Raw genomic sequence first — 50067 nt, forward strand, 5'->3', positions numbered from 1 at the left:
GGCGGCACCACCTCGACGGCCTGACCGCTCCCGTCGCGGCACACGACGACAGGCACCGCAGCACCACCGTCCGCACCCGCAGACCCGGCCCCGGGCGGCACCACCTCGACGGCCTGACCGCTCCCGTCGCGGCACACGACGACAGGCACCGCAGCACCACCGTCCGCACCCGCAGACCCGGCCCCGGGCACCACCTCTGCGGCCTGACCGCTCCCCTCGGAGGACAGCACCGCAGCACCACCGTCCGCAGACCCCACCGACCCACCCTCCGCACCCGCAGACCCGGCCCCGTGCACCACCTCGACGGCCTGACCGCTCCCCTCGGAGGACAGCACCACAGGCACCGGTCCGGTGGTGTGATGCGTTCCGTCAGGGAACGCGGCGACAGGCTCCGCAGCACCGCCGCCCGCGCCACGCGGCGCACCGCCGCCCGTCACCGCGGGGACGCAGCCGGAGGCAGCGCCGGGCAACGGCGACAACACGGCCGCACCCCGCGCATCAGCGCTGATGCGCGACTCGTCGCCCGTGGCGGCCACCGCGTCCTCGACGGCGCCGGCACGGGCCGCTGCCCCGTCGAGCGGCACGATGCCGGCCGCGCCGATGTGCTGCGCCCGCCGGACGGCGGGAGCGCCGTCCTGCCGGGCCGGGGCGGCAGCTCGGCCCGGCAACCGCCTGCCGCTTGCCGCGGCGTGCCCGTCCCTGACATGTCCGGCCGTCGCTCCCGGCGCTCCGTCGGCATGGCCCGACTGCCGGGGTACCGGGTGAACGGCCTCCTCCGGCGATGCCGCCCCGGTCATCTTCCGGCCTCCGTGGCGTTGGCACCCTCGTGGACAGAGGTCGCGTCGTGGGCCGGGACGGCGTCATGGGCCGTGAGGAAGGCCGCGACCGAACGGTGCCAGTCGAAGAGCTCTGCCCGCGCCCGGGCCGCCTCACGGCGGGAGGCTTCCGGGCGCGCCAGAAGATCCTGGACCGCCGTGGCGAAGTCCTCGCCCGTGTCCGCCGCAGCCGCGCCCGCATCTCCCACGACCTCCGGGAGTGCGGAGGATGCACTCGCGACGACCGGAGTGCCGCAGGCCAGAGCCTCCAGGGCGGACAGGCCAAACGTTTCGGCCGGGCCCGGGGCCAGGCACAGGTCCGCCGCCGCCTGGAGGTCGGCGACCCTCTCGCGGTCCGCGACATGTCCGAGGAACTCGACAGGCAGCTGTTCCGCCTTCGCCCTGCGTATCAACGAGCCCTTCAGGGGCCCGTCACCCGCGACGACCAGCGTCGCCCGCACTCCGCGCTCGCGCAGCGCGGCGAGCGCGTCAAGGGCGGTGCCGGGCCGCTTCTCGACCGACAGCCGGGAGCAGAGCAGCAGGAGCACCTCGGCCCCTGCCGCGTGCCGCGCACGCAGAGCGGTGCTGCGCCGGCCGGGCCGGCAGCGCTCCAGGTCGACCCCGAGCGGCGCCCGCACGACGTTGCGCGCCCCGATCCGTACGAACTCGCGCTCCGCCCATTCCGTTGTGCACACGATGCGCGAATACGCCCATGCGCTGCGCCGGTTGAGCCGGTCCGCGGCCCTCGCCGCGGCCGACTCGGACAGCCCCCAGGTGCGCAGCACGCCGTCGGCGGTCTCGTGCGACACCATGACCGAGGGGATCCGGCGGCGACGCGCCCATTCGCCGGTCCACCGAAGGGTGGTGCGGTCGGAGACCTCGAGCCGGTCGGGGGCGAGCTCCTCCAGCAGGTGACGCAGGCGCCGTCGGCCGGCGAGCACCCGGTAGCCGCCGGTGCCGGGCAGTTCGGGCCCCGGCAGGGTGATGATCCGCCCCTGGAAGGTCGTGCGCTCGCTCTCGGTCTCCCCCGGCACGACGAGCACGGGCTCGTGACCGGCCGCCAGATAGCCGCGGCCGAGCTCGCCGAGCGCGGTGCGCAGCCCGCCGGAGGAAGGGGTGACGAAGTTCGCCAGCCGGACGATACGGAGCCCGTTCCCGCCGCTCATGCCGCCACCGCCGTGCGCGCGCCGAGTACGTCGGCATAGTGGTCGAGCAGCATGTCCCCGACGGCGGCCCAGGTCCGGCCTTCCACGGCAAGGCGCCCGGCCTGTCCGTAGGCCTCCCGCAGCGCCGGGGAGGCCGCGAGGTGGGCGACGGCGGCCGTGACCGAGTCCACGTCGTGCGGCCGCACCAGCAGCCCGGTGCGGCCGTGGTCGACGAGGTCGAGCGGGCCGCCGGCCGCGGGTGCGATCACCGGTACCCCGCTCGCCATGGCCTCCTGGACGGTCTGGCAGAAGGTCTCGTACGGGCCGGTGTGCGCGAACACGTCCAGCGAGGCGAAGATCCGGGCGAGGTCGTCGCCGGTGCGGCGCCCGAGGAAGACCGCGCCGGGCAGGCCGCTGCGCAGGGACGGCTCACTCGGCCCGTCGCCGACGACCACGACCCGTACACCGGGCAGTGAGCACACTCCGGCGAGGTTCTCGACCTGCTTCTCGGGGGCGAGCCGGCCGACGTAGCCGACGATCAGCTCACCGCCCGGCGCGAGTTCGCGGCGCAGCGCCTCGTCGCGCAGCTCGGGCCTGAAACGCGTGGTCTCCACGCCGCGCGGCCACAGCCGGACCCGCTCGACCCGGTGCTCCTCCAGGTCGCGCAGCGCGGCGGAGGAGGGTGCGAGCGTGCGGTCGGCGGCGCCGTGCACGGCGCGGATCCGGCGCCACGCTGCGCCTTCTCCGGCGCCGACGTAGGTGCGGGCGTAGCCGGCCAGATCCGTCTGGTAGACGGCGACGGCCGGCAGGCCGAGCTTGGCGGCGGCGGCCATCCCGCGCACCCCGAGGACGAAGGGGCTGGCGAGGTGGACGATGTCGGCCCGGTGGGCGGTGATCGCCGCGGCCACCCTGCGGCTGGGCAGGGCCACCCGTACTTGGGGATAGCCGGGAAGGGGAAGGGAGGGAATCCGCACCACCGGGCAGGGTGCGCCCGGGTCGGCGGCGTCGGCCCCGGCCGCTGCCGGGGCTATGACGAGCGGTTCATGACCGCGTGCGGCGAGATGCCGTGCGGTCTGCAGGGCGCAGTGCGCCACACCATTGACGTCTGGCGGAAAGGATTCGGTGACGATGACGACACGCATACTCGTGTTGTCCTCGGGCCCGGGGTGGCTGGCCCAACGTGGATCTTTCCGGACGGGGAACGTCCCATGAGCGTTTGTGGGCGGCGGCCTGCCCACGCGTCGGATGATCAGGCCGCCGTCACGCCGTCCGCACGCGGGGATCACATGGCGGTCATGTCCGGGCCGATTCTGCTCCGCACGGCCGTCTGTACCTCGGCCTCTTCGGCGGGGTCCGCGGCCAGTCGCCGCAGTCGCTCGGCCACGCGCACATCACCGGTCTCGGCGTGCAGCGCGGCGACTTCCCTGGTGGTCTCCTCGCAGTCCCACAGGCATTCGACGGCGAAGCCGGTGGCGAAGGAGGCGTCGGTGGCGGCCAGCGCCCGGGCCGCGCGTCCGCGCAGCTGCGAGGAGGCGGTCTCCCGGTACACATGGCGCAGTACTGGGGCGGCGCAGGCGATGCCGAGGCGTCCGGCGCCGTCGACGAGGGAACACAGCAGGGGCGCGTCGGGCCCGTCGGCGCGTACGGTCTCGCGCAGCGCGCCGAGAACGAGCGCCGCGTCACTCGCGCCGCCGCGGCAGGCCAGCACTCCGGCTGCGGACGCTCCGAGGGCGTCCGGGCGGTGCACCCAGCCACGGGCACGGTCGACGGCTTCCTCGCCGCACATCCGCTCGAACGCGGCCACGGCGGCTTCGGCGACGGTACTCGAAGCGGTGCTCGCGGCGGCCTCGATCAGATCCAGGACGACGGGATCGCGTGACTCGGCGAGATAGTGCAGGGCGGCACAGCGAGCGCCCTCCGGGCCGCTGAGGGCGGCTTCGAGGATGGCGGGCCGGTCCTCGGGACCGGCCACGGCCGACAGGCAGCGGGCGGCCGGCACATGGAGCACGCTGCCGCGCTCGAGGCCCTGCTGCGCCCACTCGAAGACGGCCTCGACGCTCCAGCCGGGGCGGGGGCCGGACGGCCGCATCTGCCGCTGCCACCGGTCGAAGGAGCCCGCTTCCCGGGCGGCGCGGATGCGCGCACCGATGGTCTCGCGGGGGTCTTCGGCCCACAGCCGCCACGGCCGGGGCTCGAAGGCGTCCCGTACGGCGGAGGCCAGTTCGGCGTCCCCCTCGGGCGTGGCGGGGAATCTGGCGAGGATCGGGGCGGCGAGCGCGCGCAGGCCTGCGTCGTTGTCGCGCAGTGCGAGCTCGTCGAGTGCCCAGGCCCAGTTGGCGCCGCTCGCGGCGTAGCGCCGCAGCAGGGCCAGCGCGTCACCGCGGCCGTAGGAGGCAAGGTGTCCGAGCACCGCGAGCGCGAGACCGGTCCTGGCCTCGTCGGTATCGAGGTGGTCGTCGATGTCGTTCAGGTGCCGCTCGATCTCCTCGAGGGAGCCGTGGAGGTCGAGGTAGAGGCGCGCGTAGTAGAGGGAGCGGTTCTCGACCTGCCAGTCGTGGCGGGGGTCGTTGAGCACGCAGTGGTTGAGGGCTGCGAGAGCTTCCGCCCGCGGCGCCGCGAGTGCGTGCAGAGTGCCGTCACCGCGGCCCCTCTGCAGCAGGCCGAGCAGGGTGCCGCTCGGCGCTATGACTGGATCGAACATGGAAAGTGCCTCACATCAAGCTGTCGACGCGACCGGGGGATGACATGCCTAGGCCACGCAGCAGCATGTGGGGCCGCCTGTCGTCGTCTGCGTCTTCCGCTTGGTGTGAACCATCTTCCTCTGCCTCTCCTCGGTGGCCCCAGGGGAACTCCCGGCTGACGTCCGGGACAGGGCTCGACGTCATGATGACCCACCCATTTCGCCACCGCGACCACATTTACGACGAGCCATAGGTGGCTGCTCAGCAGCAGGTCACAAGCTGATCAGCACTCGCTGCGCGCGCCGGTGGCGCGCGTTCCGCTTGGACTCAGCGACCGTCGAACAGCTCCAGTAGGTCGGTCTTCCCGAACATCCGCGCGGTATCCGCCGCGGACGGTGTGCCCGCCTGCGGATCGGCACCGCCGTCCAGCAGAGCGCGGATGACGTCTCCCTCCCCCTTGAACACCGCACCGGCCAGCGGGGTCTGGCCGCGATCGTTGGCCCGGTCCGGCTCGGCGCCCCGTGCCAGTAGGGCCTCCACCGCGGCGGCGTGTCCGTGGTAGGCAGCGAGCATGACAAGGGTGTCGCCCCTGTCGTTGGTGAGGTTGGCCGGGACGCCCGCGTCGAGGTACGCGGCGAGTGTCTCGGTCTCCCCCTGCCGCGCGAGGTCGAAGACCTTGGTCGCGAGTTCGATCACTTCGGAGTCCGGGACCTCACTCATCGTTCGGACCGCCTTTCACGACGTTGACCTGGGACGCGCGACAAGGGCAGCCGCACGAGTGAACCGACAGGGTACTGCCGCCCGGCCCGCGTGAGGGGGCCACCGCGACGAAGGGACCACACCGGGGCGGGAGCGCTGCGGGCACTGTGCCGCGCCACTGCACCGCGTGCCCGCCGATCAATGACCGGCCGTCCGCCAGCGCAGTGAAAACTCGGGATTTTCACCCATTTGCAGCTTTTGTCACATAGATACCACCCGTAAGCATGGAAGAACTCATGGTGTCTGTCCCCTCAACCAGGAGAAAGCTCATGATTCTGTCCATGTCAGGCGTCGTACTGCTCGGCATCATCGTCTTCCTCTTCTTCAGGAAGGACGGCCTGAAGGCTTCGCACGCCACCGTCTCCGCGCTCTTCGGCTTCTTCCTCTCGAGCACCGCAATCGCGCCGAGCATCACGGCAGGCACGACGAGCCTCGCCGGACTGCTGGGCGGGATCAAGTTCTGACAGCCCCCGACCCCGTCAGCTCAGCACCTTCAGGAGACAGATGTGGCCCGGCGACCACTCCCCCGCATTCTGAGCAGTGGCAGCGCACAGATCACGCGAAGCCGCGAGATCGCGCGCACGGCCGCCGAAAGCGCCACAGACGTGCTCCACCCGCTGATCACGGTCACCCGTGGTCTGCGGAAACTGGCCGTCCTGGCCCGCCACAAGTGGGCCGGTACCCCCAAGGAACGGCGTGGTCCCGCGCTGTTCGCCGTGGCGGCCGCTGTCCTCGCGGTCGCGCTCATCCCGTACGGGCCGCTGCTGGCCCTGATCACGGTGATGGGCGCGGCCGCCTGGAAGGGACGAGTACGGACTCCGGTCAGAACGGGTCCGGACAAGGCGGAGGCGGGGCGGCTCCAGGCCGTGTACGAGGCCCTGGTGCCGTACTTCTCGGTTCCCGAGGACCCCGCCCCGCTCTACGGCCACGGCGGTGAGTGGACCAATGCCTTCAGCGACTTCGAGTTCGACGGCGACGGGCGGATCAGCAGGCTGCGCGTGAAGTATCCCGCGTACTTCACCGACAGCGAGGCCGCCTCCCGGGCCCGGATCGAGCAGCTGCTGCATGCCAAGTCCGGGCGCGGCCGCGAGTACCGCTTCAGCTGGGACGAGGAAGGCAACCAGCTGCTGATGAGCGTGCTGCCCGCGCTGTCCACCTCCATCGCCGCCCAGCGCTTCGTCACCGTGCCCGGCGAGACCGTGCTGGGGTTCACCGACGCCGACGCGGTGCAGCGCACCGTGCCGGTGACCCGGGGCGAGGAGACGGAGCTCGCGCCGCCGGTCGTCTGGCGCACCGGGCCCCGCTCCACAGAGCCCCATCTGCTGGTGGTCGGCGAGCCCGGCAGCGGTACCACGACACTGCTCCGCTCGATCGCGCTGCAGGCACTCCAGCACGGAGAGGTGCTGATCGTGGAGGGCAGCGGGACAGGCGAATACGCGTGCCTGACCGGCCGCGCGGGCGTCCTCGCCGTCGAGTGCGGTCTCACGGGGGCGCTCACCGGCCTGGAGTGGGCGGCGAACGAGACCGAGCGGCGGCTGATCGCGTCGAACCGCGCGCGCCAGGCCGGGCACCCCGCTCCCGACGACACCAAGCGTCCGTTGTGGATCCTCATGGACCGGCCCAGCGTGTTCGGACACCTGGCCGCGGCCGACGGGCGCACCGACCCCCAGGAACTGCTCCAGGTCCCCCTGCGGCACGGGCGGGCGGCGCAGGTGACGGTGGTGGTGGCGGAGCAGTTCGACAGCATGGACTGCCTGACCGAGACCGTGCGGACCCACACCCGGGCGCGGGTCGTGCTCGGGCCCGCCGACTTCGACCAGGTCGCCGCGGTCCTCGGCGTCCAGCCGCGTACGACGCCGACCGCGGACGTGCCGCCCGGACGCGGGTACGCACGGCTCGGCACCGGCCCGGTCCTGCGGCTCCAGGTCCCGGCGACGCCGGACCCGTTCGACGAGGGCTCGAGCGAGGCGCACCGTCAGGCGGTCCTGGCGTTGCTCCCGGAGCACCCGGAGCTCGAGCTGCCGGAGCACCCGGAGCCGGCCACGGCGCCCCAGGTCGCCGCACCGGTCCCGGCGGAGGGCTGACCCCCCGGTGGGGCCGCCGCCGGCTCCGCCGGGCCTGTTCCGTGCGCATCCCCAGGGGCGACTCGGTCACAGACGAGCGAGGGCGGTCACGCCACGAACGTGCGCGGTGCCTCCGTGCCGGTCGACGCCCCCGTTTCCACCAGCCGTGCCGCGGCGGCCAGGCGGACCGCCGCCTCCTCGGCGACCGGGCCGCCGACCGTGAAGGGCAGCCGCACATAGCCCTCGAACGCGCCGTCGACGCCGAAGCGCGGCCCCGAGGGGACCCGGACGCCCACCCGCTCGCCGACCTCGGCGAGGCGTGAACCGGACAGCCCGCCCGTACGGACCCAGAGGGTCAGACCTCCGTGGGGGACCTCGAACTCCCACCCCGGGAGCTCCCTGTGCAGCGCGCCGACGAGCGCGTCACGGTTCTCACGGGCCTGTTCGCGCCGCAGGGAGACTGCTTCCTCCCAGCCTCCCGTGCTCATCAGCCAGTTGACGGCGAGCTGTTCGAGGACGGGCGTGCCGAGGTCGGCGTAGGCACGCGCCGCGACCAGGGAGCGGATCACGTCGGGGGCCGCACGCACCCAGCCGATGCGCATGCCCGCCCAGAACGCCTTGCTGGCGGAGCCGACGGTGAGGACCGTCGAGCCGGCCGGGTCGAAGGCGCAGACAGGACGGGGCATGTCCACATCGAGGTCGAGACGGAGCTCGGACATCGTCTCGTCGACGACGAGGACGGTTCCGGCCGAGCGGGCCGCGTCGACCAGGGCGCGGCGCTGGTCCTCGTCGGCGAGGGCGCCGGTGGGGTTGTGGAAGTCGGCGACGACATAGGCGAGCCGGGGCGCGGCGTCCCGCAGGACCTGGCGCCAGCGGCTCATGTCCCAGCCGGTCAGCCCCTCGGCCATGGCCACGGGCACCAGGCGCGCACCGGCCTCACGCATCAGCTGAAGGATGTTGGCGTAGGAGGGGGACTCCACCGCGATGCGCTCACCGCGTCCGGCGAACAGATGGCAGATGGCGTCGATCGCGCCCATCGCCCCGGTGGTGACCATGATCTGCTCGGGCATGGTCGGGATGCCGCGCTCGGTGTACCGGTCGGCGAGCATCTGGCGCAGGGCGGGCAGACCGGCCGGGTAGTCACCGTGGGTGTGGGCGTACGGGGGCAGTTCCTCGAGAGCGCCCTGGACGGCCCGGGTCAGCCAGGGCTCGGGCGCGGGCAGCGCGGCACAGCCGAGGTCGATCATGGACCCGAGCGACTCGGGCGGCAGCGGTTCGAGGCCGCGGGCGGGCAGGGGGTTGCCCGCAGGGACGGCGGTCCAGCTGCCCGCCCCTCGGCGGGACTCCAGAAAGCCCTCGGCGCGCAGCGCCTCGTACGCCGCGGCCACGGTCGTACGGCTGACGGACATCGACAGGGCGAGCTCGCGCTCGGCGGGGAGCCGGGCGGCGACCGGCACCCTGCCTTCGAGGACGAGAAGCCGGATGCCGTCGGCGAGCGCCCGGTAGGCGGGCGGCTTGCGGGTGCCGGGTCCGGCGGGGCGCGGCTGCTGCGCGGTGAGCTGCCTGGCGAGCTGGGCTGCGCCCACGGCCGAGGTCCACTGTGACATGAAAGTCAGTCCACCTTCCTCGAATTGGCCATGGTTGACATTCATTCCGTAGCCACAGAGTGTCATGCATCAGTCCACCATCACCACTCAGGGGGCAACATCGTGTCCGCGCACCTCACCCGCCGACTCGTGCAGCTGTACGGAGGCCTCGCGCTGTACGGAGCGAGTTCGGCGCTTCTCGTACGCGGCGGGCTCGGCCTGGAGCCATGGGGCGTGCTGCATCAGGGGCTGGCGGAGCGGACCGGGCTGACGATCGGCACGGTGTCGATCATCGTCGGCGCACTGGTGCTCCTGGCATGGATCCCGATCAGGGAACGGCCGGGTCTCGGCACCATCTCCAATGTGTTCGCGGTCGGCCTGGGGATCGACGCCACCTTGGCGCTGATGCCGGACGTGCACGGGCTCGGGATGCAGATCGCAGTGCTGGCGGCGGGCATCGTGCTGAACGGCGTGGCGACGGGTCTGTACATCTCGGCGCGGTTCGGGGCCGGGCCGCGCGACGGACTGATGACGGGTCTGCACCGGTTCACGGGCCGCTCGATCCGGCTCGTGCGTACCGGCATCGAGGTCGCGGTCGTCGCGGCGGGCTGGGCGCTGGGCGGCACCGTGGGCCTGGGCACGGTGGCATACGCGCTGGCCATCGGGCCGCTCGCGCAGCTGTTCCTGCGGCTTTTCGCCATCCCCGGGATGGACGGCGGCAGCACGGTCGTGGCCGTCGGGTCACCCGAACAGGCGATACTGCGGAAGTGACTCGCGTACGCCACCCCTATCTCGACCATCCGGCCACCCTCGCCTTCGCCCACCGCGGCGGGGCGGCGGACGGCCTGGAGAACACCGCGGCCGCGTTCCGGCGGGCCGCCGATGCCGGTTACCGCTACTTCGAGACCGATGTGCACACCACCTCGGACGGCCGGCTGGTGGCGTTCCACGACGCCACCCTGGACCGGGTCACCGATGCGCGGGGGCACATAGCGGCGCTGCCGTGGAGCGAGGTCCAGCAGGCCAGGGTCGGGGGCACGGAACCGCTGTCGCTGTTCGAGGAACTGCTGGAGGAGTTCCCGAAGGCCCGCTGGAACGTGGACGTCAAGGTCGAGTCCGCGCTGATTCCGCTCGTCGATCTGATACGCCGCACCGACGCCTGGGACCGGGTGTGCGTCGGCTCGTTCTCGGAGAGCCGGGTCACCCGGGCGATGCGGCTCGCGGGCCCGCGGCTGGCCACCTCCTACGGGGTGCGCGGCGTGCTCGCGCTGCGGCTGCGCTCGTACGGGATCCCGGCGGCGCTGCGCAGCGGCGCGGTGTGCGCCCAGGTGCCGGAGACCCAGAGCGGCATCCGCGTGGTGGACCGGCGGTTCGTACGGGCGGCCCACGAAAGGGGCCTCCAGGTCCATGTCTGGACGGTCAACGAAGCCGATCGAATGGCCGCGCTCCTGGACCTTGGCGTCGATGGCATCATGACCGATCATCTGGAGACACTGCGCACGGTACTTTCCGACCGGGGAGTGTGGGTCTGACCCCGAACGCGCCTGCAACGGGGACGAGCGAGGGGGCGCGATGACGGCCGGGACCACGGACCGCACCGACGGGACGGATGAGCGCAGACGCGAGCAACGCGGCTGGTATTTCTACGACTTCGCGTGCTCGGTGTACTCGACGAGCGTCCTGACCGTATTCCTCGGGCCCTATCTGACGGCGGTGGCGAAAGCCGCGGCGGACGCCGACGGGTTCGTGCATCCGCTGGGTGTGCCGGTGCGGGCGGGTTCCCTCTTCGCGTATGCGGTGTCCGCGTCGGTTCTGATCGCGGTGCTGGTGATGCCGCTCGTGGGTGCCGTGGCGGACCGTACGGGCCGCAAGAAGCCGCTGCTGGCCGTCGCGGCGTATCTGGGAGCGACGGCCACGACCGGGATGTTCTTCCTGGACGGCGACCGGTACGTGCTGGGCGCGTTCCTGCTGATCGTCGCCAATGCGTCGCTGTCGGTCTCGATGGTCCTCTACAACGCCTATCTGCCGCAGATCTCCGAACCTGACGAGCGCGACGCGGTGTCGTCGCGAGGCTGGGCCTTCGGCTACACCTCGGGCGCTCTGGTGCTCGTACTGAATCTGATCGTCTACTCGGGCCACGACACCTTCGGGCTCTCCGAGGGCGACGCGGTACGGATCTGTCTCGCCTCCGCCGGCCTGTGGTGGGGCGCCTTCACCCTGGTGCCGCTGCGCCGGCTGCGGGACCGCCACGTCGCGCCGGCCGGCGAGGGCACGGTCGGATCGGGCTGGCGCCAGCTGATGGCGACCCTGCGGGACATGCGCCGCCATCCGCTCACGCTGTCGTTCCTGCTGGCGTATCTCGTCTACAACGACGGGGTGCAGACCGTGATCTCACAGGCCTCGGTCTACGGTTCCGAGGAACTGGGCCTCGACCAGACGACGCTGATCACGGCGGTGCTGCTGGTCCAGGTGCTGGCGGTGGCGGGTGCGCTGGGGATGGGCCGGCTGGCACGGACGTACGGCGCCAAGCGGACGATCCTCGGTTCGCTGGGCGTCTGGACCCTGATCCTGGCCGCCGGCTACTTCCTGCCCGCGCATGCTCCGGTCTGGTTCTACGTACTGGCGGCCGCGATCGGACTGGTACTGGGCGGGAGCCAGGCGCTCTCGCGTTCGCTGTTCTCACATCTGGTGCCGCGTGGCAAGGAGGCGGAGTACTTCTCGGCCTACGAGATGAGCGACCGGGGGCTCAGCTGGCTCGGCCCGCTGGTGTTCGGCCTCGCGTTTCAGATGACGGGCAGCTACCGGGACGCCATCATCTCCTTGGTGATCTTCTTCGCGCTCGGATTCGTGCTGCTCGCGCGGGTTCCGGTGCGCCGCGCGGTGGCTGCCGCGGGCAACCCGGTACCGGAGCGGATTTAGACGTTGAAGTGAAAGGCCGGTAGTGTACGCCTTTGGCCTGCCAGGCGGACCGTTACTGCGTGCGGAAGAAGTGAAATCACTGGGTGACACTTTCTGTCAGATGTGACAAACCGGGCACTGGTGGGTACCCCAAGCAATGGGAAAGCAGCGGCACGACGGGCGACGCATGACCCGGAACGGGAATCTTTACCGCCGACCGGACGTTGACCGGATGACGACGACAGCGACACCTGTCCTGTGGGCGACAAGCCCGGGAGGCACGATTCATGAGTGAGCGAGCTCTCCGCGGCACGCGACTTGTGGTTACCAGCTACGAGACGGACCGCGGCATCGATCTGGCCCCGCGCCAGGCGGTGGAGTACGCATGCCAGAACGGACATCGATTTGAGATGCCGTTCTCGGTCGAGGCGGAGATTCCGCCGGAGTGGGAGTGCAAGGCGTGTGGCGCCCAGGCACTCCTCGTTGACGGGGATGGCCCCGAAGAGAAGAAGGGCAAGCCGGCGCGTACGCACTGGGACATGCTCATGGAGCGGCGTACCCGCGAGGAACTCGAGGAGGTGCTGGCCGAAAGGCTGGCGGTCCTGCGCTCCGGCGCCATGAACATCGCTGTGCACCCGCGTGACAGCAGGAAGTCCGCCTGATCGCACAGCTACAGCTGCAGAGCTGAACACAGAGCCGTGGGCTGCGACACACCGAGTGTGGTCGCAGCCCGCGGCTTTTGTGTGCCCGCGTGGGTGTTCCAGAGGTGAGGTGCCCACCGGCCCGGACGCACCGCCAGGTGCGGTCCGCCGCATGCCGGGCGGGCACCGCGGCAACCGCGCGCGCACCCGGGGCGGGCCCGTAAGCGGTGAGGTCACCCATGGCCGATCGGCCGGACCCGGCACCTGACGGCGCGGCCCCGCCGGTCGGATTCCGCCGCTCGCTCGGCCCCGTACGGGCGGCCGCCGCGGGCGTGGGCGTCCACAGCGCCGACCGGCGCAGCTACCCAGGTGGACCGGCGGCGGATGCCCCCGGCCTGCCGCCCGGGTCGACTGCCGGCGGCGTGCGCGTCCACGGCGCCGACCGGACGCAGCACCTGCCCAGGCGGACCCGGCCTGCTCGCCGCCCGCGGCATGTGTCCACGGCCGGCCGGACACAGCACACCTGCCCGGGCGGACCCGGCCTGCTCGCCGCCCGCGGCATGTGTCCACGGCCGACCGGACGCAGCACCTGCCCGGGCGGACCCGGCCTGCTCGCCGCCCGCGGCATGTGCCAGGGCCGATCGGACGCAGCCCCGCCGACCGATGCCCCGGGCCGCCGCCCGGCGGCCGCCGGCGGCGTGCGCGTCCACAGCGCCGACCGGACGCAGCACACCTGCCCAGGCGGATCGGCGGCGGATGCCGCCGTTCGGTCCCGCGGATGTGCCCTCGCGGTCCGCCGCGCCCGTGCGGTCAGGGCGTCAGCGGCGGCCTCGGGCCCTGCTCCTCGTGGCGGCTCGCGGCCGCTTCCTCGTTCCTGATGACCTCGCCCTGGACGATCTTGCCGTCCGGCCGGTGGATCCTCGCCTGCTGGAAGACATCGCCGAAGCCGCCGGGCGATGCGGCGCTCATCCGGCGGTCCAGCGACTTCTCCGTGTATCGCCCGAGGCGGGCACGGACCGGCTTCAGCAGCAGGAGCAGCCCCACCGCGTCAGAGATCAGGCCGGGCAGCATCAGCAGCAGTCCGCCGAGCATCAGAAAGCCGTTGCCCTCGCTGCGGGCCGGGGTGGCCGACGTGGGCGAGGCCTGGCCGGTCTGCTGCTGGAGTGTCTCGGTGAGGCTGGTGAACGCACGGCGTCCGGCCCCCTTGATCACCACGGCCCCGAGCACTCCGGCGCCGACCAGCAGGGCGAGGACGGTGAGTCCACCGGCCACGTCTGCCACGACGGTCAGCAGCCAGATTTCCAGGACCAGCCAGGCGGCGATGCCGAGCGGCAGGAAGGTGCGGGCGCGAGAGCGCCTGGGGACTGTACGGGGCGGTGTGCCGGTCGTCATGCCCCCAGTGTGCCTGGGCGGCCGGCCGATCGGCGTAAGCGGGTGATCAGGAAGATCGCGGAGAGCGGGAATCCGGTGATCCTGACAGGAATTTGCGGCCCAGCAGCCGGTTCGCCCGATCCCCCACTCCCCACGCGGTGACCCGCCACAGGGCTTCCACAACGATGTCCCGGCTCATCTTGGAGTCGCCGAGTTCGCGTTCGACGAAGGTGATGGGTACCTCGACGACGTGGTAGCCGGCGGCCACCGCGCGGCGGGCCAGGTCGACCTGGAAGCAGTACCCCTGGGAGGCCACCTCCGTGAGGCCGAGCCCCTGGAGGGTCTCGGCGCGGAAGGCCCGGAAGCCTCCGGTGACGTCCCGGATGGGCACACCGAGCAGCAGGCGGGAGTAGGTGCTGCCGCCGCGGGAGAGGAACTCGCGATGCTTGGGCCAGTTGACGACCCGGCCGCCCGGAACCCAGCGGGAGCCGAGGACGAGGTCGGCGCCCTTGAGCGCGGTCAGCAGCCGGGGCAGTTCTTCGGGCTGGTGGGAGCCGTCGGCGTCCATCTCGACCAGAACGCCGTAGCCGCGCTCGATGCCCCAGGCGAAGCCCGCGAGGTAGGCCGCCCCGAGCCCCTCCTTGCCCTTGCGGTGCAGTACGTGCACCTGCTCGTCCTGGACCGCAATCTCGTCGGCGAACTTGCCCGTCCCGTCGGGGCTGTTGTCATCGGCGACGAGCACGTCGGCATCGGGCACAGCGGCGCGCACCCGGGAGACGATCGCCTGGATGTTCTCGGCCTCGTTGTAGGTCGGGATGATCACCAGGGCCTTGCCGAGCGGGCCGTATCGCCGCTCCTGGACTCCGCCACGGGGAACCCCACCACCGTCGTTCACTGCTGCCCCTTCGGTCCGTGCACAGAGCCCCACCATAGCGAGCGTGTCGAGAGCGTCTGCGTCGGCACGGACCGGAGGCGGACTCCCTGGCCGGGCGGCGGAACGCAGAGGACCGACGGCGGCCTTGGGGGCGGTGCGGCAGGGTGCGGCAGCGGATCGGACCCGGCGTCCTTCGGGCCGACCTGGCGCCCGCTGGCTGCGGGTCGACCGAGAGCCGTTGTCTACTGAACGCCGGGCCCTACCCGGGTCACACCTGCCGCACGGCTGAAACCTTCCCTCTGCCCCCGAGGCGCGAGCACTGGACCTGGCTCCCAGTGGTGGTGCGCCGGTGCGGCACACCACCCCATGGCCCAGCGGCGGTCGACGACTGCGTGGAATGTCTGCCGGACGGACGTCCTGTGGTGGACTCGGCCGAACCTACCGGCCGGTGGGCGCTCGCTGTCAACAGTCGCCCGAGCAGCGAGGATTAGTCGAACGACCAGGTCAGCGACGAAGATCCGCAGGTCGCGGCGGAGCTCGGCGCGCACCGGCGCGTGGTGCGGAATGTCCGTACGTCACCCGTTCGGCGTTGCGAAGACGGTGCGCCCGCGGACCACTGTTCGCAGACAGACGGGCAGCTCGGTCCCGGGAGTGAGATCGGGCAGGCCAGGGGTGCCGGAGCGGGGGTCGGTGGACCAGCGTGCGACCCGGTCGTCGGGCGCCTGCACCACCAGTTCGTCGGTGCGCCAGACCGCATAGTCGGCCGGTGCTCCGGGCACGAGCACCCCGGCGTCGTCACGGCCGACGGCGCGCCAGCCGCCCCGGGTGTGGGCGGTGAAAGCGGCCCGCGCCGACACCCGGTGCTCGGGTGTGCGGTGGAACGCGGCCGCACGGACGGTGCCCCACGGGTCGAGCGGAGTCACGGGACTGTCCGAGCCGAAAGCCAGAGGAACGCCGGCCCGCAGAAGCGCCGCGTACGGGTTCAGGGTGCGGGCCCGCGCGGCGCCGAGGCGCTCGGCGTACATGCCCGCCTCCCCGCCCCAGGCGGCGTCGAAGGCGGGTTGCACAGAGGCGGTGAGGCCGAACTCCACGAAGGCGGCGATGGTTTCGGGCGTGAGCATTTCGGCGTGCTCGACCCGGTGTCGGGCAGCGCGGACGCGGGACAGGCCGAGCTTTTCGGCGGCGGCCTTCATCCCCTCGGCCACGGAGGTGACCGCCGCGTCGCCGATCGCATGGAAGCCCGCCTGGAGCCCGGCCTCGGTACAGGCGATGACATGCTCCGCGACGGCCGCCGCGTCGAGACGGGCTGTGCCGTTGTGTGCCGCGTCGGCATACGGCTCGTGGAGGCAGGCCGTGTGCGAGCCGAGTGAACCGTCGACGAAGAGGTCCCCTGCCGCCCCCAGGGCCCCCAGGGCCCGCGCACGCTCGACGTCCAGGTCGGCCCAGTAGCCGACGACCCGCGGACCCGGCTCGTCGGCCGCCAGCCTCAGCAGGCCGGTGAAATCGTCCTCGGAGGAGATGTCGGGCCCGCCGCACTCATGGACGGTTCCGACGCCGAGCGAGGCGGCGTGGCGCAGCGCGGCGCGCTGTGCCTCGGTGCGCTGCAGCGGGGAGAGCCCGCCATAGGCGGCCGCACGCACGGCGTGGTGGGCGTCGCCCGTGAGCGGCTCGCCGTCCCGGAAGCCGGTCATCGACCGGATGCCGGGCACCAGATCCAGCAGGGCCGTGGTGACGACGGCGGAGTGGACGTCGATGCGGGTCAGGTAGAGCGGCCGCCCGCCGGTGGCTTCGTCGAGGTCGGCGCGGCGCGGCGGCTGCCGCTCGGGCCAGCGGGAGGCGTCCCAGCCGTGGCCGATCAGCACCCGGTCACCGGGGCGGGCCGCCGCGTACTCCCGTACGAGAGCGGCCGCCTCGGCGAGCGAGGCGGCGCCGGACAGATCGAGGCCGGTGAGGGCCAGTCCGGTCGCCGTGGTGTGGACATGCGCGTCCGTGAAGGCCGGGGTGACCAGGGCGCCTCCCAGGTCGATCACCTCGTCGACCCCGGCGGCGAAGGCGTCGGCCGCGCCTTCGGATCCCACCCAGGCGACATGTCCCTTCTCGACGACCATCGCGGTGGCGAAAGGGTCGGCGGGGCTGTGGACTTCGCCGCCGCGCAGCAGCACGGTGCGGTGTTCGCTCTGGGGGGCGGTGCTCTCGGTCATGGGACCAGCCTAGATACGCGGCGGACGTGCCTCGTACGGGGTGGACAGCACGACGGTGGTGCGGGTGGACACCCCGGACAGGGAGCGGATGCGGCTCAGCAGTTCCTCCAGCTCGTGCGGGGTGGAAACGCGCACCTTGAGGATGTAGTTCTCGTCGCCGGCCACGCTGTGACAGGCCTCGATCTCGGGGACGCCGGCGAGCCGTTCGGCGATGTCGTCGGGAGCGCTGGGGTCGAAGGGTTTCACCGAGATGAACGCGGTGAGCGGCAGCCCCACCGACTCGGGGTCGACGACGGCGGCATAGCCGCGGATGACGCCCCGCTGCTCCAGGCGGCGGACGCGCTGATGCACCGCCGAGGTGGACAGGCCCGTGGCCTTGCCCAGGTCGGTGTAGCTCATCCGCCCGTCCTTGACGAGCAATTCCACGATCTGACGATCCAGCTCCTCCATGCGGTCAACTTATTGCCCCAGGTCGCTTCCGGCACAGTCTCCGAAAGCCCCGAGAGGGCACCGGCCGGGGCACCTCCCACGGCCGCAGGGCCGCAGGGGGAAGTCATGTGACGAATGCCACAGGGTTGCCGCCGGCTCCGTCGTGACCTCGCGGTTACCCACCCGGCGCGATGGGAAGTGCTTGGTGTGGTCGAGGCCACACGTGTCTGCTCGGCCCATCCGAGGGGGAGATTCTCCATGCAGAGCCTTAAGAACACCGGACGTACTGAACCGGAGCCTGTCGATCTGGCGGAACTGGCCGATATCGACGAGCTGGACGCGTACGACACCTTCGAGATGTTCCGGGTGGTCTGCCCGGACTGTGCACAGCCGATCGCGTTGCTCGCGGACGAGGACGTGCTCCCGGAGCACGCGCTGTGCCCCACGCCGTGGAACCCCTTCGGGCTGACCGTGTGCGCCGGCACCGGCCGGCCGGCCGCCGAGGCCCGGCCCGCCGATGAGTCGCTGGAACTCCAGGAGCAGGACACCGCCCTGCTGTTGACGCTTCCTCAGGGCCTCGACTGGCGGATGCAGCCCTTCTCGCACGTCGGCGGTCCGGGTTCGCGTCCCGTGAAGGTGCCGCGTATGCGGCGCGCTGCCTGATCCCGCAGCACGGTGGCCGGCCGGGGATCCGCCCTCTCCGGCCGTGCCGGGTAGCCCGTGCACTGGCGCGCGATTTCCCGCACCGGTAACCCGGTCCGGGGTGCAGCCGTTGGCCAGTCATGACCCTGGTGTACTCCACGACCGGTCAGCGTCGCCGGCGGCTGGTGATGCCGGCTCCGTCGGCCCCGCCTGCTCCCGGTCCTGCCGCACCGGCTCCGCCGGTTCCCCCACCTGCGCCTTTGCCTACGGCGCGCGCAGAATCGGTTTACCATCCGGCCGATCCGCCCATCTACCGGGAACTGCTCCAGCTCTGGGCCAGCCACGGCAGAACCCTGCCCGGGCGCCGCGACCCCGAGTGGAGCAGGCTCGCGGCGCCTGTGACGTTCACGCCCGTGTTCAGGCGGGCGGATCAGCTACGGACGGATCAGCGCGTTTCGGGCCCCGCGAGGTGACGGGCGATGACCATGCGCTGGATCTGGTTGGTGCCCTCCACGATCTGCAGCACCTTGGCCTCCCGCATATAGCGCTCGGCCGGGAAGTCCTGGGTGTAGCCGTAGCCACCCAGCACCTGGACCGCGTCGGTGGTCACGCTCATCGCCGCGTCCGTGCAGAACAGCTTGGCCATCGCGGCCTGCCGGGAGAACGGCTTGCCCGCGTCCCGCAGCCGCGCCGCGGCGAGATACAGGGCGCGCCCCGCCTCTATCCGGGTGGCCATGTCGGCGAGCATGAAGCGCAGTCCCTGGAAGTCCGCGATGGGACGGCCGAACTGCCGGCGGCCGGTGGCGTAGGCGAGTGCCTCGTCCAGGGCGGCCTGGGCGACACCGATGGCGCAGGCGGCGATCCCGAGACGGCCCGAGTCCAGCGCCGACAGAGCGATCGCGAAGCCCTGGCCCTCCTCGCCGAGGCGGCGGGAGTCGGGGACACGGACACCGTCGAAGTGGAGCTGCGCGGTGGGCGAACCCTTCATGCCCATCTTCTTCTCGGGTACCGCCGCGTTCAGGCCCGGCGCGTCGCCCGGGACCAGGAAGGCGGTGATGCCCTTCGCTCCCTCGCCCCCGGTGCGGGCCATGACCGTGCAGAAGTCGGCCACACCGCCGTGGGTGATCCACGCCTTGGTGCCGGTGATGACCCAGTCGTCGCCGTCACGGACCGCCTTGGTGCGCAGTGACGCCGCATCGGACCCCGAAGCGGGCTCGGACAGGCAGTAGGCGCCGAGCAGGCCCCCGCCGAGCATCGCGGGAAGGTGCTCGGCTTGCTGCTCCTTGGTGCCGTATCCGGCCAGGGCGTGGCAGGAGAGCGAGTGGACGCTGACACCGAGGCCGACGGTGAGCCGCGCCGCGGCGAGCTCTTCGAGCACCTGGAGGTACACCTCGTACGGCTGGTCGCCGCCGCCGTACTCGGAGTCGTACGGCAGACCCAGCAGTCCGGCGGCTGACAGCAGCGAGAAGACCTCGCGCGGAAAGTGCCCGGCGTCCTCCTCCTCGGCCGCGCGGGGGGCGATCTCCCGCTGGACGATGTCGCGGACCAGCGTGATCAGATCCCTGGCCTCCTCGGTGGGCAGTTGACGGTCCACCGGCTGCGGGGCGCGGTCGGGCATTGCGGCGCTCTCCTCCCTGTCGGGCGCTGCGGCAGGCACGCACAGGGTGTGGGCGCGCCGCCGATCTTCTGCCAGGCCGATGCTGCCCTTCCGGATCACGAAAGCGGCTGGTTGGCGGCTGTGGCGCGTTGAGTATGCCCGATCGGCGGGCGTCCGTCACGAGGTGCCCGCAGTCCTGCCGGACGGGGTGGGACTGCCATGGAAACGGAATCGGTGGTTGGTCCGCACCATTGATCGACCGGTCCGGTCCTTCGGTGCCCGCCTTGGATCCGCAAGCCCGAGGGCAACCCTGCGGCGTGGTCCCGGACAGCAGCGGCCCCGTTCGGCGAGCCACCACCCGGTCGCGCCGGCCTAGACCAGGCCGATCTGGGTGACGAGCATGGCGAGAACCATGACGAGGGTCCAGCCGAGGATGTGCTCGAGGACCTTGGGGCCGTCGCCGGGGCCACCGGTACGGGTACGGCTCTCGGCGCGGTCCATGGCGGCTGCTGCTGCGGTCGAAGTCATGGCGGTTCTCGTTCGGTCGTCCGGCTGATGGTCGCCCCCCCGGTGACCGCACCACAGTGCCAGGGATACGGCCCCCGGGCAGTGACCTGCGTCTCTGACCGGGGGCCGGCCCTTGCTCAGCGGATGCCGACGGCGGCCAGCGCCCGGCGCTGGGCGGCGGTCGGCTGGTCGGGCCAGTAGAGATAACAGACGCCACCTGTGCCGGAGACCACCTTGCCGCTCGCGTTGTAGCGCTTGGTGCGCAGCCAGATCGTCTCCCATTCGGCGCGCCGGTAGACGCGTCGCACGGCCGCGTTGCCGGGCGACGCCGGGTCGTTCGCGATCACATCGCCGTCGGCGGTGAAGCCGATCACCGCCATCAGATGCCCGGCGGTTCCGTAGCCCGCGCCCGTCAGCTCCTCCTTGAGGAAGGACTGGGACGTTATGGCCGGGATCCCTGCTCTGACCAGGTTCTCCAGGTCGGTGAGCGACGAGAGCCGGGTGACCACGGCGTTCATGTCCGGGTAGGTGGCGGCGTAGGCGGCGTTGAACGGCCAGTTGCCGCAGCCTTCGTACTGGTGGTCGAAGGTGAACCGGGCCGCGTGGCACACCTGCGGGTCCACGAAGTCCGGGTTCACCCAGGCCAGGTCCGCCGCGGAGGGCCTGCGTCCCCAGTACTCGATGATCATCTGTGAGGAGGTCGGGCTGCACCAGGCCTCGCCGCCGTTGTCGTACTCGGGGTACTGGCCGACATGCGTGTTCTGCGAGTACCGCGGCACGGGCAGTTCACGCGCCGGGCCGGCCGGGACCGATGCGGGCACCGAGAAGCGGTCCGGGACGTCGGATGCCATCGCGCCGAGCCGCCACACGGTCGGCGTGAGCTTGGTCCCGGGTTTGCGGTAGAGGGTGAGCCGCAGCTGGTAGGTCGTCAGTCTCAGCCCGCTCGCAGCGTCGTCGATCGAGAACGTGTCGGTCCAGACGGTCGCCCTGCCGTCGCTCTGGTCGTCGACCGAGGTACGGCGGATGTCCCCGTCGCCCGCGGCCCAGCGGCCCATCACGAACCACGGCGTCCGTGTGCCGTCGGAGTAGGTGCCGCCCAGCTCGACCTGGAGCCAGGTGCCGGCGGGCGTGTGGGCGTTCCAGGAGGCGATGACCTCGGTGGCGGGAACCGGCGAGCGGTGCACCGGCGAGATCCAGGCGGCGTACTCCCAGCTCGCCTTGGTGCCCGTGTGCGGGTCGGTGTATTCGGTGAGGCCTGCCGGGGCGGCGATCACCACACCGGGCCGACGGCCGGCGACGGCCTTCGTCCCGGCCGCACCGCCGGAGCGCCAGTCGGTGTAGGAGGACCAGAAGTGGTTGTCGATCAGCGGTGCGGGCGCCTTCGCCCGGCCCGAGGACGGCGGGGCGGCGGCCGCGCCGCTCAGGGAGGTCAGCGCCCCCGCACTCGCGGCTGCCGCGACGGCGGCGCCCAGGACGGTTCTGCGCGAAGTCGGTCCGGCCATGGAGCCCCCAGTCAGGTGCGCGGCAGTGGGGGCAACTATCCCCGCCCCGCAGGGACTTCTGCCAGCTCTTCCACGCCGCGTCGCGCCACCAATATTGGTCTTGTCCACTGGCGGCCTCACGCAGGGCGCAGGGGAGTGACCTGCGGCAGGACGCGGCACCCTCGTAGGGTGTCGCCATGGACGACCTCGACCGGCAGGCCGCGCGGCTGCGTTCCCTCGCCCCCTCCTGCGGGCCGGTTCGGCTGATCGCGGTGGACGGCCACGCCGGATCGGGCAAGAGCACCTTCGCCACGCGGCTCGCGGCGGCAGTCGGCGGCGGCGAACCGGCGCCGGTGGTGCATCTGGACGATCTGGCCACCCACGAGGAGCTGTTTCAGTGGACCGGCCGGATGCTCGCCGAGGTGATCGCACCGCTGTCAACGGGCCGGGCCGCGCTGTATCGCCCGTACGACTGGAATCTGCGCGCCTTCGGAGCTGCACGGCGTCTCGAGGCCTCACCGGTCGTCCTGGTGGAGGGGGTGGGGGCGGGCCGGCGGGCGCTGCGCCCTCATCTCGCGTGGCTGCTGTGGATGGAACGGGGCGCCGAGGAGTCCTGGGCCCGCGGCAGGGCGCGGGACGGCGCGGCACTGAGCGACTTCTGGGACGAGTGGACAGCGGCGGAGACGCGCCATTTCTCGACGGACCCTTCGCGCCCGTTCGCCGACACGGTGGTGCGTGAGTGCCGAGAGGGGTACGAGTGGCGCCGCGGACCTGCTGGGACTCCGCGATCGAACCGAATCATCACGTAGAGTTATGGGAAATCCCCGGACATACCGAGCAGTCGGAATTCTGGCTCAAGAGTGCCTCAACTCTGCTTGACCGACGGGGCTTACAGGTCTTACGTTCTCAATGTGCGGCTTTCGTAGCCGCCGCAGACGCGAAGCCCCCGGTTGTTCCCCCGTGATCGGGGGCTTCGTTCTGCCCTCCCCCTTCGCCTCGCAGCGCAGCAGACCCCATTCGCTCACCCTGGGTCACCGTTGCCAGGTCCTCGCGACGCCCTTAATCGCCACCCTCTGCGCGGGTACGATGCACCCCGGTGGGTCAATTCCCGTCCACGGCTTGGTGGTTGCCCACCCTGCCGAAGGGCGCCACCAGACGTGACAACACTGGTGCACGGCTTGTGGGGGGAGTGGGGGGGACCCTATGAACGTCGGCACGCAGGGCGTGCAGTCACCGGCCGACATTGCCTGGGTGCGCGGCGTGGACGCCTGCACCATGGGCGCGTACCCGCAGGCCGAGGAGGAATTCCGGACGGCTGTACGACTGGACCCCGGGATGGCCGACGCCTGGCTCGGGCTGCATGCGCTGCGCGTCGACACCACCACCGCGCTGCTGCGCATGTACCGCAACCGGGAACGGTTCGGTGAACAGCGGGCCCGTCACCGCCGCACCCTCAACTCCTGGTACTGGCTGGGCTGGTGGGTCCAGCCGGTGCTGGAGAGCCCGCGCGATCTGCTGCTCGCCCACGCCTCCCACTGGCTCGACGGCCGCCATGTGGCCGAGCTGGACCGTGCGCTGGCCGCCCTGCCCCCGGTCGACACGGACCCCCAGGTGCGTTTTCTGCACGCCTGCCGGGCCTATCTGGTCAAGGACTGGGAGCAGCTGGTGCGCCACACCGAGCCGCTGGTCAACGATCCGCTGCTGGGCGTCGAGGCCGGCCTGTTCGGCGGGATGGCGCGGGTGCGACTGGAGATGTACGGGCAGGCGGAGCCGCTGCTGTCCGCCGCGCTGATGCGCTGCCGCAGCGAACAGCCTCAGCGCAAGGAGCTGCGGTACTGGCTGGCGCGGGCGCACGAGGGCACCGGCCGCAGCGCCGCCGCGCTGCCGCTCTACCGGGCGGTGCACAAGATCGACCCGGCTTTCATGGACACCTCCGCACGGCTTGCGGCGATCGCCGAGTACGACGGGCTCGACGGGTACGACGAGTCGGTGGGCCTGGCCACCGTGACGCTGGCCGGCGTCGGCCAGGATGCCGCGGACGCCCAGGCCGAGAGCGAGGGACCGCTCGCGTCCGAGCCGCGCCTCGGCGGTGATGCGCTCTCCCCGCTGCCCGATGCGGGGCCGCCGCCCCTGCCGCCCGACGCCTTGCGGCACAAGGCGGCCGTTCCCTCCCAGGCCGCTCCCCCGCCGTTCCCGGCCGGCCCCACCGACCCGGTGCTGCTGGCACAGGCGCTGGACGAGCTGGAGCGCATGGTCGGCCTGGAGCCGGTGAAACGGCAGGTCAGGGCATTGTCCGCGCAGCTGGAGATGGCCCGGCTGCGGGCCGGGCAGGGCCTGCCGGTGCAACCGCCCAAGCGCCACTTCGTCTTCTCGGGGCCGTCCGGCACCGGCAAGACGACCGTGGCCAGGATTCTGGGCCGGGTCTTCTACGCGCTCGGGCTGCTCGGCGGCGACCATCTGGTGGAGGCGCAACGGGCCGATCTGGTGGGCGAGTTCCTCGGGCAGACGGCGGTCAAGGCCAATGAGCTGATCGACTCGGCGCTCGGCGGGGTGCTCTTCGTGGACGAGGCGTACAGCCTGTCCAACTCCGGTTACAGCAAGGGCGACGCGTACGGCGACGAGGCCCTGCAGGTGCTGCTCAAGCGGGCCGAGGACAACCGTGACCATCTGGTCGTCATACTGGCCGGCTATCCCGAAGGGATGGACCGCCTTCTGGCGGCCAACCCCGGTCTGTCGTCGCGCTTCACCACCCGGGTCGACTTCCCCTCGTACCGTCCGCTGGAGCTCACGGCGATCGGCGAGGTGCTCGCGGCCGAGAACGGCGACATGTGGGACGACGAGGCACGCGACGAGCTGCGGTCCATCAGCGGCCATGTCGTCGACCAGGGCTGGATCGACGAGCTGGGCAACGGCCGCTTCCTGCGCACTCTGTACGAGAAGAGCTGTGCGTACCGGGATCTGCGGCTGTCGACCTATCCGGGGACGCCCAACCGCGAGGACCTCTCGACGCTGCGGCTGCCCGATCTGATGCAGGCGTACGGGGAGGTCCTGTCGGGCCGCGGTCCGACGGGTCGCGGCCCGCAGGATCCTCCCCTCGGCTGATCCGTTCCCGGCAGGTCAGCTGACGAGGGCCGTGTCCGGTGCGCTCCGCGGTGCCCTGGGCCCGGTGAGCCGGTGGGCCGGATCACGGACCTCGCCGACCAGCATCTCCAGTACGTCCTCCAGCGCCACCAGGCCGAGCACACGTCCCGACGCGTCAGAGACCTGGGCGAGATGGGTGGCCGCACGGCGCATCACGGTGAGGGCGTCGTCCAGGGGCAGTTCGGCCCGGAGCGTCGCCATCGGCCGCCAGATGTGCTGAGGCACCGCCCGCTCCCGCTCCTCCAGGTCCAGCACGTCCTTGACGTGCAGATAGCCCATGAAGGGCCCGTCCACGTCCTGGGAGCAGACCGGAAAGCGCGAGTAGCCGGTGCGTACTGTCAGCTCCTCCATCTGCCGGGGCGTGACCGAGGGGGGCACGGTCACGAGGGCCGAGCGGGCGATGAGCACATCGCTCACCGGGCGGCTGCCCAGTTCGAGCGCGTCCTCGAGGCGCTCCTGCTCGGCGGGCTCGAGGAGGCCCGCCTGGCCCGCGTCCTCGACGAGCCGGTTGAGCTGCTCGCTGGTGAAGACCGCCTCCACCTCGTCCTTCGGCTCGACGCCGAAGACCCGCAGCACCAGCCGGGCACAGGCACCGAGCGCCGTGGTGACCGGGCGGCACAGGCGGGCGAAGCCGACGAGGCCCGGGCTGAGCCACAGCGCGGTCTTCTCCGGTGCGGCCATCGCCAGGTTCTTCGGCAGCATCTCGCCGACGACGAGATGGAGGAAGACCACCACGGCCAGGGCGATGACATAGCCGAGCGGATGAACGAGTCCCTCCGGCACACGGGCGGCGTGGAAGACCGGCTCAAGCAGATGCGCGACGGTCGGCTCGGCCACCGCGCCGAGGGTCAGGGAGCAGATGGTGATGCCGAACTGGGCGGCCGCCATCATCTGCGGCAGGTTCTCCAGTCCGTGCAGCACCTGGCGGGCCCGTCCGGATCCCGCCGCGGCCAGCGGGTCGATCTGGCTGCGGCGTACGGACACGAGAGCGAACTCGGCGCCGACGAAGAATCCATTCGCCAGCACCAGCAGCAGGGCGAACAGCAGTTGCAGGACGCTCATCGCGCGGCCTCCGTCATGACCGGCACATCCGCGGTGCGCACCAGCCGCACCCGCTCGGCGCGGTAGCGCTCCACCTGGCGGACCGAGAGCCGCCAGCCGGGGAGTTCGGCCCGGTCGCCGGGGGCGGGGATACGGCCCAGCAGATCGGCCACGAGGCCGGCCACGGTCTCGTAGGGACCGTCGGGCACCTCGAGTCCTATCCGGCGCAGGGTGAGCACCCGGCAGCTGCCGTCGGCCTCCCAGGCGGGCCTGCCGTCCTCCGGGGCCACCGGTGCCAGTTCCGGCCGTGCGTCCGTCTCGGCGTCGTGCTCGTCGCGGACCTCGCCGACGAGCTCCTCGACGATGTCCTCGAGGGTTACCACGCCGGCGGTGCCGCCGTACTCGTCGACGACGACGGCTATGGGCTGTTCGCTGCGCAGCCGCTCCAGCAGCTGCTGCACCGGCAGGGTCTCGGGCACCAACAGCGGCGGGACCGCGATCCGGTCGACGCGGGTGCGCAGCCGTTCGGCCACGGGAACCGCGAGTGCGTCCTTGAGGTGCAGCATGCCGACGATCTCGTCGATGCGCTCCCGGTAGACCGGGAAGCGCGAGAGGCCGGTCGCCCGGGTCAGGTTGAGGACATCGGCGGCGGTGGCGTCGGACTGCAGGGCGCTCACCTTCACCCGCGGGGTCATCACGTGCTGGGCGGTGAGATGGCCCAGCGACAGGGTGCGCACGAAGAGGTCCGCGGTGTCCTGCTCCAGGGTTCCGGCCCGCGCCGAGTGACGGGCCAGTGCCACCAGCTCGCCCGGGGTACGGGCGGAGGCCAGCTCCTCGGCGGGCTCGACGCCGAACATCCGTACGAGGCGGTTGGCGGTGGCGTTGAGCAGGGTGATGACCGGGCGGAAGAGGGTGGAGAAACGGTGCTGCGGGCCGGCGACGAAGCGCGCGACCTGCAACGGCCGGGACACCGCCCAGTTCTTGGGAACGAGCTCCCCGATCACCATCTGGACGGCGGAGGCGAGCAGCATGCCGATGATCACCGCCACCCCGGACACGGCTCCTTCGGGCAGCCCGGTGGCGGTCAGCGGCCCGTCCAGCAACTGGGCGAGCGCGGGCTCGGCGAGCATGCCGACCACGAGTGAGGTGATGGTGATGCCGAGCTGGGTGCCGGAGAGCTGGAACGACAGCTCCTTCAGCGCGGTGACCACGCGACCGGCGCGCCGGTCGCCTTCGGCCGCTGCACGCTCGGCCTCGGGGCGTTCCACCGTGACCAGGCCGAACTCGGCTGCCACGAAGAAGCCGTTGGCGAGGATCAGCAGGAACGCTGCGGCAAGCAGCAGTAGGGGAACGATCATGCCGCCGCCTCCTGGGAGGGGGCGGCGCAGGTACTACCGGACGATCCGTCCATTGCCGGAGTCAGTCACTCCTCGGTTCGCAGGTGCCCCACGGCCGGGGGCCGCGTGGCCGGGGGGCGGCGGCGCACTCGGCGCCGCCGCCACCAGAGTAATAGGGCTTCGGCCGGGTCGGGCAGAGGAGGTGACCTAGACCTCGTCCGGTCGGGTGCCGCGGGTCTCGGCGAGGGCGCGCAGCGCGCGGGCGTCGCTGATGGCATGTGCCTTGGCGATGCCCGGCTGAATGCCGAGCACGGGCAGGCTGGTGCCGTCGCTGAGATCGAGGAACACCCATGGGTCGCCCGGGCGCAGATTGACGCGGACGATCTCCGGCCACGCGAGGCGGCGCGTCCGCGTCAGGTTGACGACGGTGACACCGTCCTCGTCGGCGACGACCTTGGGCCGGCTCAGCAGTGCCAGCACGCCGAAGAACAGCAGCGCGGTGAAGATGAAGCTCACCCGCTCGGGCGCACTGAGCCGGTCGAGCAGCAGAGTCACCGAGATGAGGACGGCGCACATCACCGAGCCCACGGTCAGCAGGACGATCCGGGTCCGGGTCGGCCTGAACGTGACCGGGAGCGCGGGGAGTCGGGGTGCTTGAGCAGACATGCGGGTCGAGTGTCCTTCAGAGCCGGCACGCGTGGATGGCCGTGGTCAGGATGGCCCGGGCGCCGAGGTCGTACAGATCGTCCATGATGCGCTGGGCTTCCTTGGCCGCCACCATGGAGCGGACCGCGACCCAGCCCTCGTGGTGCAACGGGGAGATCGTCGGGGACTCGAGGCCCGGGGTGAGGGCCACCGCCTGCTCCAGGTGCTCGACCCGGCAGTCGTAGTCCATCATCACGTAGCTGCGGGCGACCAGGACTCCCTGGAGGCGCCGCAGGAACTGCTGCACCTTGGGGTCCTCGCCGTTCGCGCCCGTGCGCCGGATGACGACGGCCTGGGAGTCGAGGATCGGCTCGCCGATGACCTCGAGACCCGCGTTGCGCAGGCTGGTGCCGGTCTCGACGACATCGGCGATGACCTGGGCGACGCCGAGGTCGATGGAGGTCTCGACGGCGCCGTCGAGGTGGACGACCGAGGCGTCGATGCCGTTGTCGGCGAGGTGCTTGGCGACGATGCCCTCGTAGGAGGTGGCGATCGTCATGCCGCCGAAGTCCTCGACGCCCTTGGCGGTGCCGGGCTTGGTGGCGTAGCGGAAGGTGGAGCGCGCGAAGCCGAGCTCGAGGATCTCCTCGGCGTTGGCACCGGAGTCGAGCAGAAGATCGCGGCCGGTGATGCCGATGTCGAGCCGTCCGGAGCTCACGTAGATCGCGATGTCACGCGGGCGCAGGTAGAAGAACTCGACCTCGTTCACCGGGTCGACGAGCACGAGCTCTTTCGACTCCTTGCGCTGCTGGTAACCGGCCTCATGGAGCATCGCCGACGCAGGTCCGGACAGTGAACCCTTGTTGGGGACGGCGATGCGCAGCATGAGACAGGCTTCCTTTGTTCGCGTGTGTACGTGCGGAGCGGGGCTGGACTCAGAGGTGGGCGTAGACGTCGTCGAGGGAGATCCCGCGCGCGACCATCATCACCTGGACGTGGTAGAGCAGCTGGGAGATCTCTTCGGCGGCGGCTTCCTTGCCCTCGTACTCGGCGGCCATCCACACCTCGGCGGCCTCCTCGACGACCTTCTTGCCGATGGCATGGACGCCCTTGTCCACCAGTTCGGCGGTACGGGAGGTGGCGGGATCGCCGGTGGCGGCCTTGTGCTGGAGCTCGGCGAAGAGCTCCTCGAACGTCTTCTTGGACATGGTGGTCCCACCCTACGCGGAAGTGGCTTCTGCTCAGCGCCAGGGTTCAGATACTGAACGCAGCGTGGCCGCGGTGGCGACGGCGGCGGTGACCGCCTCATGGCCCTTGTCCTCGTTCGAGCCCTCGATTCCGGCGCGGTCCAGGGCCTGCTCCTCGGTGTCGCAGGTGAGCACACCGAAGCCGATGGGGACGCCGGTGTCGATGCTGACCTGGGTCAGGCCCTGGGTGACGCCCTGGCACACATAGTCGAAGTGCGGTGTGCCGCCGCGGATGACGACGCCGAGCGCGACGATGGCGTCGTAGCCGCGGCCGGCCAGCACTTTGGCCACCACGGGGAGCTCGAAGCTGCCGGGGACGCGCAGCAGCGTCGGCTCGTCGATACCGAGCTCGTGCAGTGCGCGCAGGGCGCCGTCGACGAGGCCGTCCATGACCTTCTCGTGCCACTGGGCCGCGATCACCGCCACCCGCAGGTCGCCGCAGTTGCGTACGGACAGTTCGGGTGCACCCTTGCCGCTCATTTTTCTCCCTAGCCGCTTGCTGACGTGCAGCTTGCTGAATTGCTGACTTACTGCTTGCTGGATTACTGGTTGCCGCAGGTCGACGCTGCGTGGGGGTCCCCCCGGCGGAGCGAGGGGGAGTCGAGCCAGGGCAGGTCGTGTCCCATCCGGTCGCGCTTGGTACGCAGATACCGGAGGTTGTGCTCGCCCGCCTGGACGGGCATCGGTTCACGGCCGAGGACGGTGATGCCGAACCGCACGAGCGCGGAGACCTTGTCGGGGTTGTTCGTCATCAGCCGGACGCTGCGCACGCCGAGGTCATCGAGGATCTGCGCGCCCGCCGCGTAGTCGCGTGCGTCGGCGGGCAGGCCGAGCTCGAGATTGGCGTCCAGGGTGTCGCGGCCGCGCTCCTGGAGTTCGTACGCGCGCAGCTTGGACATCAGTCCGATGCCGCGTCCCTCATGACCGCGCAGATAGACGACGATTCCCCGTCCGGCCTCGGTGATGTGCTGCATGGAGGCCTGCAGCTGGGGGCCGCAGTCGCAGCGCAGCGAGTGGAAGATGTCGCCGGTCAGGCACTCGGAGTGGACGCGCACGAGCAGGTCCTCGCCGTCGCCGATGTCGCCGTGGACGAGCGCGACATGCTCGATGCCGTCGGTGGTGGAGCGGTAGCCGTAGGCGGTGAACCGGCCGAAGGAGGTGGGCAGGTTCACCTCCGCCTCACGCTTCACCGTCGGCTCGGAGCTGCGCCGGTAGGCGATCAGGTCCTCGATGGAGATGATCGTCAGGCCGTGCTTGCGGGCGAAGGGCACCAGCTCGGGCAGGCGCAGCATGACGCCGTCCTCGCCGGCGATCTCCACGATGGCGCCTGCGGGGCGCAGCCCGGCCAGCCGGGCCAGGTCGACCGCGGCCTCGGTGTGGCCGTTGCGGACCAGTACGCCGCCGGGCTTGGCGCGCAGCGGGAAGATGTGGCCGGGGCGTACGAAGTCGGTGGCCTCGGACTTCCCGTCGGCGAGCAGCCGCAGTGTCGTGGCGCGGTCGGCGGCGGAGATACCGGTGGTCACGCCGTGGGCCGGGCCCGCGTCGACCGAGACGGTGAAGGCCGTCTGCATGGACTCGGTGTTGCGCTCGACCATCTGCGGGAGCTCGAGCCGGTCCAGCTCGTCGCCCTCCATGGGCGCGCAGATCAGACCGCGGCATTCGCTCATCATGAAGGCGATGACCTCGGGGGTCGCCTTCTCCGCTGCGATGACGAGGTCGCCCTCGTTCTCGCGGTCCTCGTCGTCGACGACCACCACGGGCCGGCCGGCGGCGATGTCGCGGATGGCCTGCTCGACAGGGTCGAGCGAGAGGTCCTCGGCGCTGTCGGCGGAGTACCACGCGGGCAGGGCAGTCATGCCGGTGCTCCTTCCAGGGAGGGCTCGGCGCTCCGGCGGGAGCGCTGCCACCAGTCGCGCATGCCCCACAGGACGAGCGCGCCGTAGATCACATAGACGAAACCGGAGAAGGCATAGCCGTTGGCGAAGTTCAGGGGTACGCCGACCAGGTCGACGAGCAGCCATGCGAACCAGAACTCGACCATGCCGCGTGCCTGGGCGTACATCGCGACGAGGGTGCCGACGAAGATGTACGCGTCGGGCCAGGCGTCCCAGGACAGCGACGGGTACGCGGTGAACAGGCCGCCGACGGCGAGGGTGCCGAGGAGGGCTGCGCCCGCCATGACACCGCGCTCGCGCCAGGTGGCGAAGCGGACGGCGATCGCCCCGTCCTCGGCCTGCTTCCGGCCGTGGGTCCACTGCCACCAGCCCCACGCGGCCACGGCCATCACCACGACCTGCTTGCCGGCGCTGCCGGTCAGGTGGGAGGCAAAGGCGGTGAAGAGGACGAGACCGGAGACGAACTGCACGGGCCAGGTCCACACCGAGCGCCGCCAGCCGAGCGCGAGCGCGATCAGTCCGATCGTGTTGCCGGTCATGTCGGACCACTTGATGTGCTGCCCGAGGACCGTGAAGGCCTCCGAGTTGAGCCAGGACAGACCGCTCACTTCGTGCTCTCCCTGGCGTCGGCGCCGAGCAGCCGCTCGACGTACTTGGCGATGACGTCGACCTCGAGGTTGACCGGGTCGCCGGGCTGCTTGATGCCCAGCGTGGTCAGGGCGAGGGTGGTGGGGATGAGGCTGATCGTGAAGTGGTCGGGGCCGGCGTCGACGACGGTGAGGCTGACGCCGTCAACCGTGATCGAGCCCTTCTCGACGACGTATCGAGTGAGGTCGGAGGGAAGGGAGATCGTGACGATCTCCCAGTTCTCCGACGGCTTGCGCGCGACGATGGTGCCGGTGCCGTCGACATGGCCCTGGACGATGTGACCGCCCAGCCGGTCGCCGACAGCCATGGGGCGCTCGAGGTTGACGCGCGCGCCGGTCCGCAGGGCACCGAGGCTGGAGCGGTTCAGGGTCTCGGCCATCACGTCGGCGGTGAACTCGCCGTCGCCGAACTCCACGACGGTGAGGCAGACACCGTTGACGGCGATGGAGTCGCCGTGCTTCGCGCCCTCGGTGACGACAGGTCCGCGCAGTCGGAAGCGCGAGGAGTCGCCGAGGTCCTCGATGGCGGTGACCTCACCCAGTTCTTCGACAATTCCGGTGAACACTCAAGCTCCCTTGGGGACGGTCGCGGTGATCCGCAGATCGGGGCCGATACGGACGGTCTCGGTGACGTCGAGCCGCAACGCCGCGGTGATGGTGGTGATTCCTGCGTGGGCGAGGACGGCGGGGCCCTCACCGAGGAGTACGGGGGCGAGATAGCCGACGACCCTGTCGACGGCGCCCGCGGCGACGAAGGCGCCGGCGAGGGTCGGGCCGCCCTCGAGGAGCACGGAGCGGATGCCGCGCCCATGGAGCTCGGCCAGCAAGGCGGGTACCGACAGGCCCGTGGCCGTCCGCGGCAGCCGCACGACGTCCGGAAGAGCGGTGTCGGCGTCCTCCGCGACCGCGATCAGGGTCGGTGCGGCATCGTCGAGGACGCGCGCGCCGGGCCTGACGGCGGCGGCTTCGGTGTCGACGACGACCCGCAGTGGCTGGACGGCGCCGTCGATGCCGCGCACGGCCAGGTGCGGGTCGTCCGCGCGGGCGGTGCCGGAGCCGACGACGACCGCGTCGGCCTCGGCGCGCAGCCGGTGGACGTCGGCGCGGGACTCGGGCGAGCTGATCCAGCGGCTGGTGCCGTCGGCGGCGGCGATACGGCCGTCGAGGGTGGCGGCGTACTTCCACAGGACATAGGGGCGCCCGAGGCGTACGGAGGTGAGCCAGGCGATGTTGCCGGCCTCTGCCTCGTCGGCGAGCAGGCCCTGCTCGACCTCTGCGCCGGCTGCGCGCAGAGTGTCGGCACCGCCGGTGGCCTGCGGATTCGGGTCGCCGACCGCGTACACGACGCGGGCGACCCCGGCGTCGGCAAGTGCCTGGGCGCAGGGGCCGGTGCGCCCGGTGTGGTTGCAGGGTTCGAGGGAGACGTACGCGGTGCCGCCGCGGGCACGCTCGCCTGCGGCGCGCAGGGCGTGGACCTCGGCATGGGGGCCGCCGGCGCGCTGGTGGAAGCCCTCGCCGACGGGCTGTCCGGAGGCGTCGGTGATGACGCACCCGACGACCGGGTTGGGGCTGGTGAAGCCGAGTCCGCGGGCGGCGAGCGCGATGGCTCGGCGCATGGCGTTCGATTCGGCTGCGGTGGCCACCGGGTCCTCCTGCCTCTTCGGGCACGGACTCCGGGGCTGTCGATGACGACAGAGAGCGGAGAAACACCTCATGGCAACGCCGGGACCGACAGAACCGGTCGTCGCTGAGGACGATCGGCCACAGACGGCCGGCGGACCACAAGGGTCACCCGCCGCGCACTGCCTCCCATCCGGACTTTAACCGTCGGTCCAGGAATTTCACCTGGTCAACCGGCCGCTGGCTGCGGACGGGTCGCGGACTGTAACCGCCGGTTCGGAATTGCACCGACCCCGGAGTGCGCTGCTGCTGATACAGGGCAAGTGTGCCACGCCCGGCGCTCGGCCATGCAGGTGATGGCTGTGGACTGGCTCACAGACAGCGTACGGAGTGGCCGAAAAACGCTTCCACCTGCGGAATGGTCCAGACCTATTGACGCACTGGTCTAGTCCTCTTAATCTCTGCGACACCTCCGCGGATCACGCCGCGGGCGTGCGCACGCCCGTAGGCCAACCCGCACCATCCCCATGCCAGTTGTGCGAGGCCGAACCCCCCTGCGCCCCCTGGCGGGGTGCAGCGGGACCCCCACCAGGAGGAGAACGATCGTGCTGTCCCCCACCCGTACCAGAGCCTCGCTGCTCGCGGTCGGCGCGGCAACTGCCGCCTCGCTGCTGGCCGGCGCGCTCTCGTCAGGCGTATCGCACGCCGCAAGCCAGGAGTCCTGTCGCCCCGACGGGCTGTACGCGACCCCGGGCGTGAACGTTCCCTACTGCTCCGTCTACGACACCGAGGGCCGCGAGAAGATGGGCGCCGACCATCAGCGGCGCGTCATCGGCTACTTCACCGGCTGGCGTACCGGAAAGGACGGCACCCCCGCCTACCTCGCCTCCGACATCCCGTGGGACAAGGTCACCCACATCAACTACGCCTTCGGACACATCGATTCGGCCAACCAACTGTCGGTCGGCGCGGACGGCGCCGACAACGCGGCGACCGGGATGACATGGCCCGGGGTGGCCGGGGCCGAGATGGACCCGGCGTACACGTACAAGGGTCACTTCAATCTGCTGAACAAATTCAAGAAACAGCACCCGCAGGTGAAGACGCTGATCTCGGTCGGCGGCTGGGCGGAGACCGGCGGCTACTTCGACGGCAACGGCACCCGGGTCGCCTCCGGCGGGTTCTACTCGACGGCGACCAACGCCGACGGCTCGGTGAACCAGGCCGGCATCGACACCTTCGCGGACTCGGCCGTCGCCTTCATCAAGAAGTACGGCTTCAACGGAGTCGACATCGACTACGAGTACCCGACCTCGATGAAGGACGCGGGCAACCCGCTGGACCACTCGGTCTCCAACGCCCGCCGGGCGGGTCTCGCCAAGGGCTACGCGGCGCTGATGAAGACCCTGCGCGAGAAGCTCGACCGGGCCGGGGCGAGCGACGGCAAGCACTACATGCTGACCGTGGCGGCGCCGTCGTCCGGCTATCTGCTGCGCGGCATGGAGACCTTCCAGGTCCAGAAGTACCTGGACTACGTCAACATCATGTCGTACGACCTGCACGGCGCCTGGAACGAGTACGTCGGGCCCAACGCCTCTCTGTTCGACGACGGCAAGGACGGCGAACTGGCCGCGGCGGGCGTCTACTCCACGTCCCAGTACGGCGGGATCGGCTACCTCAACACCGACTGGGCGTACCACTACTTCCGCGGATCGATGCCGGCGGGCCGGATCAACATCGGCCTTCCGTACTACACGCGGGGCTTCAAGAACGTCCAGGGCGGCACGGACGGGCTGTGGGGCAAGGCGCCTTCGACCACCTGTCCGGCCGGCGCGGGTCTGACCAGGTGCGGGGACGGGGCCGTCGGCATCGACAACCTCTGGCACGACAAGGACACCGCGGGCAACGAGTCCCCGGCCGGATCCAACCCGATGTGGCACGCCAAGAACCTGGAGAAGGGTGTCGTCGGCGACTACGTCACGGCGTACGGCTTCCCGGCCGGTGCCGCGCTGACGGGTACGTACGTCCGCAAGTACGACGCGACGCTGGTGGCACCGTGGCTGTGGAACGCCCAGAAGAAGGTCTTCCTGTCGACCGAGGACGAGCAGTCGGTGAGCGCCAAGGCCGACTACGTGGTGGACAAGGGCATCGGCGGCACCATGATCTGGGAGCTGGCGGGCGACTACGACTGGAACGCCGCCAAGGGCCAGTACGAGATGGGCGACACGCTCACCACGGCCATGTACGACGCGTTCAAGACGGCGGCTCCGTACGGCGCGACGCGCGCGACGACCACCCTGCCGGCCGAAGCGGTCGCGATCGACGTCGAGTTCGGGCAGTTCCCGCTCGGCGACTCCAACTACCCGATCAGCCCCAAGCTGAAGATCACGAACACCACGACGGCGACGCTGCCCGGGGGTACGGAGTTCCGGTTCGACTACGGCTCTTCGGCGCCGGGGAACGCCAAGGACCAGTCCGGGTTCGGCACAACGGTCATCCGCAGCGACCACACCGGCACCAATGTGGGCGGGCTGAAGGGCGACTACCACCGAGTCTCGCTGAAACTGCCGGCCTGGCAGACGCTGGCGCCGGGTGCCTCGGTCGAGCTGGACTTCGTGTACTACCTGCCGGTGTCGACCCCCTCCAACTGGACCGTGACGTTCGGCGGGAAGACGTACGCACTCGCCGGTGACCTGGCCCGCGGTACGACGATCGTGGAGCCCGGCTCGGGTCCGTCCCCATCGCCGACGCCGTCGCCCAGCACGTCGACGGGCCCCTCGCCCTCGCCGAGTGCCACGGGCAGCGGCGGCACCGGGCAGTGCGCGGCGCCGGCATGGAACGCGGCGAGCGAGTACGCCGGCGGCATGACTGTGTCGCACGCCTCGCACAACTGGAAGTCCAAGTGGTGGACGAAGGGCGAGGAGCCCGGTACTACCGGTGAGTGGGGTGTGTGGCAGGACCTGGGAGCCTGCTGACCCCTCCCGTGACAGCCCGGCGGCGCGATCCGGCCCTTGCCGCCGCCGGGCCCTCGGGCGGACTGCGGACCGGTCTGCCCATTCGGGCCGAGCGCGGTGCCTTGGTGCGACGCCCTCGGGCGGGTCGTGGCATCCCGGGCTTGGCCGGCCCGGGCCGCGGGCAGGGGTGACGTTTCCCGGGGCGTGGCCAAGTCGGTGTCCGTGGCGCCCTGGAGGCGGCCTGGGTTCTCGTGCTGCGCCCGGTTCTCGTGACCGGCGTCGGGCCGCTCCGGGGCGGTGCCCTTGGGCGGGTTGCGACGCCGGGGGGGGACGCTCCCGGGCGTGGCCCGGCCGGTGCGCGTGAGGTTGGGCGTTCCGGGGCTCGTGGCCGGGACTGCTCTCCCGGGACCTGCCCCGCTCAAGACCTACGACGCCTCACGTCCCGGACACGACCCCTGCGCGTCCCCGCCGGGCCGTACGACCCGGCACGGGCCCGCCCGGATCGTGCCACGGCCCAGCGCCCCCGGCAGGGGCCCCAGGTGCCGCAGCCCGGGTACCCCTACGCGCTCGGAGCGAAGAGGTCCTTCTGGGCCGTCTCGCGGGCGATCAGCAGCGCGCCGCTGAGAACCGCCGAGCCGCCCAGCGCCCCCGCCCGCACCTCCGTACGCAGCGGCGAGAGTGCGGCCAGGCGTGCCTCCACCCGCGTCGCCAGTTCCGTGCCGCCCGCGTGCCCCACCTCTCCGCCGAGAACGACGCAGCCCGGATCGAGCACCGCGGCGACCGCCGCCGCCCCGAGGGCCAGCCGGTCGGCGAGTGCCGTCAGGAAGTCCTCACGGCCGTCGGCGACGGCGGACGCGACGACGTCCGCCGCCACGGGCTCCCGCGCCCCCGTCGGCACACCGACCCCGTACTGCGCGGCCAGCGCGCAGATCGCCGCCGATCCGGCCAGCGAGTGGAATCCCCCGTCGCAGTCGACGGCCGACGGCACCCCCGCTGTGCCCGGCACGGGAAGGAACCCGATCTCGCCCGCACCGCCCGAAGCCCCCCGGCGCAGCTGCCCGTCCAGGACCAGCCCGGCGCCCACCCCGGCACCCAGCCACAGGAACGCGAAGGTGTCCCGGTCACGCGCGGCGCCCAGGCGCTGCTCGGCGACGGCCGCCAGGTTGGTCTCGTTCTCGACGACGACCCGCGCCGGCAGCCGGTCCTGCAGCACGGCGACCAGGCTGCGGTGCCAGGCGGGCAGCCCGGAGGTGTGGCGCAGTTCGCCGCTGGCCGGGTCGATCAGGCCGGGGGCGCCGACACCGACACTGTGCAGCCGCTCCGCGCCTGCTTCCCGCACCGCGCGTTCGAGCAGCGCCGCGGCGCGCTCCACGGCGGGCTCGGTGCCGGTGTCGCTGCCGATGGGCATGGTGGCTTCGGCAAGCGTCGTGCCGAGCAGATCGGCGACGACGACGGTCACGCTCCGGGTCCGTACGTCGAGCGCCGCCAGATGCGCGCGGTCGGCGACGATCCCGTACAGCCGGGCGTTGGGGCCGCGCCGCTCCGAGCCCGACTCCCCGACGACCCGGACGAGCCCGGAGACCTGGAGCCGTTCCACCAGGTCGGCGACGGTGGGCCGGGACAGGCCGGTCATGGTCTTGAGCTGGCCTGCCGTCAACGGGCCCTCCTGCTGGAGGAGTTCGAGGGCGAGCCGGTCGTTGATGACCCGGGCGGTACTCGGGGATGCGGGCATGGCCGAATCCTTCCAGACGAGCGCCCACGCTATCTATCAGGCAGGGTTCCTGATAGTTTAACCCCGGATTCTCCGGGGAGGGACATACGCATGGCTCACGAACCGATCGTCGGCCTTCGGCAGTTGAAGCGCGCCCGCGTCGCAGTGGCCGCGGTCTTCTGTGTGCACGGGGCCGTCACCGGAAGCTTCGCCACCCGCATTCCCTGGATCCAGGATCATGCGGGAGCAAGCGCCGGGCAGCTCGGCCTCGCCCTCGCCTTCCCCGCACTCGGCGCCTCCGTGGCGATGCCGCTGGCCGGGGCGATCAGTCACCGGTACGGCGCGCGCACGGCGCTGCGGGGGCTGCTGGCCCTGTGGACCCTGTCCCTCATCCTGCCGTCCTTCGCCCCGAACCTGCTCACGCTGTGCACCGCACTCTTCGTCTTCGGCGCGACCGCGGGCATGTCGGACGTGGCGATGAACGCGCTGGGCGTGGAGATCGAGAACCGTCTCGACCGCTCGATCATGTCTTCACTGCACGGCATGTGGAGCGCGGGCGCCCTCATCGGTTCGGCGGGCGGGACACTCGCCGCCCATCTGGGCAGCGATGCCCGGCTGCACCACGTACTCGCCGCGCTCACCCTGACCGTGCTCGGGCTGATCGCCTGCCAGGGCGTCCGGGACCTGCGGAGCACACCCGACCAGGAGGCGCCGCCGCGCTTCACGCTGCCGCCCAGGTCTGCGCTGGTCATCGGGGCCGTCGGGTTCTGCGCCGTGTTCGCGGAGGGCGCGAGTCTGGACTGGTCGGCGGTCTATCTGCGCGACATCCTCGGCACCTCCCCGGGCATCGCGGCCGCGTCGACCACGGCCTTCGCACTGACCATGGCGGTGGCCCGGCTCGCGGGCGACCGGATCGTGGACCGTTTCGGCCCGGTGCGCACGGTGCGGGTGGGCGGTGTGATGGCGACGGCGGGCGGATTGCTGGTGGTCGCGGCCCGGCATCCGGCGGTCGCGATGCTGGGCTTCGCCCTCATCGGGCTGGGTGTCGCCGTCGTCGTCCCGCTCGCCTTCGCGGCCGCCGGGCGCAGCGGCCCCCACCCGAGCCAGGCGATCGCCGGTGTCGCCACCATCACCTACACCTCCGGCCTGATCGCCCCCTCGGCGATCGGGGCGGTGGCCGACGCGACCAGCCTGGTGGTCTCGTTCGCCCTGGTGACGGCGCTCGCCTGCGGCCTCGTGGCCGGCGCGGGGGTGCTGCGTACGGCGGGTCGGGAGAGCGCGACGGTCAGTCCTGCGGACGCAGCAGTCCCTGACCCGCGTCCCTGAATGCCTCGCTCCACGGGGCGGGGCGCAGGGTGCCCGGATCCAGCCGGACCAGGACCCGTGCGCCTTGCGCATAGGTGACGGCGCCGTCCGCCGAGCAGAAACGGAAGCCGTACGTCAGCCCGGTGCGGCCGAGCCGGTCCAGCCACAGGTGCACCGCGTACTCCCCCGTCCGGTTCACGGGGAGCTCATAGCCGATCCGCAGCTCCCGTACCGCGTTGCAGGCGTCACCCGCCGCGGCCCAGTCGCCCTCGAAGCTGAATCCGCGCTCCTGCCAGTGCGTCACCCAGGCCCGCTCGACCATCAGCGGGTAGCGGGCGTTGTGCAGCAGGCCGAGTGCGTCGAGGTCGTCGAAGTGGACGACCACGGGAACGAGGACGCCGTACTCGACGGCGGGGACGGACATGGCGCGGGTGGTCACGGTCGGGGCTCCTGAGGGCGCTGGCCAAGTTGCCGGCGTAAAGCAGTCGGCCGGAACTATCCTAAGCAGTCGCTCAGGTCCCCCTTCGGGCGGGCTCGTCCGGTCGGCGATCGGGCTGTCCGCTCCGCCCGCCGCCGGTCCCGGCCACCGCGGGCGTCACCATCGGCGTCGGCGGCGTCAGCCTCCGGCACCTCGCCGTACGACAGCGGCGTCGAGGGCAACCGGTCGGGCCACGAGCGGCGGCAGTGGTCAGCCCGTCGCCAACTCGTAGGCGTACTCGGGCGTGAAGGACCCGGCGCCGCCCTTGCAGCCGTCCGACTCCCCCGGCAGCTTGACCCACAGATAGGCGTCGATGTCCGCCTCGCCGGTGTCGGTGGTCGGCGCGCGGCCGATCGCCCGCCCGTCCGGGTCGCACCACTGACCGGCCGGCGGCGCACCGTTGCCGTTGCGGCTGGTGTCGATGACGGCTCCGAGGCCCGGCCGGCCCCCGAGCGCCGCCAGCACCCGACGCGCGTAGGCCACCTCCTCGGCGGTGCCGTGGAAGTTGGAGACATTGGTGAAGATGCCGTCGCCACTGGTGCCCGCATCGGCCGAGCGCAGCGCAGCGGCCTGCTCGGCCACCGGATGCCAGCCGGAGTGCCCCGCGTCGAAGTAGACCTTGGCACGCGGGTTGGCCGCCTTCAGCGTCCGCGCGGCGCGTCCGAGGGCGGCGAAGCGTGCCGACCGCTGACCGGCGGACAGACAGTCGGCCTGGGCGATCGAGTCGGGTTCGAGGATCACGAGGACCGGCTTGTCGCCGAGGCCGGCCGCGAACTCGCCGATCCAGCGATCGTACGCGCCGAGGTCCGGGGCGCCTCCCTCGGAGGCTCCCCCGCAGTCCCGGTCCGGTATCGCATAGGCCACCAGGACGGCCGTGCGGTTCGCCGCCGCGGCTGCCGACGTCACCGACCGCACCTTGCCCGTGACGGCACCGGGGTCGTACTCGGTGAACCAGACGGCACTGGGCTGTGCCGCGATCCGCGCCTCTATCACGCTCCGTCTCGGGTCGCTGCGGTGCGCGCGGACCCAGTCGAGCACCTGTGACCCGGGGTGCCGGTACAGGGAGGCAGCGGTGGTGCGGGGGCGTACGGGTCTGGGGGCGGCGGACCGGGACGGCTCGGGCGCCCGGCTCGGCGAGGCGCTGGGCTTGGGCGGGGTGGGCGTCGGGGACGGCAGGACGGGCAGCGGGGCGGGGGCCGTGGCCTTGGTGACCGAGGGGGCCGCCCGCTTGGTCCCGTCGTCCCGCGACGTCTGCGACAGCACACCGGCCGCCGCCGCGGCCGCGACCACGGCCGATGCGGCCGTCACCATCGCCCGACGGCGCGCGGCGCGCCGTCCGGCAGTGCGCTCGGCGCGGCGTTGAGTACGGACGCCTGACACGATCTCCCCCTCCAGGTGACCCCGGCAGCCCCGTCGTTCCCCCGTTCTGGGGAAGCCCCGGCCGGGCACCACGGCCACGAGCCTATGGCTGGGACCCTTCGTTCATGGCGCAGATGGAGCATTTCGCTGTCCGGCCGGGCTTCGGCCCGGCCGCGGTCGGCTCGGTGGTGGAGCGTATGTCCGCGTACGGCTCCGCCTGGCCGGCCGGCGACGGGCTCGCGGTGTTCAACCGGGTCTATCTGACCGTCACCGAAGAGATCGGACGGCGTATCGACCGCGGCGGCTTCCCCGATCCGCGGGCCGCCGCCACCCTGAGCGTGCTCTTCGCCGAGCGCTATCTCACGGCCGTGGAAGCGGCCGGCGACGGTGTGCGTCCGCCCGCCTGCTGGCGGCCGCTGTTCCAGTACCGCCGCCATCCCGGCGTCCGGCCCCTGCAGTTCGCGCTTGCGGGGATCAACGCCCATGTCGGCCATGACCTGGCACTCGCCGTGGTGGACACCTGCCGTGCCCTCGGCTGCGAACCGGCGGAGGTGGAGGACGAGTTCGACCGGGTCGGCGACATCCTCGAACTGCTCGAGGAACGTGTCCGCGAGGATCTGATGCCCGGCCCCGACCTGCTGCAGATCGCCGACCCGCTGACCCACCTGGCCGGATCATGGAGTCTGGAGCGGGCGCGTGACGGTGCCTGGACGGCGGCGCGGCTGCTGTGGCGGCTGCGCGATCTGCCGGAGCTGGCCGAGGAGTTCACCCAGCGGCTGGACGCCGGCGTCGGCCTGGTCGGCCGCTGCCTGCTCACACCCTGGCGCTGACCCCGGCTTCCGCCGGCCACAGGGTCGTTGACAGGTTGAGCGCCGCCCGGGGCGGCCGGATCGCGGCCGTCCCCCGGGCGGCAGGTCGGTCCGCCGGCGGGTGGGGTGCCTCCCGCGGCCGCCGGGCCGCAGGAGGAGTGTCGGCGGAAGTCCCTGGGCGGCACCCGCCCTCGGGCGCCGCCGGCGGTCAGTCCTCGGGCAGCTCGACCGGCGCGATCTCGTCGTAGAGGTCGCCGGGGCCCGGGTTGGTGGGGTCGGTGGCTCCGCCGAACTGGTGCATCACGCCCCACACGGCGTTCAGCGCGGTCTGCACGGCTCCCTCGGCCCAGCCGGCCGTCCACGAGATGTCGTCGCCGGCCAGGAAGATGCCGCGCTTGTCCTCGGGGAGACGGTCCTGCATGAAGTGCGTGAACAGGCGGCGCTGGTAGCGGTAGTGACCGGGCAGGTTCGCCTTGAACGCGCCCATGAAGTACGGCTCGTTCTCCCACGACACGGTGACCGGGTTGCCGATGATGTGGCTGCGGATGTCGATGTTCGGGTAGATCTCGCCGAGCGACTTCAGCATGACCTCCATCCGCTCGTTCGCGGACAGCGGCAGCCACTTGAGGCTGTCGTCGCACCAGGTGTACGAGAGGCAGATGACGGCGGGCTTGTCCGGCCCGTTGTCGAGCAGGTACGTGCCGCGGGTCATCCGGTCGGTGAGGGTCATCGACATCGTGTCGCGGCCCGTGATCTCGTCCTTGTCGAGCCAGAACGGACGGTCGACCGGGACGAACAGCTTGGAGGACTCCATGTAGTGGGTGCGCTCCATCGCCGTCCAGTGGTCGATGGGGAAGAGGGAGTCGTCACACGCGATCTTGGACAGCAGCATCCAGGACTGCGCGGTGAAGATCGCCGCCTGGTACGTGCGGATGTCGCCGGAGGCGTCGGTGACGGTGATCCGGTTGCCCGCGGTGCGGTGGAGGCGGGTCACGGCCGGCTTCGGGTCGCCGTCGTGCAGCGAGCTCAGCGACGTACCGAGGGGCCAGTGGACGATCTTGGCCGGCTCGCGGTCCCACAGGCGCAGCGGCAGCTGCTGGCTGCCCTCGACGATGCCGCGGTGGTGGTCGTCGGCCTCGGAGTAGACGACCCGCAGGATCTCCAGGATGGAGTTGGGGAAGTCGGTGTCCCAGCCTCCGGTGCCGAAGCCGACCTGGCCGAAGATCTCGCGGTGCCGGAAGGACTTGAAGGCCTCGGAGTCGCAGAGGAAGCCGTAGAACGTCTGGTTGTCCAGCTTCTCGACCAGCTTGGCCCAGATCTCCCGGATGCGCGGGACGTCGCGCTCACGCATGGCGCGGTTCATGTCGGAGAAGTCCGCGCCCTCCTCCAGACAGGCGTTCCAGGCGTCCATCACATCGCGGTAGACCTGCGGCAGGTCGTCGATGGTCTCGGCGTAGTGCGACTCGCCCTTGAGGTCCACGACCGTCGACGGGGTGCACGGGGCGAGCGGGTTGGGGAACGGCTGCGTGGTGAGGCCCACCAGGTCGATGTAGTGCTGCAGCGCCGTCGAGGAGGGCGGGAAGCGCATGGCGCCCATCTCGGCGGAGAGCTCGGGGTCGCAGCCGTCGAAGCCGACGGTGCGCAGCCGGCCGCCGATCTTGTCCGCCTCGTAGACGACCGGCTTGAGGCCCATCTTCATCAGCTCGTACGCGGCGACGATGCCGGAGAGGCCGCCGCCGATGACCGCGACCTCGGTGCCGTGCTCGGTCGCCGGTATCTGGCCGATGCCCGCGGGGTGGGCCAGATAGTCGTCGTAGGCGTACGGGAAGTCCGGGCCGAACATGGTGATGGGCGGCTGCGCGTCGCTGTGCTGGACGGCGGTGGTGGGCACCGTGGACGTCATGGGGTACGGACTCCTTGCACGGAAGGGTGAAGCAGCGGGGCGGGGGGTCGGGAAGGCGTCAGGCGAGGGAGCCGTAGAGGCCGGGGCGCCGGTCGCGCAGATAGGGGTTGGTCTCCCGCGAGGCGCTGAGCAGCACGGGGTCGACCTCGCCGAACACCAGCTCCTCGCCGTGGCCGGCGCGGGTACGGACGGTTCCGTCGGGGCTTGCGAGGCAGCTGAGTCCGACGAACTCGAACTCGCCCTCGGGGCCTGTCCTGTTGACGTACGCGATGTACATCTGGCTCTCGAAGGCCCGGACGGGGACGACCGAGGTGGCCACGAACTGGAAGGGGTGCATCTGCGCGGTGGGCACCAGCAGCAGATCCGTACCGGCCAGGGCGTGCGCCCTGACGTTCTCCGGGAACTCCACGTCGTAGCAGATCAGCAGGCCGATCCGGATGCCGTCGAGTTCCGCCTGCACCACAGACTGGTCGCCGGGCGTGAACCACTCCTGTTCGAAGCAGCCGAAGAGATGGGTCTTGCGGTAGTTCGCGAGCCGGTCGCCGTTCGCCGAGATCAGCTGGGAGGAGTTGTGGATCAGCTCGCCGTTGCGCTCGGGGTAGCCGTAGAGGACCGCGAGGCCGTGGCGCACGGCGATCTCCGCGACGCTCGCGGCAGAGGCGCCGTCGGCGGGCTCGGCCAGTCGGGGTACGTCGTCCCCGATCGCGTACCCGGTCAGGAACATCTCGGGGCACACCAGCAGCCCGGCACCGGCGGCGGCCGCGCGGCCCGCGGCCTCGTCCAGCACCTTCAGGTTCTCGGCGACCGAGCCCGGCCGGCCGGAACTCTGGAGCAGGGCGGTGCGCAGGGGCATGGGATGACCTCGGGCGATAGGGCAGGTGAAGGGGAGACGTCTAAAAAGGTACGTTCCGCCCTTCCGCCCGGACAAGACGCGAGCGTTGCGCGCTGGTGCACGATCTGTTGCGCAATCGGGGGCACTGGCGGTGATTCGTTGCGCATCCGGGTGCCGACGGGCGGCCATGTGACGGCGGTCACCTCCAGGGCGTCTGCACCGGCGGCCCGGTCCGCGGACGCGGCGCAACGGACCGGCTCGGCCGCCGCGCGGGCCGCTCACCGCAGCGTCTACGTCGGCGCGCCCGACGTGAAGCGCCGCAGCAAGGGGGAGAGCACGAGCACCGACTTGGTGCGCTCGACGAACGGCTCGCCCGCGATCCGCTCCAGCACCCGCTCGAAATGGCGCATGTCGGCGGCGAAGACCTGGACGATCGCGTCCGCCTCACCGGTGACGGTGGAGGCGGACGCGACCTCGGGATACCGCTCAAGACCGCGCTGGATGGTCTCGGGCGAGGTGTTGCTGCGTGCGTAGATCTCGATGAAGCCCTCGGTCTCCCAGCCGAGCGCTGCCGGGTCGACCCGGACCGTGAAGCCGGTGATGGCCCCCTCGGCCCGCAGCCTGTCCACGCGTCGCTTCACGGCGGGCGCGGACAGGCCGACCAGTGAGCCGATGTCGGCATAGGAACGACGGGCATCCTCGGCGAGGGCGTGGACGATGCGTTCGTCGAGATCGTTCAGTCGCACAGGAGGCGGATCACTTCTCTGCTGTGGCCGGTCGGGAACGGCGCAGGCCGTACAGGAAGTAGAACACGAGCCCGGCAGCCGTCCAGCCACCGAAGACCATCCAGGTGGCGCCCGGAAGACTCCCCATTCATGAACGCGCAGAACAGGAAGCCCAGGACCGGCCCGTCGGGCCCGGGCCTACGCGTCAGCTGCTCACGCCCGTGATCCAGCGACGTTCCGCGCTGACGGGCAGCACGGGGAAACACTTGCTCCCGGGTGAATTCCCGGGTCCGGCGGGGCGTCACAGCCTGCGCAGGGCGTGGACGATGTCGCGCAGCAGGTCGGGGTCCTCCAGACCGGTGCGGACGGCAGGTGCGGACACGGTGATCAGGCCGGCCTCGGCGAGGTCGGCCAGCAGTACGCGGACGACCGTGAGCGGCAGGTCCGCGTCGGCGGCGATCTCCGCGACGGGGCGCGGTGCCCGTCGTACGAGCTCCAGCAGCGAGCTGCGGGCGTGGTCGAGCCGTGACTCGGTGCCGTCGGCCGCCGTCGCCGAGATCCTCGACATCAGATCGAAGGAGTGCTCGGCGGCGGGCCGGGTCCGGCCCCGGGTGACGGTGTACGGCCGCACCATGGGGCCGGTCTCGTCCTCGTACCAGGTGTCGCTCACGGCCGCCCGTCCGGAAGTCTGCGTCGTCGGCTAGAGGTCTGCGTCGTCGGCCTGGCCGCCCGATCGCGCGGGTACGGCCATGTGCCGACCCACCTTCGTGACCAGCAGGGACATCTCGTGGGCGAGCTGGCCGACGTCGGTTGCGAAGTCGGACAGCACGGCGAGCCTGCTGCCGTCGCCGGCCGGTGTGACGAAGAGATAGGCGTCGTCGAGCATGACCATGGTCTGCCGCACGTCGCCCGCGCCGAACCGGGAACCCGCCTCGTTCGCAAGGCTGTGGAACCCGGCGCAGACGGCGGCCAGGTGGTCGATGTCCCTGCGAGGCATACCGCGGGAGGCGCAGATCGCGAGGCCGTCCGCGGTGAGCAGCACGGCCTGGCGGACGTTCTCGGTCTTGGCCAGCAGCTCGTCCAGCAGCCAGCCGAGGTCCGGCTGGCTGTACGCCGGTGCGTCGGCGGATCTGTGCTCGGGTGCCTCAGACATCGTCGTGCGTCCCTTCATCGGTGGTGCGAGGGCGTGGCGTGCTGCTCGCCGGCGCCGGTCCTGCGGGTTCGCCCCTGCGGCCGCGGTCCAGCCCACGCTGGAACGACCCGAAGATGGAACGCATCTCGTCCGCGGACACCTCCCGTGCGGGCGCGGACTCCGCCGCGGCGGGCGCGTCCCGCAGGGGCGCGGCGAGGGAGGCCTGCCGCACCCGTGTGGGCAACGCATGCGGCACCACCTCGCCGGCCGCCTCGACCGGGCCGGGCTCGGCAGGACCGTCACCCCGGCCTCGCCGGGGCAACGGGGCTCCCTGGTCCGGCCGGCCACGCTCGGGCAGCTCGCCGGACTCAGCCCGACGCTGCGGCAGTACGTCGCCGTGGCCGCCGAACGCCTCCGCCGTGTCCCCCGGACGGCGCTCGGCCGGACCGTCGGACTCGTCCCGACCGCGCTGCGGCAGGGGACCGCCGTGTTCCTCCTGGTCACGCCCGGGCTGCCCGGCTGCGCCACGACCACTCTGCGACGAGCCCTCGCCGCGGTCCGCGCCCCGACTGCGCTGTCGCTGCGGAAGCACACCGGCCGGCCCCTCGGCGGGGGCGGACAGGACCTCGCCGGCGTGCTCGTCGAACGAGGCACCCGCCTGCGTGCGCCGGCCCGCGTCACCCTGCGGCACCCCGGCACCCGGCCTGTCCGGGCCGCGCTCCCGGTCACGCCGGGGCAACACGTCCGTCTCACCGTGGCCGCGGTGAGGAAGCGGGCTCGCACCGTCGGAGCCTGCCTCGGGGGTGGGCCGCGCCCGCTCCTCCCCCGTCGTGCTCTCCGGCCGGTGGGCCCGGGCCCCCGCCGGGGCGTCCGTCGGTGCGACCGGGGCGAGGAGCGCGCCGGGGAGCAGCACCACCGCCGTCGTGCCGCCGTACGGGGACCTCGTGAGGGTCACGCCGATGCCGTGCCGCTCCGCCAGCCGGCCCACGATGTACAGGCCAAGACGCTCGTCCTGCGCCGGGTCGAAGTCGCCGGGCCTGGCGAGCGTCCCGTGGGCTTCCTCCAGCTCGGTGTCGTCCATGCCGAGGCCGCGGTCGTCGATCTCCAGGACGAAGCCGTTGCGGACCTCGCTCGTCCGCATGGTCACCTGGGTGTGCGGCGGGGAGAACGCCGCGGCGTTCTCGACGAGCTCGGCGATCAGGTGCACCACGTCCGCCACCGCCTGCGCGCTCACGCCCACCGACGGCATGGGCGGCACGACGACCCGGGTGTAGTCCTCGATCTCGCCCACCGCGGCACCGACGACGTCCACGACCGGCACCGGCTTGCGCCACCGGCGTCCCGGCGTGGCGCCGGCGAGGATGATCAGGCCCTCCGCGTGGCGGCGCATACGGGTCGTCAGGTGGTCGATGCGGAACAGGTCCTCCAGCGTGTCCGGATCGCTGGTACGCCGCTCCAGGGTGTCGACGAGCTTGGACTGGCGGTGCACCAGCGCCTGGTTGCGCCGGGCGATGTTGAGCAGTACGGCGAACACCCCACGGCGCAGCGTCGCCTGCTTGACGGCCGCCTCGACAGCCGCGAGGCGTGCCGTGTTGAGGGCCTGGCCGACCTGGCCGATCTCGTCCAGGTCCTTGGCCTCGGCGCCGAAGTCGAGCGGCGGGGCCGCGGCCGCCGGGTCGATCCGCTCGCCTGCGGCGAGGCGTTCCATCACCTCGGGCAGCTGACGGCTGGCCAGCACGTCGGCGGCGTCGCGCAGTTCCTCCAGGCGCCGCGAGATCCGCCGGCCGCTCGTCATCGAGAACCAGATGGAGAGCCCGACGGCGATCAGCCCCACCCCGCCGACGACCGCGGCCTTGACCATCTCGTCGTAGGCGTAGGCCCGTCCGCGGTCCGCGGCGTTGAGCGCCGACTCGGTGCACAGGAGCATGTAGCGCTTGACCGCCCGGTCGGTGGTCGTACGCCAGGAGTCGGTGGCCATGGCCGCGCCCGCACCGGACGCTCCGGCCCGCAGCAGCGCGTCCTCGCCCGCCACGAGCGCCCGGTACTCGCCGGTGCGCTCGAAGTCCGTGAACAGTCTGCGGGAGTCGGCGGCCAGATCGGGGACATAGGTGCGGTGGAAGACCCGCCGGTCCTCGATGGTGGCGGTGAGGGTGTCGTACTGCCGGTCCGTGAGGCCTCCGGTGGCGCGGGCCCCCGCGACGAAGGCGTCCTCACGGGAGACGAACTCGCGGACCCGCACCAGTTCCACGACGACCTGCGCTTCACGCGCGAGCTGGCCGGCCTGCAGCGCGGTGAGCGTGGACTGCACGTCGAAGGCCGGCTCGACGATCCCGGTGTAGCCCTCGATCGACCCGTCCCAGGTGATGTCTCTGGCCAGCACCCGCTCCCGCAGCCCGTCGAGGCGGTCGACCGCCGCTCCCATCGCGTCGACGGACTCCCGCTGACGGCCGGAGAGCTCGGATCGCCGCTCACCGTCGCCGATCGCGTCGCGCATCTCGGCGACGGTCCGGTCGGTGTTCCGCTGCTGCCGCATCAGCGCGGCGAGGGCGGCCTCGCTGCGGTTGCGTGCCGTGCCGAGATACTCCGCGGAGAGCCGGCGTTCGATCTGGATCTGGCCCACGGCGGTGTCGATGGGCGTACCGAAGCTCTCGTACACCCCCTGCAGCCTGACCAGGGCGCGGAGGTCGCCGGTGACGGAGACCATGGCGAAGCTCCACAGCATCAGGAGCGCGACGACCGGTATGACGGTGAGTGTCACGATCCGGCCACGGATCGTGGGGCGGCGGAGTCGCCGTCGCATGGTCTCCCCTGAGCATGTCGAGCACGATGACGTAGTTGACCAACCGCGGTTAGTTACCCCTTGGTAGCGGCGTCAAGTTACGGGATTCTGGCACGTCGGCGCAATGGTTTCCTCCGGTAACGAAGTCGATGGGTTCCGAGCACCGATATCCGGGGGCCTGCGGGGTAGGCGAGTCCTCGATGAACGCAGAACCGCACGTCGTGATCGAGGAATCACGGCGTCACGACACAGGTGACGGATCAGGCAGCGCAGGCGCCCGGTCGGCCACCACGGCGTTCCTGCTCCAGCACTGTCCCTGGGCGGATCTGGACGCGGTGCTCCTGGTCGTCTCCGAGCTGGTCGCCAACGCGGTACGGCACACCACGGGCTGGTGGCGGCTGCATCTGACGGCGGGCGCGGACACCCTGGTCGTCGCGATGGAGGACTCCAGCCGGCAGCCGCCCGTCGCGCGCCGGCCGGACCTCGGAGGCGGCGGTGGCGGCTTCGGCTGGCACATGGTGCAGCACCTGGCGGGGCGGGTGGAGGTCCGCCCCCTGCCGCACGGGAAGCAGGTGCAGGCGACCTGGATACGCAGCGCGGCAGGCGCCCCTTCCGGCTGCTGATCCACTCGGCTTCCCCCGGCGCTCGGTCAGGGGGCACTCGGTCAGGCCGGCGGAACAGACAGACGCACCGCGCAGCCGCACCGACAGACGGTACGGACGCAGAGGCGGGGGGCGGGGGGGACCCGACCGCCCCCCCACCCAGGGGGGATGGGGGAATAAGAGGCGGGGCGGGGAAGCCCCCCAACACAAAAGAG

44 protein-coding genes, 3 pseudogenes and 1 riboswitch are annotated in these 50067 nt (G+C 71.6%); of the genes and pseudogenes, 14 read left to right on the forward strand and 33 right to left on the reverse strand.

What is annotated here, in order from left to right:
• The 5 genes and pseudogenes from ABZ208_RS28485 to ABZ208_RS28505 all read right to left on the reverse strand — a co-directional run.
• Nucleotides 1–797, reverse strand: a pseudogene (locus ABZ208_RS28485) (hypothetical protein); the annotation flags it as partial.
• Nucleotides 794–1981, reverse strand: coding sequence for a glycosyltransferase (locus ABZ208_RS28490; protein WP_356912313.1), 1188 nt, complete (start codon nt 1979–1981; stop codon nt 794–796). The gene ABZ208_RS28490 and the pseudogene ABZ208_RS28485, both read right to left, overlap by 4 nt.
• Nucleotides 1978–3102 carry a glycosyltransferase family 1 protein gene (locus ABZ208_RS28495; protein WP_356912314.1) on the reverse strand — a complete coding sequence of 375 codons (1125 nt, stop codon included), beginning with the start codon at nt 3100–3102 and terminating at the stop codon, nt 1978–1980. The genes ABZ208_RS28490 and ABZ208_RS28495 overlap by 4 nt, the downstream gene beginning before the upstream one ends.
• A 140-nt stretch (nt 3103–3242) precedes the next feature.
• Nucleotides 3243–4661 carry a HEAT repeat domain-containing protein gene (locus ABZ208_RS28500; protein WP_356912315.1) on the reverse strand — a complete coding sequence of 473 codons (1419 nt, stop codon included), beginning with the start codon at nt 4659–4661 and terminating at the stop codon, nt 3243–3245.
• A gap of 307 nt (nt 4662–4968) precedes the next feature.
• Nucleotides 4969–5361, reverse strand: coding sequence for an ankyrin repeat domain-containing protein (locus ABZ208_RS28505; RefSeq protein ID WP_356912316.1), 393 nt, complete (start codon nt 5359–5361; stop codon nt 4969–4971).
• Between the two features lie 308 nt (nt 5362–5669).
• Here ABZ208_RS28505 and ABZ208_RS28510 point away from each other — a divergent pair, with 308 nt between their 5' ends.
• Both ABZ208_RS28510 and ABZ208_RS28515 read left to right on the forward strand, forming a co-directional pair.
• Complete coding sequence (locus ABZ208_RS28510; RefSeq protein WP_328402981.1) at nt 5670–5864, forward strand: hypothetical protein; 195 nt, start codon at nt 5670–5672, stop codon at nt 5862–5864.
• 42 nt (nt 5865–5906) lie between these two features.
• On the forward strand, nt 5907–7484 hold the full coding sequence (locus ABZ208_RS28515; protein ID WP_356912317.1) for an ATP-binding protein: 1578 nt from the start codon (nt 5907–5909) through the stop codon (nt 7482–7484).
• Between the two features lie 86 nt (nt 7485–7570).
• On the opposite strand, the gene ABZ208_RS28520 is transcribed toward ABZ208_RS28515, so the two are convergent.
• Nucleotides 7571–9070, reverse strand: a complete 1500-nt coding sequence (locus ABZ208_RS28520) for a PLP-dependent aminotransferase family protein (protein WP_328402977.1) — start codon at nt 9068–9070, stop codon at nt 7571–7573.
• Nucleotides 9071–9100: 30 nt separating this feature from the next.
• Between ABZ208_RS28520 and ABZ208_RS28525 the strand changes: the two genes are divergently transcribed.
• From ABZ208_RS28525 to ABZ208_RS28540, 4 genes are all read left to right on the forward strand, one after another.
• Nucleotides 9101–9820: a hypothetical protein gene (locus tag ABZ208_RS28525; protein WP_356912318.1), complete on the forward strand. Its 720-nt coding sequence runs from the start codon at nt 9101–9103 to the stop codon at nt 9818–9820.
• Complete coding sequence (locus ABZ208_RS28530; RefSeq protein ID WP_356912319.1) at nt 9817–10581, forward strand: glycerophosphodiester phosphodiesterase family protein; 765 nt, start codon at nt 9817–9819, stop codon at nt 10579–10581. Before ABZ208_RS28525 ends, ABZ208_RS28530 begins: the two co-directional genes overlap by 4 nt.
• A 40-nt stretch (nt 10582–10621) precedes the next feature.
• Nucleotides 10622–11968 carry an MFS transporter gene (locus tag ABZ208_RS28535; RefSeq protein ID WP_356912320.1) on the forward strand — a complete coding sequence of 449 codons (1347 nt, stop codon included), beginning with the start codon at nt 10622–10624 and terminating at the stop codon, nt 11966–11968.
• Nucleotides 11969–12234: 266 nt separating this feature from the next.
• On the forward strand, nt 12235–12609 hold the full coding sequence (locus ABZ208_RS28540) for an RNA polymerase-binding protein RbpA (RefSeq protein ID WP_003959706.1): 375 nt from the start codon (nt 12235–12237) through the stop codon (nt 12607–12609).
• A 789-nt stretch (nt 12610–13398) separates the two neighbouring features.
• Here ABZ208_RS28540 and fxsA read toward each other — a convergent pair.
• From fxsA to ABZ208_RS28560, 4 genes are all read right to left on the reverse strand, one after another.
• Complete coding sequence (gene fxsA, locus ABZ208_RS28545; protein WP_356912321.1) at nt 13399–13980, reverse strand: FxsA family membrane protein; 582 nt, start codon at nt 13978–13980, stop codon at nt 13399–13401.
• Nucleotides 13981–14026: 46 nt separating this feature from the next.
• Entirely contained in the window at nt 14027–14854 is an 828-nt protein-coding gene (locus ABZ208_RS28550; protein WP_356912322.1) for a polyprenol monophosphomannose synthase, read from the reverse strand.
• A 554-nt stretch (nt 14855–15408) separates the two neighbouring features.
• On the reverse strand, nt 15409–17034 hold the full coding sequence (locus ABZ208_RS28555) for an amidohydrolase (RefSeq protein ID WP_356912323.1): 1626 nt from the start codon (nt 17032–17034) through the stop codon (nt 15409–15411).
• Nucleotides 17035–17043: 9 nt separating this feature from the next.
• Nucleotides 17044–17484 carry an Lrp/AsnC family transcriptional regulator gene (locus ABZ208_RS28560; RefSeq protein WP_328402962.1) on the reverse strand — a complete coding sequence of 147 codons (441 nt, stop codon included), beginning with the start codon at nt 17482–17484 and terminating at the stop codon, nt 17044–17046.
• A gap of 237 nt (nt 17485–17721) precedes the next feature.
• Between ABZ208_RS28560 and ABZ208_RS28565 the strand changes: the two genes are divergently transcribed.
• Nucleotides 17722–18126, forward strand: coding sequence for a hypothetical protein (locus tag ABZ208_RS28565; RefSeq protein ID WP_328402960.1), 405 nt, complete (start codon nt 17722–17724; stop codon nt 18124–18126).
• 239 nt (nt 18127–18365) lie between these two features.
• Nucleotides 18366–18588: pseudogene (locus tag ABZ208_RS28570) on the forward strand (hypothetical protein).
• Here ABZ208_RS28570 and ABZ208_RS28575 read toward each other — a convergent pair.
• The 3 genes from ABZ208_RS28575 to ABZ208_RS28585 form a co-directional block, all read right to left on the reverse strand.
• A complete protein-coding gene (locus ABZ208_RS28575; RefSeq protein ID WP_356912324.1) occupies nt 18551–19723 on the reverse strand; it encodes an acyl-CoA dehydrogenase family protein in 1173 nt (390 codons plus the stop codon). The pseudogene ABZ208_RS28570 and the gene ABZ208_RS28575 sit on opposite strands and share 38 nt — an antisense overlap.
• 351 nt (nt 19724–20074) lie before the next feature.
• The gene (locus ABZ208_RS28580) at nt 20075–20230 is read right to left on the reverse strand and encodes an SCO1431 family membrane protein (protein WP_356912325.1); all 156 of its coding nucleotides are present in this window, start codon (nt 20228–20230) and stop codon (nt 20075–20077) included.
• A 116-nt stretch (nt 20231–20346) separates the two neighbouring features.
• Nucleotides 20347–21711, reverse strand: coding sequence for a peptidase C39 family protein (locus tag ABZ208_RS28585; protein ID WP_356912326.1), 1365 nt, complete (start codon nt 21709–21711; stop codon nt 20347–20349).
• Between the two features lie 176 nt (nt 21712–21887).
• Here ABZ208_RS28585 and ABZ208_RS28590 point away from each other — a divergent pair, with 176 nt between their 5' ends.
• Both ABZ208_RS28590 and ABZ208_RS28595 read left to right on the forward strand, forming a co-directional pair.
• A complete protein-coding gene (locus ABZ208_RS28590) occupies nt 21888–22499 on the forward strand; it encodes a hypothetical protein (RefSeq protein WP_356912327.1) in 612 nt (203 codons plus the stop codon).
• A 394-nt stretch (nt 22500–22893) separates the two neighbouring features.
• The gene (locus ABZ208_RS28595) at nt 22894–24792 is read left to right on the forward strand and encodes an AAA family ATPase (protein WP_356912328.1); all 1899 of its coding nucleotides are present in this window, start codon (nt 22894–22896) and stop codon (nt 24790–24792) included.
• 15 nt (nt 24793–24807) lie between these two features.
• Here the strand turns inward: ABZ208_RS28595 and ABZ208_RS28600 are convergent, their stop codons facing one another.
• The 10 genes from ABZ208_RS28600 to ribD form a co-directional block, all read right to left on the reverse strand.
• Nucleotides 24808–25893, reverse strand: coding sequence for a hemolysin family protein (locus ABZ208_RS28600; protein ID WP_356912329.1), 1086 nt, complete (start codon nt 25891–25893; stop codon nt 24808–24810).
• Nucleotides 25890–27230, reverse strand: a complete 1341-nt coding sequence (locus tag ABZ208_RS28605) for a hemolysin family protein (protein ID WP_356912330.1) — start codon at nt 27228–27230, stop codon at nt 25890–25892. Before ABZ208_RS28605 ends, ABZ208_RS28600 begins: the two co-directional genes overlap by 4 nt.
• A 186-nt stretch (nt 27231–27416) precedes the next feature.
• Nucleotides 27417–27875, reverse strand: coding sequence for a PH domain-containing protein (locus ABZ208_RS28610; protein WP_356912331.1), 459 nt, complete (start codon nt 27873–27875; stop codon nt 27417–27419).
• Between the two features lie 16 nt (nt 27876–27891).
• Nucleotides 27892–28740, reverse strand: coding sequence for an ATP phosphoribosyltransferase (gene hisG, locus ABZ208_RS28615; protein WP_356912332.1), 849 nt, complete (start codon nt 28738–28740; stop codon nt 27892–27894).
• 49 nt (nt 28741–28789) lie between these two features.
• Nucleotides 28790–29062 (reverse strand): phosphoribosyl-ATP diphosphatase, encoded by a 273-nt coding sequence (locus ABZ208_RS28620; protein WP_147990811.1) that lies wholly within the window; start codon nt 29060–29062, stop codon nt 28790–28792.
• A gap of 33 nt (nt 29063–29095) precedes the next feature.
• The gene (ribH, locus tag ABZ208_RS28625; protein ID WP_328402938.1) at nt 29096–29581 is read right to left on the reverse strand and encodes a 6,7-dimethyl-8-ribityllumazine synthase; all 486 of its coding nucleotides are present in this window, start codon (nt 29579–29581) and stop codon (nt 29096–29098) included.
• 62 nt (nt 29582–29643) lie between these two features.
• Nucleotides 29644–30957, reverse strand: a complete 1314-nt coding sequence (locus tag ABZ208_RS28630; protein ID WP_356912333.1) for a bifunctional 3,4-dihydroxy-2-butanone-4-phosphate synthase/GTP cyclohydrolase II — start codon at nt 30955–30957, stop codon at nt 29644–29646.
• Nucleotides 30954–31595: a nicotinamide mononucleotide transporter family protein gene (locus ABZ208_RS28635; protein WP_356912349.1), complete on the reverse strand. Its 642-nt coding sequence runs from the start codon at nt 31593–31595 to the stop codon at nt 30954–30956. The genes ABZ208_RS28630 and ABZ208_RS28635 overlap by 4 nt, the downstream gene beginning before the upstream one ends.
• A 5-nt stretch (nt 31596–31600) precedes the next feature.
• A complete protein-coding gene (locus tag ABZ208_RS28640) occupies nt 31601–32209 on the reverse strand; it encodes a riboflavin synthase (RefSeq protein WP_356912334.1) in 609 nt (202 codons plus the stop codon).
• Complete coding sequence (gene ribD, locus ABZ208_RS28645) at nt 32210–33286, reverse strand: bifunctional diaminohydroxyphosphoribosylaminopyrimidine deaminase/5-amino-6-(5-phosphoribosylamino)uracil reductase RibD (protein ID WP_356912335.1); 1077 nt, start codon at nt 33284–33286, stop codon at nt 32210–32212.
• A 152-nt stretch (nt 33287–33438) separates the two neighbouring features.
• Nucleotides 33439–33569, reverse strand: a riboswitch (FMN riboswitch).
• A 299-nt stretch (nt 33570–33868) separates the two neighbouring features.
• Here ribD and ABZ208_RS28650 point away from each other — a divergent pair.
• The gene (locus tag ABZ208_RS28650; protein WP_356912336.1) at nt 33869–36238 is read left to right on the forward strand and encodes a chitinase C-terminal domain-containing protein; all 2370 of its coding nucleotides are present in this window, start codon (nt 33869–33871) and stop codon (nt 36236–36238) included.
• Between the two features lie 538 nt (nt 36239–36776).
• Here ABZ208_RS28650 and ABZ208_RS28655 read toward each other — a convergent pair.
• Complete coding sequence (locus ABZ208_RS28655; protein ID WP_356912337.1) at nt 36777–37949, reverse strand: ROK family transcriptional regulator; 1173 nt, start codon at nt 37947–37949, stop codon at nt 36777–36779.
• Between the two features lie 90 nt (nt 37950–38039).
• Between ABZ208_RS28655 and ABZ208_RS28660 the strand changes: the two genes are divergently transcribed.
• Nucleotides 38040–39254, forward strand: a complete 1215-nt coding sequence (locus tag ABZ208_RS28660; protein ID WP_356912338.1) for an MFS transporter — start codon at nt 38040–38042, stop codon at nt 39252–39254.
• Here ABZ208_RS28660 and ABZ208_RS28665 read toward each other — a convergent pair.
• Together ABZ208_RS28665 and ABZ208_RS28670 are read right to left on the reverse strand one after the other, a co-directional pair.
• A complete protein-coding gene (locus ABZ208_RS28665) occupies nt 39214–39672 on the reverse strand; it encodes a thioesterase family protein (protein ID WP_356912339.1) in 459 nt (152 codons plus the stop codon). The two genes, ABZ208_RS28660 and ABZ208_RS28665, sit on opposite strands and share 41 nt — an antisense overlap.
• Before the next feature lie 249 nt (nt 39673–39921).
• Nucleotides 39922–41022 carry a glycoside hydrolase family 6 protein gene (locus tag ABZ208_RS28670; RefSeq protein ID WP_356912350.1) on the reverse strand — a complete coding sequence of 367 codons (1101 nt, stop codon included), beginning with the start codon at nt 41020–41022 and terminating at the stop codon, nt 39922–39924.
• Between the two features lie 173 nt (nt 41023–41195).
• On the opposite strand from ABZ208_RS28670, the gene ABZ208_RS28675 reads away from it, so the two are divergent.
• Nucleotides 41196–41900: a DUF5995 family protein gene (locus ABZ208_RS28675; protein ID WP_356912340.1), complete on the forward strand. Its 705-nt coding sequence runs from the start codon at nt 41196–41198 to the stop codon at nt 41898–41900.
• 187 nt (nt 41901–42087) lie between these two features.
• Here the strand turns inward: ABZ208_RS28675 and ABZ208_RS28680 are convergent, their stop codons facing one another.
• From ABZ208_RS28680 to ABZ208_RS28710, 7 genes and pseudogenes are all read right to left on the reverse strand, one after another.
• Nucleotides 42088–43782, reverse strand: a complete 1695-nt coding sequence (locus ABZ208_RS28680; protein ID WP_356912341.1) for an NAD(P)/FAD-dependent oxidoreductase — start codon at nt 43780–43782, stop codon at nt 42088–42090.
• 58 nt (nt 43783–43840) lie between these two features.
• Nucleotides 43841–44635, reverse strand: coding sequence for a carbon-nitrogen hydrolase family protein (locus ABZ208_RS28685; RefSeq protein ID WP_356912342.1), 795 nt, complete (start codon nt 44633–44635; stop codon nt 43841–43843).
• A 269-nt stretch (nt 44636–44904) separates the two neighbouring features.
• The gene (locus ABZ208_RS28690) at nt 44905–45360 is read right to left on the reverse strand and encodes an Lrp/AsnC family transcriptional regulator (RefSeq protein ID WP_328402916.1); all 456 of its coding nucleotides are present in this window, start codon (nt 45358–45360) and stop codon (nt 44905–44907) included.
• Nucleotides 45361–45370: 10 nt separating this feature from the next.
• Nucleotides 45371–45521, reverse strand: a pseudogene (locus ABZ208_RS28695) (amino acid permease C-terminal domain-containing protein); the annotation flags it as partial.
• A 119-nt stretch (nt 45522–45640) separates the two neighbouring features.
• Nucleotides 45641–46009: a DUF742 domain-containing protein gene (locus ABZ208_RS28700; RefSeq protein WP_356912343.1), complete on the reverse strand. Its 369-nt coding sequence runs from the start codon at nt 46007–46009 to the stop codon at nt 45641–45643.
• A gap of 30 nt (nt 46010–46039) precedes the next feature.
• Entirely contained in the window at nt 46040–46492 is a 453-nt protein-coding gene (locus tag ABZ208_RS28705; RefSeq protein WP_356912344.1) for a roadblock/LC7 domain-containing protein, read from the reverse strand.
• The gene (locus tag ABZ208_RS28710; protein WP_356912345.1) at nt 46485–49271 is read right to left on the reverse strand and encodes a nitrate- and nitrite sensing domain-containing protein; all 2787 of its coding nucleotides are present in this window, start codon (nt 49269–49271) and stop codon (nt 46485–46487) included. Before ABZ208_RS28710 ends, ABZ208_RS28705 begins: the two co-directional genes overlap by 8 nt.
• Nucleotides 49272–49450: 179 nt before the next feature.
• Between ABZ208_RS28710 and ABZ208_RS28715 the strand changes: the two genes are divergently transcribed.
• Nucleotides 49451–49873 carry an ATP-binding protein gene (locus ABZ208_RS28715; RefSeq protein WP_356912346.1) on the forward strand — a complete coding sequence of 141 codons (423 nt, stop codon included), beginning with the start codon at nt 49451–49453 and terminating at the stop codon, nt 49871–49873.
• The last annotated feature ends 194 nt before the right edge of the window (nt 49874–50067 follow it).

This window comes from Streptomyces sp. NPDC006208 (assembly GCF_040613775.1).
Lineage (GTDB): Bacteria > Actinomycetota > Actinomycetes > Streptomycetales > Streptomycetaceae > Streptomyces.

Bases quoted from the DNA above. Each gene is read 5' to 3' on its own strand.
- ABZ208_RS28620 (WP_147990811.1), bottom strand. From the start codon at position 29,062: ATGTCCAAGAAGACGTTCGAGGAGCTCTTCGCCGAGCTCCAGCACAAG.
- ABZ208_RS28605 (WP_356912330.1), bottom strand. From the start codon at position 27,230: ATGATCGTTCCCCTACTGCTGCTTGCCGCAGCGTTCCTGCTGATCCTC.
- ABZ208_RS28670 (WP_356912350.1), bottom strand. From the start codon at position 41,022: ATGGTGACGGCCGCATCGGCCGTGGTCGCGGCCGCGGCGGCGGCCGGT.
- ABZ208_RS28705 (WP_356912344.1), bottom strand. From the start codon at position 46,492: ATGTCTGAGGCACCCGAGCACAGATCCGCCGACGCACCGGCGTACAGC.
- ABZ208_RS28710 (WP_356912345.1), bottom strand. From the start codon at position 49,271: ATGCGACGGCGACTCCGCCGCCCCACGATCCGTGGCCGGATCGTGACA.
- ABZ208_RS28520 (WP_328402977.1), bottom strand. From the start codon at position 9,070: ATGTCACAGTGGACCTCGGCCGTGGGCGCAGCCCAGCTCGCCAGGCAG.
- ABZ208_RS28575 (WP_356912324.1), bottom strand. From the start codon at position 19,723: ATGCCCGACCGCGCCCCGCAGCCGGTGGACCGTCAACTGCCCACCGAG.
- ABZ208_RS28510 (WP_328402981.1), top strand. From the start codon at position 5,670: ATGATTCTGTCCATGTCAGGCGTCGTACTGCTCGGCATCATCGTCTTC.
- ABZ208_RS28610 (WP_356912331.1), bottom strand. From the start codon at position 27,875: ATGTCTGCTCAAGCACCCCGACTCCCCGCGCTCCCGGTCACGTTCAGG.
- ABZ208_RS28505 (WP_356912316.1), bottom strand. From the start codon at position 5,361: ATGAGTGAGGTCCCGGACTCCGAAGTGATCGAACTCGCGACCAAGGTC.
- ABZ208_RS28595 (WP_356912328.1), top strand. From the start codon at position 22,894: ATGAACGTCGGCACGCAGGGCGTGCAGTCACCGGCCGACATTGCCTGG.
- fxsA (WP_356912321.1), bottom strand. From the start codon at position 13,980: ATGACGACCGGCACACCGCCCCGTACAGTCCCCAGGCGCTCTCGCGCC.
- ABZ208_RS28495 (WP_356912314.1), bottom strand. From the start codon at position 3,102: ATGCGTGTCGTCATCGTCACCGAATCCTTTCCGCCAGACGTCAATGGT.
- ABZ208_RS28685 (WP_356912342.1), bottom strand. From the start codon at position 44,635: ATGCCCCTGCGCACCGCCCTGCTCCAGAGTTCCGGCCGGCCGGGCTCG.
- ABZ208_RS28540 (WP_003959706.1), top strand. From the start codon at position 12,235: ATGAGTGAGCGAGCTCTCCGCGGCACGCGACTTGTGGTTACCAGCTAC.
- ABZ208_RS28680 (WP_356912341.1), bottom strand. From the start codon at position 43,782: ATGACGTCCACGGTGCCCACCACCGCCGTCCAGCACAGCGACGCGCAG.
- ABZ208_RS28525 (WP_356912318.1), top strand. From the start codon at position 9,101: ATGGTTGACATTCATTCCGTAGCCACAGAGTGTCATGCATCAGTCCAC.
- hisG (WP_356912332.1), bottom strand. From the start codon at position 28,740: ATGCTGCGCATCGCCGTCCCCAACAAGGGTTCACTGTCCGGACCTGCG.
- ABZ208_RS28630 (WP_356912333.1), bottom strand. From the start codon at position 30,957: ATGACTGCCCTGCCCGCGTGGTACTCCGCCGACAGCGCCGAGGACCTC.
- ABZ208_RS28675 (WP_356912340.1), top strand. From the start codon at position 41,196: ATGGCGCAGATGGAGCATTTCGCTGTCCGGCCGGGCTTCGGCCCGGCC.
- ABZ208_RS28490 (WP_356912313.1), bottom strand. From the start codon at position 1,981: ATGAGCGGCGGGAACGGGCTCCGTATCGTCCGGCTGGCGAACTTCGTC.
- ABZ208_RS28535 (WP_356912320.1), top strand. From the start codon at position 10,622: ATGACGGCCGGGACCACGGACCGCACCGACGGGACGGATGAGCGCAGA.
- ABZ208_RS28660 (WP_356912338.1), top strand. From the start codon at position 38,040: ATGGCTCACGAACCGATCGTCGGCCTTCGGCAGTTGAAGCGCGCCCGC.
- ABZ208_RS28600 (WP_356912329.1), bottom strand. From the start codon at position 25,893: ATGAGCGTCCTGCAACTGCTGTTCGCCCTGCTGCTGGTGCTGGCGAAT.
- ABZ208_RS28500 (WP_356912315.1), bottom strand. From the start codon at position 4,661: ATGTTCGATCCAGTCATAGCGCCGAGCGGCACCCTGCTCGGCCTGCTG.
- ABZ208_RS28560 (WP_328402962.1), bottom strand. From the start codon at position 17,484: ATGGAGGAGCTGGATCGTCAGATCGTGGAATTGCTCGTCAAGGACGGG.
- ribH (WP_328402938.1), bottom strand. From the start codon at position 29,581: ATGAGCGGCAAGGGTGCACCCGAACTGTCCGTACGCAACTGCGGCGAC.
- ABZ208_RS28585 (WP_356912326.1), bottom strand. From the start codon at position 21,711: ATGGCCGGACCGACTTCGCGCAGAACCGTCCTGGGCGCCGCCGTCGCG.
- ABZ208_RS28655 (WP_356912337.1), bottom strand. From the start codon at position 37,949: ATGCCCGCATCCCCGAGTACCGCCCGGGTCATCAACGACCGGCTCGCC.
- ABZ208_RS28565 (WP_328402960.1), top strand. From the start codon at position 17,722: ATGCAGAGCCTTAAGAACACCGGACGTACTGAACCGGAGCCTGTCGAT.
- ABZ208_RS28580 (WP_356912325.1), bottom strand. From the start codon at position 20,230: ATGACTTCGACCGCAGCAGCAGCCGCCATGGACCGCGCCGAGAGCCGT.
- ABZ208_RS28715 (WP_356912346.1), top strand. From the start codon at position 49,451: ATGAACGCAGAACCGCACGTCGTGATCGAGGAATCACGGCGTCACGAC.
- ABZ208_RS28555 (WP_356912323.1), bottom strand. From the start codon at position 17,034: ATGACCGAGAGCACCGCCCCCCAGAGCGAACACCGCACCGTGCTGCTG.
- ABZ208_RS28590 (WP_356912327.1), top strand. From the start codon at position 21,888: ATGGACGACCTCGACCGGCAGGCCGCGCGGCTGCGTTCCCTCGCCCCC.